At 67.6% G+C, this 55,859-nt stretch carries 54 protein-coding genes, 2 tRNA genes and 2 pseudogenes (1 of these 58 cut by a window edge); 43 read left to right on the top strand and 15 right to left on the bottom strand.

Features of this window, described 5'->3' with window-relative positions:
* The 22 genes from ASG72_RS20060 to ASG72_RS19960 all read left to right on the top strand — a co-directional run.
* Nucleotides 1-5: the 3' end of an altronate dehydratase family protein gene (locus ASG72_RS20060; RefSeq protein ID WP_056716480.1), read on the top strand. The gene continues 1,513 nt to the left of window position 1, outside the view; the window shows 5 of its 1,518 coding nt (coding positions 1,514-1,518); its start codon lies off the left edge, out of view; the stop codon is at nt 3-5.
* Nucleotides 6-73: 68 nt separating this feature from the next.
* Nucleotides 74-874 carry an SDR family oxidoreductase gene (locus ASG72_RS20055; RefSeq protein ID WP_056716475.1) on the top strand — a complete coding sequence of 267 codons (801 nt, stop codon included), beginning with the start codon at nt 74-76 and terminating at the stop codon, nt 872-874.
* Between the two features lie 55 nt (nt 875-929).
* Entirely contained in the window at nt 930-1,751 is an 822-nt protein-coding gene (locus ASG72_RS20050; RefSeq protein WP_056716472.1) for a sugar phosphate isomerase/epimerase family protein, read from the top strand.
* Between the two features lie 460 nt (nt 1,752-2,211).
* Nucleotides 2,212-3,330 (top strand): MBL fold metallo-hydrolase, encoded by a 1,119-nt coding sequence (locus tag ASG72_RS20045; protein ID WP_056716469.1) that lies wholly within the window; start codon nt 2,212-2,214, stop codon nt 3,328-3,330.
* A gap of 1 nt (nt 3,331) precedes the next feature.
* Nucleotides 3,332-3,982: an SCO family protein gene (locus tag ASG72_RS20040; RefSeq protein WP_156396067.1), complete on the top strand. Its 651-nt coding sequence runs from the start codon at nt 3,332-3,334 to the stop codon at nt 3,980-3,982.
* A 242-nt stretch (nt 3,983-4,224) separates the two neighbouring features.
* Nucleotides 4,225-5,157 carry a sulfurtransferase gene (locus ASG72_RS20035; RefSeq protein WP_056716467.1) on the top strand — a complete coding sequence of 311 codons (933 nt, stop codon included), beginning with the start codon at nt 4,225-4,227 and terminating at the stop codon, nt 5,155-5,157.
* 253 nt (nt 5,158-5,410) lie between these two features.
* On the top strand, nt 5,411-6,445 hold the full coding sequence (locus ASG72_RS20030; RefSeq protein WP_244488884.1) for a YeeE/YedE family protein: 1,035 nt from the start codon (nt 5,411-5,413) through the stop codon (nt 6,443-6,445).
* 310 nt (nt 6,446-6,755) lie between these two features.
* Nucleotides 6,756-7,457: a phosphoadenylyl-sulfate reductase gene (locus ASG72_RS20025; protein ID WP_244488890.1), complete on the top strand. Its 702-nt coding sequence runs from the start codon at nt 6,756-6,758 to the stop codon at nt 7,455-7,457.
* The gene (cysD, locus tag ASG72_RS20020) at nt 7,454-8,356 is read left to right on the top strand and encodes a sulfate adenylyltransferase subunit CysD (protein WP_056716461.1); all 903 of its coding nucleotides are present in this window, start codon (nt 7,454-7,456) and stop codon (nt 8,354-8,356) included. The genes ASG72_RS20025 and cysD overlap by 4 nt, the downstream gene beginning before the upstream one ends.
* Nucleotides 8,356-10,014 carry a sulfate adenylyltransferase subunit CysN gene (cysN, locus tag ASG72_RS20015; protein ID WP_056716459.1) on the top strand — a complete coding sequence of 553 codons (1,659 nt, stop codon included), beginning with the start codon at nt 8,356-8,358 and terminating at the stop codon, nt 10,012-10,014. The genes cysD and cysN overlap by 1 nt, the downstream gene beginning before the upstream one ends.
* Before the next feature lie 204 nt (nt 10,015-10,218).
* Entirely contained in the window at nt 10,219-11,256 is a 1,038-nt protein-coding gene (locus ASG72_RS20010; RefSeq protein ID WP_056716641.1) for a sulfate ABC transporter substrate-binding protein, read from the top strand.
* A gap of 3 nt (nt 11,257-11,259) precedes the next feature.
* On the top strand, nt 11,260-12,114 hold the full coding sequence (cysT, locus tag ASG72_RS20005) for a sulfate ABC transporter permease subunit CysT (protein WP_056716456.1): 855 nt from the start codon (nt 11,260-11,262) through the stop codon (nt 12,112-12,114).
* Nucleotides 12,107-13,015 carry a sulfate ABC transporter permease subunit CysW gene (cysW, locus tag ASG72_RS20000; RefSeq protein WP_056716453.1) on the top strand — a complete coding sequence of 303 codons (909 nt, stop codon included), beginning with the start codon at nt 12,107-12,109 and terminating at the stop codon, nt 13,013-13,015. The genes cysT and cysW overlap by 8 nt, the downstream gene beginning before the upstream one ends.
* Nucleotides 13,016-13,030: 15 nt before the next feature.
* Nucleotides 13,031-14,077 carry a sulfate/molybdate ABC transporter ATP-binding protein gene (locus ASG72_RS19995; protein ID WP_056716452.1) on the top strand — a complete coding sequence of 349 codons (1,047 nt, stop codon included), beginning with the start codon at nt 13,031-13,033 and terminating at the stop codon, nt 14,075-14,077.
* Nucleotides 14,078-14,305: 228 nt separating this feature from the next.
* A complete protein-coding gene (locus ASG72_RS20490; RefSeq protein WP_082540512.1) occupies nt 14,306-14,662 on the top strand; it encodes a DUF2849 domain-containing protein in 357 nt (118 codons plus the stop codon).
* A 4-nt stretch (nt 14,663-14,666) separates the two neighbouring features.
* Complete coding sequence (locus ASG72_RS19985) at nt 14,667-16,337, top strand: nitrite/sulfite reductase (protein ID WP_056716446.1); 1,671 nt, start codon at nt 14,667-14,669, stop codon at nt 16,335-16,337.
* The gene (locus tag ASG72_RS19980; RefSeq protein ID WP_056716443.1) at nt 16,324-16,839 is read left to right on the top strand and encodes a DUF934 domain-containing protein; all 516 of its coding nucleotides are present in this window, start codon (nt 16,324-16,326) and stop codon (nt 16,837-16,839) included. The genes ASG72_RS19985 and ASG72_RS19980 overlap by 14 nt, the downstream gene beginning before the upstream one ends.
* Nucleotides 16,840-16,871: 32 nt before the next feature.
* Nucleotides 16,872-17,066: a hypothetical protein gene (locus tag ASG72_RS19975; protein WP_156396066.1), complete on the top strand. Its 195-nt coding sequence runs from the start codon at nt 16,872-16,874 to the stop codon at nt 17,064-17,066.
* Nucleotides 17,063-18,586 (top strand): siroheme synthase CysG, encoded by a 1,524-nt coding sequence (cysG, locus tag ASG72_RS19970; RefSeq protein WP_082540511.1) that lies wholly within the window; start codon nt 17,063-17,065, stop codon nt 18,584-18,586. The genes ASG72_RS19975 and cysG overlap by 4 nt, the downstream gene beginning before the upstream one ends.
* Nucleotides 18,587-19,229: 643 nt before the next feature.
* The gene (locus tag ASG72_RS20485) at nt 19,230-19,568 is read left to right on the top strand and encodes a DUF3489 domain-containing protein (protein ID WP_082540510.1); all 339 of its coding nucleotides are present in this window, start codon (nt 19,230-19,232) and stop codon (nt 19,566-19,568) included.
* Complete coding sequence (locus ASG72_RS20480) at nt 19,568-20,050, top strand: DUF2924 domain-containing protein (RefSeq protein ID WP_082540509.1); 483 nt, start codon at nt 19,568-19,570, stop codon at nt 20,048-20,050. The genes ASG72_RS20485 and ASG72_RS20480 overlap by 1 nt, the downstream gene beginning before the upstream one ends.
* Complete coding sequence (locus ASG72_RS19960; protein ID WP_056716435.1) at nt 20,047-21,771, top strand: recombinase family protein; 1,725 nt, start codon at nt 20,047-20,049, stop codon at nt 21,769-21,771. Before ASG72_RS20480 ends, ASG72_RS19960 begins: the two co-directional genes overlap by 4 nt.
* A 60-nt stretch (nt 21,772-21,831) precedes the next feature.
* Here ASG72_RS19960 and ASG72_RS19955 read toward each other — a convergent pair.
* Nucleotides 21,832-21,906: transfer RNA gene (locus ASG72_RS19955), tRNA-Gln, on the bottom strand.
* Nucleotides 21,907-22,072: 166 nt separating this feature from the next.
* Here ASG72_RS19955 and ASG72_RS19950 point away from each other — a divergent pair.
* Together ASG72_RS19950 and ASG72_RS21440 are read left to right on the top strand one after the other, a co-directional pair.
* Nucleotides 22,073-22,149: transfer RNA gene (locus ASG72_RS19950), tRNA-Pro, on the top strand.
* A gap of 255 nt (nt 22,150-22,404) precedes the next feature.
* Complete coding sequence (locus tag ASG72_RS21440) at nt 22,405-22,533, top strand: hypothetical protein (RefSeq protein ID WP_280137767.1); 129 nt, start codon at nt 22,405-22,407, stop codon at nt 22,531-22,533.
* A 73-nt stretch (nt 22,534-22,606) separates the two neighbouring features.
* Here the strand turns inward: ASG72_RS21440 and ASG72_RS19945 are convergent, their stop codons facing one another.
* On the bottom strand, nt 22,607-23,242 hold the full coding sequence (locus tag ASG72_RS19945; protein WP_082540508.1) for a biotin transporter BioY: 636 nt from the start codon (nt 23,240-23,242) through the stop codon (nt 22,607-22,609).
* Between the two features lie 113 nt (nt 23,243-23,355).
* Between ASG72_RS19945 and ASG72_RS19940 the strand changes: the two genes are divergently transcribed.
* Nucleotides 23,356-24,267 (top strand): MBL fold metallo-hydrolase, encoded by a 912-nt coding sequence (locus ASG72_RS19940; protein WP_056716432.1) that lies wholly within the window; start codon nt 23,356-23,358, stop codon nt 24,265-24,267.
* Between the two features lie 2 nt (nt 24,268-24,269).
* Here ASG72_RS19940 and ASG72_RS19935 read toward each other — a convergent pair whose 3' ends face one another.
* Together ASG72_RS19935 and ASG72_RS19930 are read right to left on the bottom strand one after the other, a co-directional pair.
* Complete coding sequence (locus tag ASG72_RS19935) at nt 24,270-25,046, bottom strand: DUF1499 domain-containing protein (RefSeq protein WP_056716430.1); 777 nt, start codon at nt 25,044-25,046, stop codon at nt 24,270-24,272.
* Nucleotides 25,047-25,105: 59 nt separating this feature from the next.
* Nucleotides 25,106-25,965 (bottom strand): annotated as a pseudogene (locus ASG72_RS19930) (DMT family transporter).
* 155 nt (nt 25,966-26,120) lie between these two features.
* Between ASG72_RS19930 and ASG72_RS19925 the strand changes: the two are divergent.
* The gene (locus ASG72_RS19925; RefSeq protein ID WP_156396083.1) at nt 26,121-27,503 is read left to right on the top strand and encodes a PLP-dependent aminotransferase family protein; all 1,383 of its coding nucleotides are present in this window, start codon (nt 26,121-26,123) and stop codon (nt 27,501-27,503) included.
* Between the two features lie 6 nt (nt 27,504-27,509).
* Here the strand turns inward: ASG72_RS19925 and ASG72_RS19920 are convergent, their stop codons facing one another.
* Nucleotides 27,510-29,135 carry a long-chain-fatty-acid--CoA ligase gene (locus ASG72_RS19920; RefSeq protein ID WP_056716425.1) on the bottom strand — a complete coding sequence of 542 codons (1,626 nt, stop codon included), beginning with the start codon at nt 29,133-29,135 and terminating at the stop codon, nt 27,510-27,512.
* A gap of 254 nt (nt 29,136-29,389) precedes the next feature.
* Here ASG72_RS19920 and ASG72_RS19915 point away from each other — a divergent pair, with 254 nt between their 5' ends.
* The 4 genes from ASG72_RS19915 (at nt 29,390) to ASG72_RS19900 (ending at nt 33,498) form a co-directional block, all read left to right on the top strand.
* On the top strand, nt 29,390-29,791 hold the full coding sequence (locus tag ASG72_RS19915) for a MarR family transcriptional regulator (protein WP_082540529.1): 402 nt from the start codon (nt 29,390-29,392) through the stop codon (nt 29,789-29,791).
* A 13-nt stretch (nt 29,792-29,804) separates the two neighbouring features.
* Nucleotides 29,805-30,641 (top strand): patatin-like phospholipase family protein, encoded by an 837-nt coding sequence (locus ASG72_RS19910; RefSeq protein WP_056716419.1) that lies wholly within the window; start codon nt 29,805-29,807, stop codon nt 30,639-30,641.
* Between the two features lie 136 nt (nt 30,642-30,777).
* Nucleotides 30,778-32,160 carry an aspartate aminotransferase family protein gene (locus ASG72_RS19905; RefSeq protein WP_056716415.1) on the top strand — a complete coding sequence of 461 codons (1,383 nt, stop codon included), beginning with the start codon at nt 30,778-30,780 and terminating at the stop codon, nt 32,158-32,160.
* A gap of 489 nt (nt 32,161-32,649) precedes the next feature.
* Nucleotides 32,650-33,498: a metallophosphoesterase gene (locus ASG72_RS19900; RefSeq protein ID WP_348271613.1), complete on the top strand. Its 849-nt coding sequence runs from the start codon at nt 32,650-32,652 to the stop codon at nt 33,496-33,498.
* 4 nt (nt 33,499-33,502) lie between these two features.
* Here the strand turns inward: ASG72_RS19900 and ASG72_RS19895 are convergent, their stop codons facing one another.
* Nucleotides 33,503-34,099, bottom strand: coding sequence for a L,D-transpeptidase (locus ASG72_RS19895; RefSeq protein WP_056716636.1), 597 nt, complete (start codon nt 34,097-34,099; stop codon nt 33,503-33,505).
* A 240-nt stretch (nt 34,100-34,339) separates the two neighbouring features.
* Here ASG72_RS19895 and ASG72_RS19890 point away from each other — a divergent pair, with 240 nt between their 5' ends.
* On the top strand, nt 34,340-35,269 hold the full coding sequence (locus tag ASG72_RS19890) for a histone deacetylase family protein (RefSeq protein ID WP_056716407.1): 930 nt from the start codon (nt 34,340-34,342) through the stop codon (nt 35,267-35,269).
* A 27-nt stretch (nt 35,270-35,296) separates the two neighbouring features.
* Here ASG72_RS19890 and ribB read toward each other — a convergent pair whose 3' ends face one another.
* The 4 genes from ribB to ASG72_RS19870 form a co-directional block, all read right to left on the bottom strand.
* Nucleotides 35,297-36,574 carry a 3,4-dihydroxy-2-butanone-4-phosphate synthase gene (gene ribB / locus ASG72_RS19885; protein ID WP_200939982.1) on the bottom strand — a complete coding sequence of 426 codons (1,278 nt, stop codon included), beginning with the start codon at nt 36,572-36,574 and terminating at the stop codon, nt 35,297-35,299.
* 71 nt (nt 36,575-36,645) lie between these two features.
* A complete protein-coding gene (aroC, locus tag ASG72_RS19880; protein ID WP_056716404.1) occupies nt 36,646-37,761 on the bottom strand; it encodes a chorismate synthase in 1,116 nt (371 codons plus the stop codon).
* 120 nt (nt 37,762-37,881) lie between these two features.
* On the bottom strand, nt 37,882-41,892 hold the full coding sequence (locus ASG72_RS19875; RefSeq protein ID WP_056716401.1) for a Pls/PosA family non-ribosomal peptide synthetase: 4,011 nt from the start codon (nt 41,890-41,892) through the stop codon (nt 37,882-37,884).
* Nucleotides 41,893-42,126: 234 nt separating this feature from the next.
* Nucleotides 42,127-42,723, bottom strand: coding sequence for a histidine phosphatase family protein (locus ASG72_RS19870; RefSeq protein ID WP_156396065.1), 597 nt, complete (start codon nt 42,721-42,723; stop codon nt 42,127-42,129).
* A gap of 110 nt (nt 42,724-42,833) precedes the next feature.
* Here ASG72_RS19870 and folP point away from each other — a divergent pair, with 110 nt between their 5' ends.
* Genes folP through folK form a run of 3 tightly spaced genes read left to right on the top strand, consistent with a single transcriptional unit; the run spans nt 42,834 to nt 44,561 of the window.
* Nucleotides 42,834-43,676, top strand: a complete 843-nt coding sequence (folP, locus tag ASG72_RS19865) for a dihydropteroate synthase (RefSeq protein ID WP_056716400.1) — start codon at nt 42,834-42,836, stop codon at nt 43,674-43,676.
* On the top strand, nt 43,673-44,047 hold the full coding sequence (gene folB / locus ASG72_RS19860; protein ID WP_162246270.1) for a dihydroneopterin aldolase: 375 nt from the start codon (nt 43,673-43,675) through the stop codon (nt 44,045-44,047). The genes folP and folB overlap by 4 nt, the downstream gene beginning before the upstream one ends.
* The gene (gene folK / locus ASG72_RS19855) at nt 44,037-44,561 is read left to right on the top strand and encodes a 2-amino-4-hydroxy-6-hydroxymethyldihydropteridine diphosphokinase (RefSeq protein WP_056716396.1); all 525 of its coding nucleotides are present in this window, start codon (nt 44,037-44,039) and stop codon (nt 44,559-44,561) included. Before folB ends, folK begins: the two co-directional genes overlap by 11 nt.
* Nucleotides 44,562-44,613: 52 nt before the next feature.
* On the opposite strand, the gene fabI is transcribed toward folK, so the two are convergent.
* The 3 genes from fabI to ASG72_RS19840 form a co-directional block, all read right to left on the bottom strand.
* Nucleotides 44,614-45,447, bottom strand: a complete 834-nt coding sequence (fabI, locus tag ASG72_RS19850) for an enoyl-ACP reductase FabI (RefSeq protein WP_056716624.1) — start codon at nt 45,445-45,447, stop codon at nt 44,614-44,616.
* Nucleotides 45,448-45,539: 92 nt separating this feature from the next.
* Nucleotides 45,540-46,457, bottom strand: a complete 918-nt coding sequence (locus ASG72_RS19845) for a DnaJ C-terminal domain-containing protein (RefSeq protein ID WP_056716393.1) — start codon at nt 46,455-46,457, stop codon at nt 45,540-45,542.
* A gap of 128 nt (nt 46,458-46,585) precedes the next feature.
* Nucleotides 46,586-47,041, bottom strand: a complete 456-nt coding sequence (locus ASG72_RS19840; protein ID WP_082540505.1) for an RT0821/Lpp0805 family surface protein — start codon at nt 47,039-47,041, stop codon at nt 46,586-46,588.
* Nucleotides 47,042-47,167: 126 nt separating this feature from the next.
* On the opposite strand from ASG72_RS19840, the gene pdxH reads away from it, so the two are divergent.
* From pdxH to ASG72_RS19815, 5 genes are all read left to right on the top strand, one after another.
* Nucleotides 47,168-47,782: a pyridoxamine 5'-phosphate oxidase gene (pdxH, locus tag ASG72_RS19835; protein ID WP_056716391.1), complete on the top strand. Its 615-nt coding sequence runs from the start codon at nt 47,168-47,170 to the stop codon at nt 47,780-47,782.
* A gap of 67 nt (nt 47,783-47,849) precedes the next feature.
* A complete protein-coding gene (locus ASG72_RS19830; protein WP_082540528.1) occupies nt 47,850-48,572 on the top strand; it encodes an SDR family oxidoreductase in 723 nt (240 codons plus the stop codon).
* Nucleotides 48,569-49,045 (top strand): NUDIX hydrolase, encoded by a 477-nt coding sequence (locus ASG72_RS19825; protein WP_280137766.1) that lies wholly within the window; start codon nt 48,569-48,571, stop codon nt 49,043-49,045. Before ASG72_RS19830 ends, ASG72_RS19825 begins: the two co-directional genes overlap by 4 nt.
* The gene (locus tag ASG72_RS19820) at nt 49,042-49,488 is read left to right on the top strand and encodes a TIGR02301 family protein (RefSeq protein WP_056716386.1); all 447 of its coding nucleotides are present in this window, start codon (nt 49,042-49,044) and stop codon (nt 49,486-49,488) included. Before ASG72_RS19825 ends, ASG72_RS19820 begins: the two co-directional genes overlap by 4 nt.
* A 186-nt stretch (nt 49,489-49,674) precedes the next feature.
* Nucleotides 49,675-49,938: a hypothetical protein gene (locus ASG72_RS19815; RefSeq protein WP_056716616.1), complete on the top strand. Its 264-nt coding sequence runs from the start codon at nt 49,675-49,677 to the stop codon at nt 49,936-49,938.
* Nucleotides 49,939-49,941: 3 nt separating this feature from the next.
* Here ASG72_RS19815 and ASG72_RS19810 read toward each other — a convergent pair whose 3' ends face one another.
* On the bottom strand, nt 49,942-50,922 hold the full coding sequence (locus tag ASG72_RS19810) for a nitronate monooxygenase (RefSeq protein ID WP_056716383.1): 981 nt from the start codon (nt 50,920-50,922) through the stop codon (nt 49,942-49,944).
* A 92-nt stretch (nt 50,923-51,014) separates the two neighbouring features.
* Between ASG72_RS19810 and ASG72_RS19805 the strand changes: the two genes are divergently transcribed.
* Nucleotides 51,015-51,872, top strand: a complete 858-nt coding sequence (locus tag ASG72_RS19805; RefSeq protein ID WP_056716380.1) for a LysR family transcriptional regulator — start codon at nt 51,015-51,017, stop codon at nt 51,870-51,872.
* Nucleotides 51,873-51,930: 58 nt separating this feature from the next.
* Nucleotides 51,931-52,632, top strand: coding sequence for a winged helix-turn-helix domain-containing protein (locus tag ASG72_RS19800; RefSeq protein WP_056716376.1), 702 nt, complete (start codon nt 51,931-51,933; stop codon nt 52,630-52,632).
* 22 nt (nt 52,633-52,654) lie between these two features.
* On the opposite strand, the gene ASG72_RS19795 is transcribed toward ASG72_RS19800, so the two are convergent.
* Complete coding sequence (locus ASG72_RS19795; protein ID WP_056716373.1) at nt 52,655-53,992, bottom strand: dihydroorotase; 1,338 nt, start codon at nt 53,990-53,992, stop codon at nt 52,655-52,657.
* A gap of 118 nt (nt 53,993-54,110) precedes the next feature.
* Here ASG72_RS19795 and ASG72_RS19790 point away from each other — a divergent pair.
* Both ASG72_RS19790 and ASG72_RS19785 read left to right on the top strand, forming a co-directional pair.
* Nucleotides 54,111-55,001: pseudogene (locus tag ASG72_RS19790) on the top strand (hypothetical protein); the annotation flags it as partial.
* The gene (locus ASG72_RS19785) at nt 54,998-55,642 is read left to right on the top strand and encodes a DNA-3-methyladenine glycosylase I (protein ID WP_056716369.1); all 645 of its coding nucleotides are present in this window, start codon (nt 54,998-55,000) and stop codon (nt 55,640-55,642) included. The pseudogene ASG72_RS19790 and the gene ASG72_RS19785, both read left to right, overlap by 4 nt.
* Nucleotides 55,643-55,859 lie beyond the last annotated feature (217 nt).

Raw genomic sequence — 55,859 nt, 5'->3', positions numbered from 1 at the left:
TCTAGGCACCGCGACGGCCAGCCCGCACGACAACGACTTCAACAAGAAACAGATTTTGACGGAGGAACGATCGATGAGAGCCTTGGTGACTGGCGGAAGCCGCGGGATCGGAGCAGCGGTTTGCCTGCGTATCACGGAGGCGGCGCTCGCGAGGGGTGAACGGCCCCGCATTGCCGTCTGCGGTCGCGAAGCCTCCGACAAGCAGGAGGAGATCGCCGTCAGGGTCCGCGAACTGGGGGGCGAGGCGATCGCTCTCAACGGGGATCTGGGCGACGTCGATGTGCCCGCGAAGCTGATCGATGCAGCCGTTGCGGAGTTCGGAGGCCTCGACGCTCTGGTCGCGAACGCCGGCGTCGCGAAACCGGGCAAGATCAGCGATCTCGCGCTGGCAGACTGGGAGGGAATGTTCGCGATCAACCTGCGCGGGCCCTGGCTCCTGGCGAAGCACGCATATCCCCACCTCAGGGCGAGCCGCGGCGCGGCCTGCTTCACCTCGTCGATGTCGGGTCGGGTGCCCCATGCCGGCTCGGGCGCCTACAGCCCGACCAAGGCTGCGTTGGCCATGCTTGCGCAGACGCTGGCGCTGGAATGGGCGCCTGACGGCATCCGCGCCAACATCGTCTCGCCCGGCATGACGCACACGCCGATGTCCGAGAAGATGTATGCCGATCCGGCGATCAAGGCCGCGCGAGAGAAGCTCATTCCGCTCGCGCGAATTGGTCAGCCGATCGATATCGCCAACGCCATCGAGTTCCTGGTCAGCCCGCTGGCGGGCTATGTGACTGGACAGGACCTCTGCGTCGATGGCGGATTCAGCAGCTCGATCCTCAGCCACATACCCGGTCGCCCGAGTTCCACGCCACAGAGCGCTTGAAGCCGACGCCACGTCGGCGGGTGCCTAGAGGCGGCGCCGAAAGAGGACCCTAGCGATGATCATCAACACATTCTCCTACCTGTGGTCGGCGACCGCTATCGACGCCATCGTAGAGCTCAGTGGCCACGGTTACAGCGTGTTCGAGGTGCCCGTCAGCGCGCCGCATTGCTGGCCCGACGAGATGAGTCCGTCCGACCGTGCGGCGGCGAAGCGGCGTCTGCAGAACTGCGGCGCAAGCGTCATGTCGCTGAACGCGGGCGGATACGATATCAATCTGGCGAGCCCGGCGGCCAATATGAGGCGCAAGAGCACCGATCACATCGAGGCTGTGATCGACCTCGCCTTTGATTGGGGCGCCGCCGACGTGGTGATCTCGCCGGGCACACGGCGCCCGATGATTTCGCCGTCGCTGCAGAAGACGTTCGGCTGGCTGTATGAGAGCCTGGACATCCTATTGCCGCGGGCGGAACAGGCGGGTGTGCGACTTCTGCTCGAGAATACGCCGTATTGCTTCCGACCGACATTCGAGGAGATGCTCGTCGTCGTAGATCATTACGACAGCGAGAGACTGAAGATCGTCTACGATGTCGCGAACGCGGCTTACATCAAGGAGGATCCCGTCGCCTGCCTGCTGTCGGGGGCTCCGGCCATCGGACTGGTGCATGTCTCCGATACGGGCCTCGATGAATGGGGTCATGATCCGATCGGGACCGGGGTCATCGATTTCGAAGCGTTGGGACAAGCGGTCGAAGCGACCTGCACGATCGAGAATGTCGTCCTCGAAATCATTCGCCAGAATGAGCCCTTGGAGTCGATCAACACGGCGATCTCGGAGCTGCAGAAGAGGGGTTGGAATCTCAATGGCCCGGGCCGGTGATAGCCGAGTTGAAATCACCCGGATGGAGCTGCCAAGTGCGGCAAGCATGATCATTTTTTGGAACGGACCAACAGCAAGCCATTCGCCACGACGAGATGCGCCATTAGCTGACCTCGAAGCCCCGCCCCAAACCAGACCTCCAGCGACAAGGTCCGCGGTGGCTCTGAAACTGCTCGTCGAGGCAGTCCAGTACCTGCCGATCAGCAGGATCGTCCCGCGATGGCCGTCGGCGCGCTCCCTAGCTTTGAACGGCATAAGCATCTTCGGGCATGCCGGCACTTCAAATGGGGTGGCCCCGTGGCGCTCACCTTAGCGTCCTAGCGCTTCCTGCGGCGACAGGTTCCATCCCTTCATGCGTGAGAGATTAGAGGAGCCTGCCAAAGTCTTTGTAGAATACGGAAAACATCCCTCGCCACGCCGGGTTAGCATCGCTGCTTGTGACAGATGGGGACAATCGACTATGGCCGACGCAATCCAACGCCGCACTTTTCTGAAAGGCTCCGCCGCATTAGCCGCGAGTGCGACAGGCGTTTTCGCTTGCGTGGAGATCGCAAGTGCGGCGCCGATCACCGTCCCGACCATCGACCGGCTGTTGTTGCGTGTCCTGATCGACTCGGCTCATGACCAGTTCCTCAAGCCGACAACCGTCCAGGGAGTCCAGCACGTCCCGCCGGGTTCGGGCCGGGGTGCCGACTACCGGCAGGTGCTGCACAATCAGTGGGGTCTCTCGCTATTACTGGAAACGCAGCAGGGTACGGACGCGCGCACCATCCTACTCGACTTCGGCTACAGCCCCGACGCGCTGCTCAACAACATCGGGATCCTGAAGGTCGACCCCAGCAAGGTCGATGCGCTGATCGTCAGCCACGGCCACCATGACCATTATGGCGGGCTGAACGGCTTCCTCTCCAAATATCGTCAAACGCTCGCGCCGGACCTGAAACTCTACGCCGGAGGCGAAGACAATTTCTGCCATCGCGTCAGCCCCGCCGCCGTCCAGGGCCAGTTCACCGATTTCGGCCAACTCGATCGGCGTGACCTAGTGGCGCAGAAGGTCACGACCGTGCTCTGCGAAACGCCGACCATCGTCGCCGATCATGCGTTTACGACCGGACACATCAAGCGCCGCTCGGTCGAACGGATCCTGCCCAATACCTTCGTGGAACGTGGCATCAAGGACGGGCTGGGCTGCGACGCCAGCCACTACAGCCCGGCAGAGCTCGACGGCAAGCCGATCCCGGACGAGCACGTCCACGAGCACGCCACCTGCTTCAACATCCGCGGCAAGGGGCTCGTCGTCATCAGTTCCTGCGGCCATGTCGGCATCGTCAATTCGGTGCGGCAGGCGCAGGAGGTGTCGGGTGTCGAAAAGGTGCACGCCATCGTCGGCGGTTTCCATCTCGGGCCGGCCCCGAAAGACTATCTCCAGCAGATCGTCGCCGAGATCGGCAAGCTCAAGCCGGACGTCGTCATCCCGATGCATTGCAGCGGGCTGAATTTTGCTCTGGAAGCCCAGGCCCAACTGCCTGAGAACATCATCGTCCCCACCACCGGCAGCCGCCTTGTTTTCTCGGCCTGAGATGCGCACGCGCAGCCGCCCTTCACCGTCGGCCACACGCTGGCATCTGGCGCTCGCACTGGCCTTCGCGCTGCTGTTTGCCGTGGTCGGCTCCGGCCTGCTGCGGGCGCAGGAACCAGCGCGGAGATCGGCAGCAGAGCTGATGGACGTGCTGATGTGGAACCGCGAGCCGGTCGGCGGGCCATTCTCGCTGACCGATCATGGTGGAAAGCCGCGGACCGAGGAGGATTTCCGGGGAAAGTTCCTGCTGGTCTATTTTGGCTTCACCTACTGCCCGGACATCTGCCCCACCGATCTGGTCGAGATCGGCCGGGCGCTGGACCAGCTTGGCCCAGATGGGGAGATTATCCAGCCTCTCTTCATCACGCTCTATCCGGAGCGCGATACGCCGGCTCACCTTGCGGAGTATCTGTCGCTCTTCCATCCGCGGCTGATCGGACTCACCGGCAGCGGCGCAGCGATCGGACAGGCCGCGGAAGCCTACAAGGTCTATTATCGAAAGGTCGAGACCGGTCCTGACACGTACACGGTAGACCACAGCGCCTATGTCTATCTGCTCGACACACGGGGGCGATATCTCGGCTTCTTCCCGCCCAATACACCGGCGGAACGGATGGTGACCATCATCCGCTCGCATCTGCCCGCCCATTGAGCCGGCACGGCGCGGAGGCCCTACCCGATTGTGTCACATGCGGCCGAGCAGGATAGCCGCCGGTGCCCCAAAAGAAAACTTGTCCCTCCAGTCTCAACGCGACGGGACAATCTTTCACCGACCGCGCCAACAAAAAAAACTCATACGGCTTTCTTCTTTGGCATAATCCGCAAATCATCGCCCTCCCTTTACGCCCGTTCGAGCTAATTCTTTGCACGCTCGACAACATGGAGCCCGATGCAATGTCAGCCCTCGCTCGTCTTCGCGAAACTCTTGTGGCGGTCGCGACCACCGTCTTCGCCACGACCGCCTTCGCCCAGTCGGATGCGCTGGTGACCACCGACTGGCTCGAGAAGAACCTCGACAACCCCAAGGTCCGCATCGTCGAGGTCAGCGTCGAACCCGGCCTGTTCGAGCGCGGCCATATCCCCGGCGCACAGAACATCGTCTGGCATACCGACCTCGTCGACACGGTCGAGCGCGACATCGCCAAGCCGGAGAAGTTCCAGGCGCTGGCCCGCAAGCTGGGTGTCGACAAGGACGTCACCGTTGTCCTCTACGGCGACAGCAACAACTGGTTCGCCGCCTGGGGCGCGTGGGTGTTCGACATCTACGGCCTGCGCGACAACGTGAAGCTGCTCGATGGCGGCCGCAAGAAGTGGGAGCTGGAGAAGCGCCCGGTCTCGACCAGCCCGATCGCGCCTAAAGCCTCGGCCTTCACGGTCGCCGAGCCCAACCGCAAGCTGCGCGCCCGCCTGCTCGACGTGGTGAGCGTCGTCGAGAAGAAGACCGACGCTCGCATCCTCGACATCCGTTCGCCCGACGAGTTCTCCGGCAAGATCATCGCGCCGGCCGGCTTCCAGGAGCTCGCTCTGCGCGCCGGCCACATCCCCGGCTCGGTCAACGTCCCGTGGGCCCGCGCGGTCAACCAGGCCGACGGCACGCTCAAGTCGCCCCAGGAGCTCAAGAAGCTCTATGCCGAGGTCGGCATCGACGGGTCGAAGCCGGTCATCACCACCTGCCGCATCGGCGAGCGCTCGAGCCACACCTGGTTCATCCTGTCGCGCGTGCTGGGCTACCAGGTCGCCAACTATGACGGCTCCTGGACCGAATACGGCAACGTGGTCGGCCTGCCGATCAACAACCCGGCCGGCACGGTCTGGGGCGGCAAGTAAGTCGACCCCTGACAGGATCATGAGCATTTCCGACGACACTGGCGCGCTCGACTATCATCGGGCGCGCGAGGCAGCCGCCGCATCGGCTTCATCCGACGCGGGGGCTGCGTCTTCTCCGCTGCCGCTCTTGCGCATTGTCCTGGCCGTGGCTGTGGCGCTCGGACTTGCCGCCGCCATCCATCTTGTCGGCGTCCAAGGCGGGCCCGCGACACAGCTCCAGCTTTCGCTGATCCTCGGTGCGGCCTTCGGATGTGTGCTTCAGCGCTCGCGCTTCTGCTTCTTCTGCATCTGGCGAGACTGGCTGGACCGGCGCGACCCGCGCGGTCTGCTCGGCATCCTAACAGCCCTCGCCGTCGGCATCGCGGGCTACACGCTCGTCTTCGGCGCCTGGCTTCCCGACCCAAGCGGCACGCGCCTTCCGCCGACCGCCCATATCGGCCCGGTGAGCGTTGCGCTCGTTCTGGCCGGTCTCGCCTTCGGCGCCGGCATGGCAATCTCCGGCTCTTGCATCAGCGCCCATCTCTACCGGCTCGGCGAGGGGTCATCGACCTCGCCTTTCGCCCTGATCGGCGCTGTGGGAGGCTTCATCCTCGGCTTCCTCAGCTGGAACGACCTCTATCTCTCGACGATCGCCGGCTCGCCCGTGCTCTGGCTGCCGCGCCAGCTCGGTTATGGCGGGAGCCTGCTGGCGAGCCTCGCCATCCTCGCCGGACTGGCCTGGCTGCTGCTCAGGACGGGGCGGATGCCGCCCGCCTCCCCGGCCGTGACGCAGGATCCCTTCGTCGATGTCTTCATCCGGCGCTGGCCAGCCTGGATCGGTGGGCTCTTCGTCGGGCTGATCGGGGTGGCCGCCTATCTGAGGCTGTCGCCGCTCGGCGTCACGGCCGAGATCGGTTCGCGCTCGCGGCAGTTGGCCGTTGGTCTCGACTGGCTGCCCTTGCGGCTGGAAGGGCTCGACAGCTTCCGGGGCTGCGCCACCGTGATCCGCGACGCTCTGTTGACCCCGAATGGCCTGTTCATCGCCGGCATCGTCACCGCCGCCTTCGCAGCTGCGCTCGGCGCCGGCGAGTTCAAGCCGAAGCGTCCGACGGGTGGGCAGGTGCTGCGTGGCCTTACAGGTGGTGTGCTGCTGGGCTGGGGTACGGTGATCGGGCTCGGCTGCACGGTCGGTACGCTGCTGTCGGGCATCTCCGCGGGCGCGGTCTCGGGCTGGGTCTTCGCGGCCGCGCTGCTCGCCGGCACGACGGTGACACTCAGGCTCGGCCGGAGGCTCGGCTGGCTCGCCTGAGGCGGATCGACCGGGATGGCCTGCCCGTGACTTGTCTTGGAGAGAGTTGTTCCCCAAAGCCAGCCAAGTTCGAAAGGCGGCTTCATTGACCCGCAGGCGGGGATTCGGGATAACAAGAACCACCGTTTAGGGCCAAAACCGCCCGATTTTTCCAGTAAAACGGCGCGCCGACGCGCCGATATCACCGCCTCCCGAATCCCCCGCCAGTTCAGGGCGCCGGTCAGACCGGCGGATCAGTCGCATGGCCCAGTCGGCCCCCTCGTCTCACCCAGCCCCCGGCGCTGCGCCCGGGAACGGGGCGCCGCGCGTCCTGTCCCGTCTGGCGAGGGCCCGGGCCGAAATCTCCGGGCGGCTGGTCTTCACGACCAGCTTCGGTCTCGAGGATCAGTTGCTCACGCATCTCATCATCGAAGCGGGCTTGGGGCGGGAGATCGCCTTCGCCACGCTGGAGACGGGGCGCCTCTTCCCGGAGGTCCACAATCTCTGGGCCGAGACCGAGCGGCACTACGGGATCGCCATCCGGGCCTTCCTGCCGGATGCGCAAGCGATCGAGGAACTGGTCGCCGAGCAGGGCATCAACGGCTTCCGCGCTTCGCCCGAGGGGCGCAAGCGCTGCTGCCAACTGCGCAAGCTCGTGCCGCTCGATCGGGCGCTGGCTGGCGCTTCGGGCTGGATCACTGGGCTGCGCGCCGACCAGTCGAATGCTCGCGCCGCAGTCGCGCTGTTCGAACCCGACCCCGATCGCGGCCTGACCAAGATCAACCCGCTGCACGATGTCAGCCGTAAGGAGGCGCTGGCAGCAGCGCAGGCACTCGGCGTGCCGCTGAACCCGCTCCATGCCCGCGGCTTCGTCTCGATCGGCTGCGCGCCCTGCACGCGGGCGATCGCGCCCGGCGAGCCGGAGCGCGCCGGACGCTGGTGGTGGGAGCAGGACGCGGCGAAGGAATGCGGGCTGCATGTCGGCGCCGATGGCCGCCTCGTCCGCGCGTCACAGCCGGAGCTGCGGCCGTGATCGCTCTCAGCCATCTCCAGAAGCTCGAGGCCGAGGCCATCTTCATTCTGCGGGAGGTCGTCGCGACCTGCGCGAACCCGGTGCTGCTCTATTCGATCGGTAAGGACTCCGCCGTTCTCCTGCATCTCGCGATGAAGGCGTTCAGCCCCGGCAAACCGCCCTTCCCCCTGCTCCATGTCGATACGACCTGGAAATTCCGGGAGATGATCGCCCTCCGCGACGAGACCGCGGCTTGGCTCGGGCTCGATCTCATCGTCCATATCAACCACGATGGCGTGAAGGCCGGCATCAACCCGATCGCGTCGGGTTCGCGCATCCATACCGATGTGATGAAGACGCAAGGGTTGAAGCAGGCGCTCGACGCGCATGGCTTCGACGCGGCCTTTGGGGGCGCGCGTCGGGACGAGGAAAAGACGCGCGCGAAGGAGCGCGTGTTCTCGCTGCGCAGCGCAGACCATCGCTGGGATCCGAAAAACCAGCGGCCCGAGCCCTGGTCGCTCTTCAACACCGCCAAGAAGGCGGGCGAGAGTTTTCGCGTGTTCCCGCTGTCCAATTGGACGGAGGCCGACGTCTGGGACTACATCGCGCTCGAACGCATCCCGGTCGTACCTCTCTATTTCGCCGCACCACGCCCGGTCGTGCGCCGCGGCGACGCCTGGATCATGCGCGACGATGACCGGTTGCCGCTGCAGCCGGGCGAGGTCGTCGAGACCCGGATGGTGCGATTCCGCACGCTCGGTTGCTATCCGCTGACGGGTGCGATCGAGAGCGACGCCACCACCTTGACCGACATCATCGCAGAGATGCGCGCATCGCAGAGTTCCGAGCGACAGGGGCGCGTCATCGACCATGACGGTTCCGGCTCGATGGAGCAGAAGAAGCAGGAAGGCTATTTCTGATGAGTGTCGCCAGTGCCCGGCAGCGCGCCACGACCGTGCCCGTGCTGGGAGACGGCCCGGCCAATGACGACGGTCCTCGGACGCGCTCCCTGCTGCGCTTCATCACCTGCGGCTCCGTCGACGACGGCAAGTCGACGCTCATTGGCCGCATTCTCTACGAGACGGGCGCTGTTTTTGAGGACCAGCTCGGTACGCTCAAGCGGGATTCGCGAAAGTTCGGCACGCAGGGCGACAAGATCGATTTCGCTCTGCTGGTCGACGGGCTGACGGCCGAGCGCGAGCAGGGCATCACCATCGACGTCGCCTATCGCTATTTCTCGACACCCCAACGCGCCTTCATCGTCGCCGATACGCCAGGCCATGAGCAGTACACCCGCAACATGGCGACCGGTGCTTCGACCGCCGACCTAGCCGTCATCCTGGTCGATGCGCGGCTGGGCTTGCTGAAGCAGACACTGCGACACTCCTTTATCGTCTCGCTGGTCGGCGTCCGCCATGTCGTGGTCGCCATCAACAAGATGGATCTGGTCGGCTATGACGAAGCCGTCTTCGAGCGGATCTGCGCCGATTACCGGGCTGCGACGGCCGCTCTCGGCTTTGCGCAGATCACGTTCATCCCCGTGTCGGCACGCGATGGCGACAACGTCACGACGCGCTCTGCCGCGATGCGCTGGTACCGGGGAGAGCCTTTGCTGGCTCACCTCGAAACCGTGTCATGGGAGAACCCTGAGCAAGATCATCAGGGTGCGGTCCTGCCGGTACAATGGGTCAACCGGCCTGATTCCGGCTTCCGCGGCTATAGCGGCAATCTGGCGCAAGGGCAGCTGAAGCCGGGCGATGCCGTCGCCATCCTGCCGTCGGGTCGGACGAGCCATATCGCGCGCATCCTTGCCCCCGCCGGGGAGGTGGGGAACGCCTCGGCAGGTCAGGCCCTGACCGTGACGCTGACGAACGAGATCGACATTTCACGCGGCGACGTCATCGTCGATGCGGCGCGGCGTCCGCCGGTGCAGCAAAGCCTCGAAGCCCGGCTGCTCTGGACCAGCGAGGTTCCCCTTGCTCAAGGCCAGCGCTACGCGCTGAAGCTTGCCAGCGCTCATGCCCATGCGACCGTTTCGACACTGCACTTCAGCATCGACGTGGCATCGCTGGCACCGGTGTCGGCAGCGACGCTGGCCATGAACGATATCGGGAAGGTCACGATCGCTCTCGACCGGCCGATCGCCGTTCTCCCGTTCGCAGCCAGCACGCAGCTCGGCGGATTCATCCTAGTCGACATGATCAGCCACGAGACGGTGGCGTTCGGCTTTGTCGAGGCTGCCACGGCAGCCCCGTCGGCCGTGGCCAGCCCTGGGCGCACCGGACGCCTCGCCGCCTTCCGATCTGCACTGCAGCACTTTGTTGGACCCGCCGGTTCGCTGGCGCGGACGAAGACCGCGGGCACCATTGCAGGCCACGGGATCACAGGCGCTGTACTGGGCGTGTGCGTCTATGGCGCAACGGAGAGCCTCGGCACGGCCCTGCTTGTCGCAGCCGTCGACTGGGTGTTCCGACCGCTCATCCTATCCGCCGCATCGATCCTGGCGCAGCGGATCTGGCTTCGCCGCGACCACCGGAACCGGCTCGCTTCGGAAAATGTTCTCGGAGACGGCATCTGATAGTCTCGCGGCCGTGACCGAAGGACGAGAAGATCGCTATCCTGAAACCACCGTGCGGCGCAGGAGGCCGTTCTCTCCGGCGGGCCAAGTTTGAAACACAGTGCTGCCGCAAATGCTTGTAGGCTGCCTCGTCAAAGCATACGCTTCGTTCTGTAAAAAGAACAACGGCCCGCTGGCCGGTTGTTCTCAACGACGGAGAGCAAGATGCCCCGCCCCTTGATTCATCGTTTGGTTCATGCCGGCCTCGTCCTGGGGGCGTTCTCGCTGTGCTTCGGCATCGTTGCCGGCGCGCGTGCCCAGACCGAGCTGTTGAACGTCTCATACGACCCGACCCGGGAGCTCTATCGCGAGATCAACGCCGCTTTCATCGCGGAGTGGAACGCCAAGAACGCGAAGAAGATCACGACGATCCGCCAGTCCCATGGCGGTTCCGGCGCACAGGCGCGCACCGTCATCGACGGGCTCAACGCCGATGTGCTGACGCTGGCGCTGGCGGGCGACGTCGACGCCGTCGCACAGCGTTCGAAGAAGCTGCCCGAGAACTGGCAGTCGCGCCTGCCGCAGAACTCCTCGCCCTACACCTCGACGATCGTGTTCCTGGTGCGCAAGGGCAATCCGAAGGCGATCAAGGACTGGGGCGATCTGGTCAAGCCCGGCGTTCAGATCATCACGCCCAACCCCAAGACGTCCGGCGGCGCCCGCTGGAACTACCTTGCCGCCTGGGCCTATGCCGAGAAGGCGTTCAACAAGGACGACGCCAAGGTCCGCGACTATGTCGCCAAGCTGCTCGCCAACGTCCCGGTGCTCGACACCGGCGCGCGCGGCGCCACCACGACCTTCACCCAGCGCGGCATTGGCGACGTCTTCCTGTCCTGGGAGAACGAGGCGTTCCTCGCCCTGAAGGAGTTCGGCCCCGACAAGTTCGACATCGTCGTTCCGAGCCTGTCGATCCTCGCCGAGCCGCCGGTCGCCATCGTGGACGCCAATGTCGACGCCAAGGGCACGCGGGCCGAAGCTCAGGCCTATCTTGACTTCCTCTACACGCCGAAGGGCCAGGCGATCATCGCCAAGCACTTCTACCGTCCGCGCAATCCTGAAGCCGCTGACCCCAAGGACATCGCCAATTTCCCGAAGGTCGACCTTGTCACCATCGACGCTGTCTTCGGTGGATGGGCCAAGGCGCAAGCGACCCATTTCGGTGACGGCGGCACCTTCGACCAGCTCTACAAGCCGGCGCGCTGAGTGATGGCCGGACGCGCCGCAGCCCCGTCGGCATGGCGCCGGCCGAGCGTCCTTCCGGGTCTCGGCCTGTCGCTCGGCATCACGCTCACGGCGCTGTCGCTGGTCGTCCTGATCCCGCTTGCGGCCTTATTCATCAAGGCCGCGAGCGCCGGCCCGGCCGAGATCTGGGCCATTGCGACCTCGCCACGCACGTTGGCGGCGCTGCGCCTGTCCTTCCTGGGCGCCCTCTTCGCGGCGTGCATCAACGCCGCCTTCGGCCTCATCCTGGCCTGGGTGCTGGTTCGCTATGACTTCCCTGGCCGCCGCCTGATCGATGCCGCCGTCGACCTGCCATTTGCCTTGCCCACCGCGGTCGCGGGCATCGCACTTGCGGCGATCTACGCCCCGAACGGGTGGGTCGGCGCCCTGCTCGCCCCCCTCGACATCAAGGTGGCCTATACGCCGCTCGGCGTGATGGTTGCCCTGATCTTCATCGGGTTGCCCTTCGTGGTGCGGATGGTGCAACCCGTGCTGGAGGAAGCCCAGGGCGACATCGAGGAGGCCGCCGCCCTGCTCGGCGCCAGCCGCCTGCGCACGATTTTCCAGGTCATCCTGCCGCCCGTGCTCCCGGCGCTGCTGACGGGTTTCGTCCTCGCCTTCGCCCGGGCCGTCGGCGAGTACGGCTCCGTCATCTTCATCGCCGGCAACATCCCCATGCTGTCGGAAATCGCGCCGCTGCTGATCGTGATCAAGCTGGAGCAGTTCGACTACGCCGGCGCCGCCGTCATCGCGACGCTGATGCTGCTGCTCTCATTCGCCCTCATCCTGCTGGTGAACCTGATCCAGGCGCGCGCGCGACGGAGGCTCGGCGATGTCTGACGCAACCCTGCCCCGCCATGACGCCGCCGCTGCTCCCGCGCCCGCCGCCAAGCCACAATCGGCACGCAGCGTCGTCGGCGAAAGCCCCATCATCCAGGCCGCGCTGATCACGGTCTCGCTCGCCTTTCTGCTGCTGTTCCTGCTGCTGCCTTTGATCACGGTCTTCGTGGAAGCGGGTGCCCGGGGGTGGTCCGGCTATCGCGAGGCCATCACCGAGCCCGATGCCGTCTCCGCGATCCGGCTGACGCTGCTGGTCGCGGCCATCGCGGTACCGTTCAACGTCGTCGTCGGCGTCGCCGCCGCCTGGGCCATCGCCAAGTTCGAGTTCCGCGGCAAGAACCTTTTGATCAGCCTGATCGACCTGCCCTTCTCGGTCTCACCGGTGATTTCCGGGCTCGTCTATGTGCTGCTCTTCGGTGCGCAGGGTTATCTCGGCCCGTTTCTCCGGGCCAACGGCATCGAGATCATCTTCGCGCTGCCAGGCCTCGTGCTCGCGACGATCTTCGTCACGTTCCCCTTCGTGGCGCGCGAACTGATCCCGCACATGCAGGCGATCGGCTCGACCGACGAGGAAGCGGCGCTGACGCTCGGCGCCTCACCCTGGCGCGTGTTCTTCTCGATCACGCTGCCGAATGTGAAGTGGAGCCTGTTCTATGGCGTTCTGCTCTGCAACGCCCGGGCGATGGGCGAGTTCGGCGCGGTGGCGGTGGTTTCGGGCAAGATCCGCGGTCTGACCAACACCATGCCGCTGCATGTCGAGATTCTCTACAACGAGTACATGAGCGCCGCCGCCTTCGCCGTCGCATCGCTGCTGGCGGGATTGGCGCTGGTGACGCTCGCCCTCAAAGCCCTTCTGGAATGGCGCTATGGCGATGCCATCGCCGCCTCGCGCCGTCATTGATCCGGGAAAACGCCTATGACCGTCGCCGTCACGATCGAGTCCATCGACAAACGCTTCCTGGCGTTTCAGGCGCTGCGCAATGTCTCGCTCGACATCCAACCCGGCGAACTCGTCGCGCTTCTCGGCCCGTCAGGCTCGGGCAAGACCACGCTGCTGCGCCTGATCGCCGGGCTGGAACAGGCCGATGCAGGGCGCGTCCTGTTCGGCGACACGGATACCCGCGATCTGTCGCTGCGCGACCGCCGCATCGGCTTCGTCTTCCAGCACTACGCCCTGTTCAAGACGATGACGGTCGCCGACAATATCGCCTTCGGCCTGCGTTCGCGCCCGCGTGCGGAGCGCCCCGACTCGGCCGAGATCAAGCGGCGCGTCCAGGCCCTGCTCGAACTCGTGCAACTCCCCGGACTGGAGCGGCGCTATCCGAGCCAGCTCTCGGGTGGGCAGCGCCAGCGTGTCGCCCTGGCCCGGGCGCTCGCCATCGAGCCGCAGGTGCTGTTGCTCGACGAGCCTTTTGGGGCGCTCGACGCCAGGATCCGCAAGGATTTGCGTGCCTGGCTGCGCGACCTGCATAGCCGCACCGGCCACACGACGGTGTTCGTGACCCATGACCAGGAGGAGGCGCTGGAACTCGCCGACCGGGTCGCCATCCTGCATGAAGGCAAGCTCGAACAGGTGGGGACGCCCGACGACGTCTACGACCATCCCGCCACGCCCTTCGTCTGCGAGTTTCTCGGCGAGGCCAACCGCCTGCCTGTCAGAATCGTCGGCAGCCAGGCCTTTCTGGACGACAGGCCCGTGCTGGGCGGATTGTCCCAGAACCAGAGCGGTGCGGCGGCGCTCTATGTTCGTCCGCATCATCTGAAGTTCGTCGACGACGGGCCCCTTTCGATCCCCGGCGTCGTCGAGGAGCTGCGGCGAACGGGGCCGCTTCGCCGCGCGGAAATTGCCGTCTCTGGCCTGACGAAGCGACTCGCGCTCGATCTCACCAGCCAGGTTGCGCCTGCGATCGGGGAGCGCGTGAGGGTCAAGATCACGCATGCGACCGCTTTCGCGACGGCTTGAGCAGGAGGCTCCGCGCGGCCTCATACGTTCAATCGAGAACGATTATACTCTTGGATGCGTTGAATTCGAAAAATCCAACCTGCGAACGTGAATTGATCCGACGCGCCCGTTCGCCTAGATTCTGTTCGTAATAACGAACGGAATAAAGATGCCTCATTCGACCGCTCTCGCCATTTTTCCGCTGCTGCGAACCGATGGTCTTTGGCTGCCCCGGCAGGAGAACGGCTGATGGCCGGCGCAGCCAAGCGCCCGCCTCTGCCCGCGATCCTGCTGGCCAATGACCTGCTCGATGGCGACGTCGTCTGCGCGGCTGCGGGCCTCGACGGCGCTCTTGCGTGGACGCGCGATCCGCGCCTCGCGCTGGTCGCACATGACGACGGAGAGGCAGTCCGGCTCGAGGCGTTCGCCGTCCAACAGCTCGCGACCCAGCAGGTAGTAGATGCCTACCTGGTCGACGTTGCATTTGGCGAAAGCGGCCCGGTGCCGCGCCATTTCCGTGAGCGCTTCAAGACACTCGGCCCCAGCAACCGCCCCGATCTGGGCAAGCAAGCCGGCGACGGTCTCGCCGAGCACCGGAAAGCGTGACGGCATGTACCGCTATGACGAGTTTGACGAGCGCTTCGTGCGCGACCGGGTGGCGCAGTTTCGCGACCAGATCGCGCGCCGCCTGGATGGATCCCTCACCGAGGATGAATTCAAGCCTCTGCGCCTGAAGAACGGCGTCTATCTGCAGCTCCACGCCTATATGCTGCGCATCGCCATTCCCTATGGCACGCTGTCCTCGCGGCAACTGCGCCAGCTTGCCCTGATCGGCGAGCGCTACGACCGCGGCTACGGCCATTTCACCACGCGCCAGAACCTGCAGTTCAACTGGCCAAAGCTGCGCGACGTGCCCGAAATCCTCGACCTCCTCGCGGATGTCGAGATGCACTGCATCCAGACCTCCGGAAACTGCATCCGCAACGTCACGGCCGACCATTTCGCCGGCGTCGCCCAGGACGAGATCGAGGATCCGCGGCCCGTCTGCGAGCTGATCCGGCAATGGTCGACCGCCCATCCCGAATTCAGCTACCTGCCGCGCAAGTTCAAGATCGCGGCAACGGGAGCCACCCATGACCGGGCGGTGATCAAGGCGCATGATATCGGCCTGCGGATCGTGCGACACGCGGAGAGCGGCGAGATCGGCTACGAGATCAGCGTCGGCGGCGGGCTGGGCCGGACGCCGATGATCGGCAAGGTCGTGCGCGACTTCCTGCCCAAGGGCGATCTGCTCGCCTATCTCGAAGCGATCATGCGGGTCTACAATCTCGAGGGCCGGCGCGACAACAAGTACAAGGCGCGGGTCAAGATCCTCGTCCACGAGATCGGAACGGACGAGTTCGGCCGTCGGGTCGAGGCCGAGTTCGCCTTGCTGGACGGGCCCTCGGTGAATGCGGACCCCGAGGAACTGGCCCGTATCGAGAGCTATTTCACGCCGCCCGCCTATGCGGCGCTGCCGCGGGACAGTCAGTCCCTGTCCGTCGCCAAGACCGCCAATCCCGATTTCGCGCGCTGGGTCGACACCAACATCACGGCTCATCGCGTTCCCGGCTACGCCGCCGTGACGATCTCGCTGAAACCGGTCGGGCTAGCGCCGGGCGATGCGACCTCGCAGCAGATGCACATCGTCGCCGATCTCGCCGAGCGCTACTCCTTCGACGAGCTGCGGGTGACCCATGCGCAGAACCTCGTCCTGCCGCATGTCCGCCAGGACGATCTCTTCGCGATCTGGCAGGCGCTAAGTCCTGCAGGCCTCGCCACCGCCAATCTCGGCCTGATCACCGACATCATCGCCTGCCCCGGCCTCGACTACTGCGCCCTGGCCACGGCACGCTCGATCCCGATCGCGCAGGCCATTCAGCAGCGCTTTGCCGATCAGCAGCGCCAGACTGAGATCGGCCAGCTCAACATCAAGATTTCCGGCTGCATCAACGCATGCGGCCATCACCATGTCGGCCATATCGGGATTCTCGGCCTGGAGAAGCGCGGGATCGAGTCCTACCAAATCACGCTCGGCGGAGACGCGACCGAGAACGCCGCGATCGGCGAGATCCTCGGACCGGGCCTCCCCGCCGAGGCCGTGCCGGATGCGATCGAAGCCATTGTCGGCGTGTTCGAGGGGCATCGCCTGACAGGAGAGTCCTTCATCGAAACCGTGAAGCGCGTCGGGCCCGAGCCGTTCAAGGCCGCGTTCAGGGAGTTGGCCGATGCTGCTGCTTGATCGAGGTGGTGCCAAGACCGACGCGTGGACACGCACGGATGACCTCGCCATTGGCGACCTGCCGCAGGTGCTGGTGCCCTGGGAGAACCTGCCTCCAGCCTTGGCCGCCAAGGCGCAGGCGCAGCGGATCGGCGCGCTCGTTCCTAATGCCCTGAGCGCCGACTCCATTTCGCCTCACCTGCCGCAGCTTGCCCTCATCGCCGTGATGTTCCCGTCCTTCTCCGACGGCCGGGGTTTCAGCCTGGCGAAGGCGATCCGTCGGGCGGGCTTCGGGGGCACGTTGCGCGCCTCGGGGCCGCTGATCCCCGACCAGTTCGACTATGCGCTGGCCTGCGGCTTCGACGAGATCGAACTGCCCGAGAGCAGCACCGCTCGACAGACCGTCGAACAGTGGCGGCAGGCCGTCGGCCGGCTGAGCCAGACCTACCAGCGCGGCTATCGGCGGGACGGCAACATTCTCGAAGGTCGCCGGCAGGCCAGGGCGGCCAGTACGCCGTCATGACGTCAACTGGCGATGACCTGGAGGCGCAGCTGATGGAACGCGCGGCCCATTGGACCGAGGACACGCCGCCCTGTGAGATCGCCGACAGCCTGCCTCCGCGCCGCCATGAGCGATGGATCGATCTCGGCTTCGGTTTGCTGGTTGCCATTATTCTGCTGGGATGGCTGGCCCTGCCCGCTCCCGATCGCCCCATCCCGTCCCCGGCCAGCCAGTCGATCGGGCGATGACGTCAAGACATCCTCAGGAATTGCCCGGCCGCCGAATCAAGGCGCTGGCGACACTGCCCCTCTTCCACAAGCTGAAGGGCCGCCATGTTGTACTGGCTGGCGCGAGCGAGGGCGCTGTGTGGAAGGCCGAGCTGTTGCTGGCGACCGGCGCGGACCTCCACGTCTATGCCGGCGATGGCGCTGACGAGTTCAACGGCCTCCTGGCCTCGCCCGCCGAAGGGAAGCTGACGGTCCATTCCCGCATCTGGAGCAGCGGCGATCTGTCGGCCGCCGCGCTGGCCATTGGGGACATCGAGGACAGGGCCGAGGCCGAGGGCTTCGTCGCGGCCGCACGCCAGGCAGGTTGCCCGGTCAACATCGTCGACAAGCCTGAGTTCTGCGATTTTTCCTTCGGCTCCCTGGTCAACCGCTCGCCCTTGATCGTTGCGATTTCGACAGACGGCGCCGCTCCGGTCCTTGGCCAGGCGATCCGCGCCAAGATCGAGGCATTGCTGCCGGCAGGCCTGAAGGCCTGGGCCCAGGCGGCCCGCGACTGGCGCCCGGCGGTTCAATCCCGCGCGCTGCCTTTCCCTCTCCGCCGCGCATTTTGGGAAAAGTTCGCCCGCCGGGCGCTCGAGGCTCCAGCTGCAGAGCCAAATGAGATCGAACGGAACACTCTCTTTTCCTCCCTGGACCACCTCCAGAGCACCCACGATGGCCGAGGCCGCGTAACCTTGGTCGGCGCTGGCCCAGGAGACCCTGAGCTCTTGACCCTGAAGGCGGTTAGCGCCCTCCAGAGCGCCGATGTGATCCTCTATGACGATCTCGTCGCCGGCGGCGTGCTCGAGCTGGCACGGCGCGAGGCGAAGCGCATGCTCGTCGGCAAGACGGGCCACGGGCCGTCCTGCCGACAGGACGATATCAACGACCTGATGGTCGCACTGGCTCTCCAGGGAAAGCGCGTCGTCCGGCTCAAGAGCGGCGACCCCGGCATTTTCGGGCGGGCTGGCGAGGAGATCGAAGCCTGCAATGCCGCTGGCATCGCCGTGACGCTCGTGCCCGGCATTTCCGCGGCCCAGGGCGCTGCTGCAAGCCTTGGTGTCTCTTTGACGCATCGCGATCATGCCCGCCGGCTTCAGTTCGTGACAGGCCATGGCCGCAATGGCCGGTTGCCTGACGACCTCGACTGGACGGCCTTGGCTGATCCGCATGCGACGACCGCGATCTACATGCCCCGGGCCACGCTGGCGATGTTCCGAGACCGTGTGCTGGCAGCAGGGCTCACCCCGCACACCCCGGCCATCGCGGTTCTCAGGGCAACCCGTCCCGACGAGACCCTGGTGACATCCACCATCGCGAAGCTGCCGGAGCGCCTGGCTGAGTTGCCCGACCGTGGTCCCATGCTGGTGCTGATGGGCTGGAGCCTGACCAGCGCCGCAGCTAAATCCGTTGAGCTGTCGATAACATCGGCCGCCCGCCCGGCGCCACTGCCTTTGCGGCGATATGCAACCGCGGAAAGACTTGGCACTGCGCCCATATGACAGTCGCTAGCCCGGCTGACGCTGGACGAGGTCGGGCAGAGACATGTCTTGTCTCTGCAGCAGCTAATCGGCTGGGGGCGTCTCTTGCGGCGAGCCTCGGAGACGTTGCCGCCGATGTAGTATATTGCTGGCGGCGATGATCTCATAGGCGTCGTCCAGCCACGGAGCCTGCAGGAATGTCGCCGGGGTGCGTCCTTGGCCGTTGGCGCCGGATCGCAGATGCAGCTGACCGCTAATCAACGTGTGAACGGCGAAGACTGGCGCGGTGTTGCCGCGACCTCGCCTAGCGCAGCTGCCCGAATGGGAAAGCGGAACTGAACCGCAGAGATTGAGTCGTCTCGTGCAGCGGACTGCCTCGCTGATTGGCTCTGCCGGAAGCAGACATTGCGAACGTCGAGAATGGGCCAATTCCGGGCCAAATGGGCCATAGTTGCTCTCATTGGCCCGCCACAACCGGCGCGGTGTCCGAGCTAGAACTTCTCGAGCTGATGCGACTGGACTTCGTTGGGCAGTCGAGCATTGGTGTGTGGGACGGCGCGGGGTGAGCGCGCGCCGCGCTCCTGATCACCCTGCCGGCTATAGGCCGAGGCGGGGTCGCGCTGGTGACGGGGACAGTCCCGTCGTCCAGCTCACGGAGTTCTCAATGTCTCGCCGCGTTCGCAATATTGCTGCTCCCGATATTCCTGCCGACGTGGTCGTGTCAGACCCGGTCTCAGCCGCGGCTGCAATCGCGACGAACCCACAGTCTGCTCAGGTTTGGCCTAGGTCTGGCAGCAAGCTCGCCATTGTGCTTGGGCTGCTCGAAGCGCCTCAGGGAGCCAGCCTGACCCGGCTGATTGTGGTGACCGGCTGGCTGCCGCATACAACGAGGGCAGCTTTGACCGGCCTCCGCAAACGCGGGTTCACCGTCTCGCGCGAGAAGGCTAACGGCACTGATACGGCAGAAAGCGTCTATCGCGTTTCCTCAGCCGAGGTCGCCTGATGAGCGCCACTTCGGACCGGGTCGCCACGGTAAAAGGCGCAGTTGCGTTTGCGGCTGAGCTGGCAGCGCTATCCACGGCTAGCTTCGACGAACTTCGTGCCCATTTTCGAAGGCTGTATCGTCGGGCTGCGCCCCGATGCCTTTCGCGCGATCTGATCGCGCGGCTGGTCGCGCATCGGCTTCAAGAGTTGCGACTGGGAAAGCTAGACCCGGAGCTCAGCCGTCATCTCCGGCGTCTTGAGCAGGGCAGGGTAGCGCGCCGTCGGATCAAGACCGGCTCCGTCCTGGTCCGCGAGTATGAGGGGATGACGCATGAAGTCGGCATCCTGCCCGAGGGCTTTCTCTGGAACGGAGAGACCCACAGTAGCCTGTCGCTGATTGCCAAGCGCATCACCGGCACAAGCTGGAACGGACCGCGCTTTTTTGGACTGCGTCAGGGGCAGATCCAGAGGCTTGGCGACAGTGAGCGGGGGACCGCATGATGCGCGAGACAACCTCTAAGCCGCAGCGCTGCGCGATCTACACCCGCAAATCGACCGAATATAATCTCGATCTCGCCTTCAACTCGCTCGATGCCCAGCGGGAAGCCTGCGAAGCCTATATCAAGAGTCAGGCGCATGAAGGCTGGAGCCTGGTTCCAGACCGCTTCGACGATGGCGGATTGTCGGGCGCCTCACTGGAGCGCCCTGCCCTGCAGCAACTGCTTGAGGCGGTTCGCGGCAAGCGGATCGACATCATCGTCGTCTACAAAGTCGATCGTCTGACGCGCTCGCTCGCCGACTTCGCCAAGCTCGTTGAACTGTTCGATGAACATGGCGTCTCCTTCGTTTCGGTAACCCAGTCGTTCAACACCACGACGAGCATGGGCAGGCTTACCCTGAACGTGCTGTTGTCCTTCGCTCAGTTTGAGCGGGAGGTGATTGGTGAGCGGGTCAGGGACAAAATCGCGGCTTCCAAGACCAAGGGCCTGTGGGTGGGTGGGCCGATCCCCCTGGGCTATCGCAGCGTGAAGAAGCAGCTCGTCGTGGTCGAAGAAGAAGCTGCGGTGGTGCGCAGCATCTTCCAGCTCTACTGCGACACAGGCTCGGTCGGGGCGGTCGCTGAAGCGCTCGATCGTAAGGGCGTCCGGTCCCGGCAGGGCCATCGGTTCAGGGTCGGATCTCTCGCCCATCTCCTAAAGAACCGCTTCTATCTCGGCGAGATCGTCTGGCGGAGCGCATCCTACATCGGGGAGCATCAACCGCTTATTGATCGCGATCTATTCGAGCGGGTTCAGCGCAACCTCGCCGCCGCAGCGGTCGATCGCAAAGCCAACGCGCATAGCACGGCATTCGCCCTTGCTGGACTGCTTCATGACGATGCGGGCAATCGCATGAGCCCAAGCCATGCTCGCAAGAACGGTGTCCGCTACCGCTATTACGTCTCCCAGGCTGTGCTTCAGCATCGCAAGGCGGAGGCCGGGTCGATCGCCAGGATCTCAGCGCCCGAAGTTGAGACGGCTGTGTCTGCAGCCGCGGACTTGGACAGTATCGCTCGCGTCACCCTGCACCGAGACCACATCACCATCGAGTGCCGATGTGCCGGACAGGCGGCCGATCAACATGCGGATCATGAAACGATCATCGTCCCCTTCTCCTGGCAGCCTCAGGGACGGCGCAAGGGCATCGCTCATCAGTCATCGCTGCCTGCAACTCTGGATTACGACACGGCTCAGGAGATCCTGACGATGATCGCGAAAGCCCGCCGGTGGATGTCTGGGACGATCGATGGCTCGCTATCTTCGACAGAAGCAATCGCCGAAAGCGAAGGCATGGGCGAGCGCAACGTCCGGAAGCTCCTGCCGCTGGCCTGTCTCTCGCCCACCATCATCCGCGCTATCGCCGACGGCGCTGCGCCGGCCAATCTCACTATAAGCCGACTGACAGCTGCCCTCCCCACGATTGGGTCGAGCAGGAACAACGGCTACTCGCGGGCTGAACTCGACCGACTAATCGATTGCGACGGCGCGCGGGACACCGCGCGCCGTTTTACTTCGTGCAGACTGACTTTCGAACCGGTCTCTGCGCGTCCGCCTGCGAACCAGTCTCGGGCCAATTCCCACGGAACACGGAAAAGGCGCCCGCCAGACCAGGGCGAGAAATCGGGGGCAAGACTCAGATTGAGGTGCGTGCTAAGCGACGCCAGACCGTGGTCCTCAAGCTAACCCGCGGCACCGTGGCGGGAACCCTGCCGCAGGCAAATTCTGTGGCGTCGGCGTTTTGACTGGCTGGGGCGCCAGGATTCGAACCTGGGAATGGCGGTACCAAAAACCGCTGCCTTACCACTTGGCGACGCCCCAACGCGCCGCGCCTTCTAGAACGCGTCGCCGGCTTTCGCAACAGCCCTCGCGCCCTCTCCACCGGCCTCGCGACCGCGGCGGCGCCGCCGTCGATAAATCTGCCGGGGCGGCGCGAAGCCTGTTGCGCCCCGGGCCGGCGCTGGCTATAAGCCGGCCACCAGTTGATCGGAGTGTGGCTCAGCCTGGTAGAGCACCTCGTTCGGGACGAGGGGGTCGCAGGTTCAAATCCTGCCACTCCGACCATTGGATCCAGCGGCGCCTCCCGACAGGGCGCTGCTCCCCTTCATCGCAGAGCGGAACTCCGGGCCAGATGCGCGCGGGCAAGATGCGTCCGGGCAAGATGCGCGCGCGTCCCATGCTCGCGTCCCATGTGCGCGCGTTCCAAGCCCCTTTTCGCGCCGGCTCCAGCTCCGCCCGCCTCGGCGCCGCTCGCCTTCCGCATTTCCCTTCGGCCTGCGATGCTTTAGGTTCGGGCTCCCATCTGGAGCCGACCTCTTCATGAAACGCGCCTTGTCCCTGCTCGCCATCCTCAGCCTGGCCACCATCCTGTCGGCCTGCGACAAATGCGGCGATGCGCTGCGCCCCTTCGGCCTGCCCAAGAGCTGCAGCGATACCAGGCCCAGCTGAGGCCGGCTTACACCTCGCAGACGAAAAAGGCCGGGGTCGCCCCCGGCCTTTCGATTCGGCGGTCGCGGCGGCGTCAGCGGCCGCGGCGCCCGATCATCGACCAGCCGGCGCCGATCAGGCTCGCCGCGAGCGCGAGCTTCAGCGCGTCGCCCAGCAGGAAGGGCTGGACGCCGAACTGGAAGGCCTTCGCGAAGCCGATGCCGGTGGCGCCATTCGCCATCTGAGCGCCCAGCGCCAGCCAGCCGAAGCCCAGCGCCATCATCGCCAGCTCGGCCAGGACCAGCCCGCCGACCAGCCGCAGCCAGGAGGCGCCGCGCATCGCAGACCAGCCGGCGATCGCGGCCGCCACCACGAAGCCGAGCAGGAAGCCGCCGGTGGGGCCCACGAGATAGAGCGGGCCGGCCGCGACCGGCGGCGTATTGGTGAAGACCGGCAGGCCGGCCACCCCATAGGCGATGTAGAGCAGGATCGTCGCCGCGCCGAGCCGGGCGCCGAAGGCCGCGCCGATGCCGAAGACGGCGAGCGTCTGCAGCGTCATCGGCACCGGCCAGAACGGCACCTTGATCTTGGCCGCGGCGATCATCACCAGGCTGCCGAGCAGCGCGAGCCCGATCTGGCGCAGCAGCGCGGTCCTGCGATCGGCCGCGGCCGGGAGCAGCGCGCCGATCAGGGTGGGGGCCTGGAGGGTGACCGTCTGGGTCATGCTCATGTCGTCCTGTCATTGCCGGCCGCCCGGTGCGGCCCTTTCGCGTCTATAGGAAATGCGGCAAACCCCGACAAGCCGACGCTTTGCGCAGGACCGGCCGGGAAGCGAGCGAACCGATGAGCGACGAGATCCCCTTCGACAAGACGACGGAGCCCGCCGGGCAGCTCGTCGAGCTCTCGCCTCTGGTCCGCCGGCTGATCGCGGGCAATGCCGGGCCGATGACCTTCACCGGCACCTGCAGCTATGTCGTGGGCCGCGGCCAAGTGGCGATCATCGATCCCGGCCCCGACGATCCGGACCATGTCGCCCGCCTGCTCGAAGCCGTCTCGGGCGAAACCGTCAGCCACATCGTCGTCACCCACACCCATCGCGACCATTCCCCGGCGGTGCGGGCGATCCGGGCCGCCACCGGCGCGCAGATCGTCGGCTGCGGCCCCCACCGCGCCGCGCGCGAACTCTCGCTCGGCGAGCAGAACCCGCTCGACGCCGCCGCCGACCGCGGCTACCGGCCCGATCACGCGATGCGCGACGGCGACGTGATCACCGGCCCGGGCTGGAGCCTCGCCGCGGTCGAGACGCCGGGCCACACCGCCAACCACCTCGCCTTCACCCTCGCGGAGGAGGAGAGCCTGTTCTCGGGCGACCATGTCATGGCCTGGTCGACCTCGGTGATCGCGCCGCCGGACGGGTCGATGGCCGCCTTCATGCAGTCGATCGAGAAGCTCCAGGGCCTTCATCACCAGCGCTACTGGCCCGGCCATGGCGGCCCGGTGCTGGAGCCGCAGCGCTTCCTGCGCGGCCTCGTCCAGCATCGGCGCCAGCGCGAAGCGGCGATCCTCAGCCGGATCGGCGCCGGCGACGAGACGATCGCGGTCATGGTGCCGGCGATCTATCGCGGCCTCTCGCCGAGGCTGCACGGCGCCGCCGCGCTCTCGGTGCTGGCGCAGATCGAGATGCTGGTGGCAGACGGCACGCTGCGATGCAGCGATCCCGCCCCGCTGCTGAGCAGCCGCTACCGCCTGGCCTGAGCTCAGCGCGCCTCGTTCAGCAGCTCGATTTCCGCGGCGAAGGCGGCGATGCGCGCGGCATTGGCCCCGAAATCATGCCCGCCGAGCCGCGACACCGAGCGGATGTCGATGCGGCTGCCGTCGACCCGCGGCCGGATGCGGATGGTGACGTCGTCGGCGAAGCGCAGCACCCGCGTCCGCGCCACCGCCTCGATCCGCCCGGCGCCGACGCGGCCACCGGGGCGCACCGCCTCCAGCACCTGCCAGCCCAGCGTATTGGCGGCCTTGCGCGCCATGTCGAAGGCGAGCTCGGCCGGCACTTCCAGCACGATCGGGACGACCTGCGGATAGGCCTGGCGCTGCACCCGCCGGCTGGCTGCGGGCAGCTCCGCCGGCACGAGGCCGCCGCGCCCGTCCAGCGCCGCGCGCGAGCGGCTGAAGCTCGGCGGATCCTCGGTGTCGGTGGAAATATCCTTCAGGCTCGGCAGAGTGGCGAGCCGCAGCCCGGCATAGCCCGCCGGCAGCAACAGCAGCAGGCAGAGCACGAAGCTCTGGAAGGCGATGCCGACGCCGCGATGCCCGGCATGCCAGATCCGGGCGAAGGCGAGGATGCTCAGCCCGAAGGCGAGCCCGACCAGCACATAGGCACCGAGGATCGGCGCCAGCCCCTCGATGCTGGGCTGGCCCATGCGGAAGCCCAGCACCGTCAGCACCAGCACGGCGAGCGAGAACCAGGCCAGCCGGCGGCTCCACACCGCGGCGCGGGAGACGGGTTCCTCGAAGACGAGACGGCGATGCATGGTGAAAGTCAGTGCATCGGCCGGGGCCGGCTGGCAAGCGTCCAGCGCCGCGCGAGCGCTCAGGCGAAGCGCTTGGCCCCGGCGACGCAGCCGACGACGACGGCCGTGACCGCGACCATGCTCCAGGCCACGGGCTCTCCCAGCAGCAGACCCGCCAGCGCCAGGCCGAAGAAGGGCTGCAGCAATTGCAGCTGGCCGACGGTGGCGATGCCGCCGAGCGCCAGCCCGCGATACCAGAAGACGAAGCCGACCAGCATGGAGAACACCGAGACATAGGCCAGCCCGAGCCAGGCGGGGCCGCTGACCCCGGCGAAACCGGCCGGCAGCGTCACCGCCGCCAGCAGCGCCATCACCGGCAGCGACAGCAGCAGCGCCCAGGAGATCACCTGCCAGCCGCCGAGCCGCCGCGACAGCGCCGCCCCCTCGGCATAGCCGAGGCCGCAGAGCAGGATCGACGCGATCATCAGCAGATCCCCGGTCAGCGAGGCGCTGCCGCTCTGGGCGAAGGCGAAGCCGGCGACGCAGCCCGCCCCCGCGATCGAGAACAGCCAGAAGGCGCGTTTCGGCCGCTCCCCGCCCCTGAGCACCCCGAACAGCGCCGTCGCCAAGGGCAGAAGCCCGATGAAGACGATCGAATGGGCCGAGGTGATGTGCTGCAGGGCGAGCGCCGTGAGCAGCGGGATCCGACGACCACGCCGAGCGAGACGATGGCCAGCGGCAGCAGATCCGCCGGCGCCGGGCGCTTCTGCCGAAGCAGCAATAGCAGGCCCGCGCCCAGCACGGCCGCCACGACGGCCCGTGCCGAGGTCAGGAACAGCGGCGAGAAGCTGCCGACCGCGACGCGCGTCGCCGGCAGGGAGCCGCTGAAGATGATGACGCCGATGAGGCCGCTGCCCCACCCCGCCAGATGATCCCGCATCCGTTCGCTCCCGCCCTGCCTCGCGCTTCTAGGCCGGAAGCCCGGCCGGAGACAGGCACGGATCGATACGGTATCATCGAACTGTATGCATGCGGAGACCAGCACAATTGCCACTGATCTCAGCTCCGGGCGCGGGAGCGCGGACGCAGACCGTGATGCAGGCGATCCTGTCGCGGCTGCAGAGCCGCGCCCTGACGCCGGGCGAGCGCCTGCCCTCGATCCGCAGCCTGGCGACGGCGATGGCGGTCTCGCCCTCGACGGTGGTGGAAGCCTATGACCGGCTCGCGGCGCAGGGGCTGATCGTCTCGCGGCCGGGATCGGGCTTCTACGTCACCGGCAGCCCGGCACCGCTGGCGCTGGCGGAGATCGCGCCGCGACGCGAGCGGACGATGGACCCGCTCTGGGTCTCGCGGCAGACGCTCGATCCCGCCCCCGGCATGCTGCGCCCGGGCTGCGGCTGGCTTCCGCCGGACTGGATGCCGAATCAGGCGATCCGGCGCGCCCTGCGCGCCGTCGCCAAGGCCGATGACGAGATCCTGACCGATTACGGCACGACCCGCGGATCCCTGCCGCTGCGGCGGCTGCTCGCGCGGATGGCGGCGCAGGAGGGGGTCGAGCTCGCCCCCGAGCAGATCCTCCTGACCTCGTCCGGGACCCAGGCCGTCGACCTGATCTGCCGCTTCCTGCTGCAGCCGGGCGATGCGGTGCTGGTCGACGACCCCTGCTATTTCAACTTCCAGGCCCTGCTGAAGGCCCATCGCGCCCGGATCGTCAGCGTGCCCTTCACCCGCTCGGGGCCGGACATCGCGCTGTTTGCGCAGGCGCTGGCCGAGCACCGCCCGCGCCTCTACCTCACCAATTCGGCGCTGCATAACCCGACCGGCGCGACCATGGCGCCGCAGACGGCGCATCGCCTGCTGACCGAAGCCGCCGCCCATGACCTCACCATCGTCGAGGACGAGATTTTCGCGGAGTTCGAGCCCGAGCCCTCGGTCAGGCTGGCGGCGCTGGACGGGCTGGCGCGGGTGGTGCGCATCGGCAGCTTTTCCAAGACCCTCTCCGCCTCGATCCGGTGCGGCTACATCGCCGCGCGGCAGGATTGGATCGAGGCTCTGATCGACCTGCAGGTGGCGACGCAGTTCGGCGGAGCGAGCCCCGTCGCCACCGGGATCGTCGCCGGGGTGCTGGGGGATGGCGGCTATCGCAGGCATCTCGCCCAGCTGCGCGGCCGGCTGGCCCGTCAGCGCAAGGCGGTCGCGGCCGGTCTCGACCGCCTCGGCATCACGCCCTGGGTCGAGCCGCGCGGCGGGTTCTATCTCTGGTGCCGCCTGCCGGACGGGCTGGAGGCCGCGGCGGTGGCGCGGCATGCGCTGGCGGAGAATGTGGTGCTGGCGCCAGGGAACGTCTTCAGCGCCAGCCAGCGCGCGGCGGGGCTGATGCGCTTCAACGTCGCGCAGATGCAGCCCGCCGGCTTCGCCGTGCTGGAGCGGGCGCTGCAGGCCGCTGAGCGCGAGCGGAACCGGACGGGCGCCGCCTGAGGCGCGTCAGACGAGCCGGTAATCGCGGAACTGCTCGCGCAAGGTGGTCTTCTGGATCTTCCCGGTCGCGGTATGCGGGATGGCGTCGACCAGCACGACATCGTCCGGCATCCACCATTTCGCGATCTTGCCTTCGAAGAAGCCGAGCAGGCTCGCCTTGTCGGGCGTGCGCCCGGCCTTGGGCACGATGATCAGCAGCGGCCGCTCGTCCCATTTCGGATGCGGCACGCCGATCACCGCCGCCTCCATGACGTCGGGATGGCCGATGGCGAGGTTCTCGAGATCGATCGAGGAAATCCATTCGCCGCCGGATTTGATCACGTCCTTCGAGCGATCGGTGATCTGCATATAGCCTTCGCCGTCGATGGTGCAGACGTCGCCTGTGTCGAAGAACCCCTGCTCGTCCAGCATCGCCTCGTCCTCGCGCCGGAAATAGGCGCGCGCCACCGCAGGGCCCCGGACCTTCAGCCGCCCGAAGGTCGTGCCGTCCCAGGGCAGGTCCCGGCCCGCATCGTCGGTGATGCGGAACTCGACGGTGAAGGGCGGATGCCCCTGCTTCATCTTGAGATCGAGCAGCGCCTCGCCCTCCAGCCCGGCATAGCCCGGCTTGACCGAGCAGAAGGAGCCGAGCGGGCTCATCTCCGTCATCCCCCAGGCATGGGCGACGGTGACGCCATATTTGCGTTCGAAGGCCTCCGTCATCGCGCGCGGACAGGCCGATCCGCCGATCACCACCCGTTTCAGCGAACTCAGCCTGGCCTGCACGGTCTCCAGATGCTGAAGCAGCCCGAGCCAGACCGTCGGCACCGCCGCCGACAGCGTCACCGCCTCGCTCTCCAGCAGCTCGAGCAGAGAGGGGCCGTCGAGCTTCGCCCCCGGCATCACCAGCTTGGCGCCGGTCATCGGCGCGGAATAGGCCAGCGACCAGCTGTTGGCGTGGAACAGCGGCACCACCGGCAGCACCGTGTCGCGCGAGGACAGCGCCATAAAATCGGGCGCCGCGCAGGCGAGCGCATGCAGCACGTTCGAGCGGTGGGAATACAGCACGCCCTTGGGCCCGCCCGTGGTGCCGGAGGTGTAGCACAGCCCGGCCGCGCTGTTTTCGTCGAGCTTCGCCCAGGCGAAATCATCATCCGCCTCCGCGAGCCAGCTCTCATAGGGCACCGCCTCGCGCAGGCTGGTCTCGGGCATATGCGCGGCATCGGTCAGGATGATGAAGCGCTCGATCGTGGGCAGCCTGTCCTGCAGCCCCTCCATCAGCTTGACGAAGCTGATGTCGAGGAACAGCAGCCGGTCCCCGGCATGATCCATGATCCAGGCGATCTGCTCCGGAAACAGCCGCGGATTCACCGTATGCGTGATCGCCCCCAGGCCGGAGATGCCGTACCAGAGCTCGAGATGGCGGTCGGTGTTCCAGGCCAGCGTCGCGATGCGGTCGCCCTGGGCGATGCCCGCCATCTGCAGGCGCTTGGCGACGGCGAGCGCGCGTTGGCGGATCCGCGCATAGTCGGTGCGCCTGATCGCGCCATCCTCGACCGCCCGCGTCACCACCTCGCGTCGTCCATGCTGGATCGCCGCATGGTCGATGATCCGGTGCAGCAGCAGAGGCCAGTCCTGCATCAGGCCGAGCATGGCGATACCTCCCAGGCATGGTGTTCTTGTCGTCTTGATCGGAGCATAGACGCGTTGCGCGGCGTGGGGGAAGGGTCCGTTTCCGCGGTCTGAACGCAGGGTTCGGCGCTGTCGCTCCAGCAATGAAAAGCTCGCGCCCGATCCTGCGATCGTTTACATCGGATCAATCGTGAACCGAGGCCTGCCGCGTGCCTGCACCGATCGCTCTCCAGAGCTCCGCTCCCGTCGAACCGGACCGCGTCTGGTTCCGCTTCATGCGGCTGCACCAGCGCATGCTCGGCCAGATGAGCGCGCGCATCCGCGAGCTCGGTCTCTCGATCCCGCAATTCGACCTGCTCTCCACCCTCACCGAGCGCGAGGGCATCAGCCAGAGCGAGCTGGCCGAGCGGCTCTACGTCACCAAGGGCAATGTCTCGGGGCTCGTCGACCGGCTGGTCCAGGCCGGCCTGGTCGAGCGGCGTGCCATCGCCGGCGACAGGCGCTCCTACGCCATGCATCTCACGGCGGAGGGCCGCCGCCTCGCCGAGGCCGGGATCGCCAGCCAGCGCGATTTCGTGGCGCGGACGCTGGGCCGGCTCCCGGCCCGCGATCTGGCGGAGCTCGACCGGCTGGTCATCGCCTGGCGCGATCTCGCCCGCGCCGTCGACGCCGACTGAGCCGGGGCCTTTCATGTTCGCGGGGCTGGCCTATGCCGGCGGCGGCAATCGCTGTTATTGGCAGGGCGGATTCTACGAGACGGTCGCGCCGCGCCTCGCGCTCAAGCCCGGCCGCGTCGTCGGTGCCAGCGCCGGCGCCTTCGCCATGCTCTATACCGCGCTGGGCCTCGGCCCGGTCATTCGCGAACAGGTCTTCGCGGCCTGCCGCGGCAGCCGCAGCGAGACCGACTGGTCCGGTTTCCGGCGCGGCGGCAGATTGTTTCCGGTCGGCGACAAATACCGGTCGCTGATGGCGCAGATGCTGACCGCGGAGCGGCTCGCGCAGCTTCAGCGGCAGGCCGATTTCAGGATCGCGATTTCCCGCCCGCCGCGCTTCTGGCCGCTGCCGCTGGCGGCGGCGCTCGGCATCGGCGCCTATCAGCTGGAGAAGCGGCTGCGCCGCCCGGTCCATCCCACCGCCGGGCGCCGCCTGGGGTTCGCGGCCGAGCTGATCGCCCTGCGCGAATGCGCCTCGCCGGACGAGGCCGTCGCCGCGCTGATGGCGAGCGCCGCGGTGCCGCCCTTCATGCCGGCCGGCCTCGTCGGGCAACGCGCGGCGCTCGATGGCGGGCTCTATGACAGCGCCCCGGCCTGGGCGCTGTCGGAGCTCGAACAGGCGGGGGAACCGACTCTGGTGCTGCTGACCCGGCCGTTCAGCGCGGTGCCGGCGATCCCCAACCGGACCTATGCCCGCCCCTCCCGGACCATCCCGGTCTCGCAATTCAGCATTCGCGACTGGGAGGGCATGCGCTTCGCCTATGAGCTCGGCGTCAGCGATGGCGAGGCTTTCCTGCGCAGCCATGACCGCTGAGCCGCCGAAGCAAATTGCCCCGGCGTCGCGGTCCTGCGCCAGAGTCTGCCAGGGGCTGCGCGAAAATCGCTAAGCGCTTGCGCAGAGACAGGTCTATGCTCGCCGGAATTGCCATGCAGAGCCCGGGAGCCGCACGATGCTGTCCAACCTCGCCGTCCGCGATATCGAGACCCTCGTCCATCCCTATACCAATCTCGCCAGCCATCGCGAGCAGGGCCCGCTGATCCTCGAGCGCGGCCAGGGCGTCCATGTCTACGACGTCGCCGGCAAGGATTACATCGAGGGCATGGCCGGGCTCTGGTGCACCTCCCTCGGCTATTCCAACCAGGAGCTCGCCGACACCGCCTATGAGCAGTTGAAGAAGCTGCCCTTCACCCATCTCTTCTCCGGCCGCAGCCACGACCCGGCGATCGAACTGGCCGAGAAGCTGAAGGAGATCGCGCCGGTGCCGATCTCCAAGGTGTTCTACGGCGCCTCCGGCTCGGACGCCAACGACACCCAGGTCAAGCTGGTCTGGTACATGAACAACGCGCTCGGCCGGCCGCAGAAGAAGAAGATCATCTCGCGGCTGAAGGGCTATCACGGCGTCACCGTCGCCTCCGCCTCGCTGACCGGCCTGCCCTACAACCACATCGATTTCGATCTGCCGATCGCCGGCATCCTGCACACCTCCTGCCCGCATCACTACCGCTATGCCGAGCCGGGCGAGAGCGAGCTCGACTTCTCGGCGCGGCTCGCGGCCGAGCTGGAGGAGATGATCCTGCGCGAAGGTCCCGACACCGTCGCCGCCTTCATCGCCGAGCCGATCCTCGGCGCCGGCGGCGCGGTGACCCCGCCGGAGGGCTATTTCGAGAAGATCAACGCCGTGCTGGCGAAATACGACGTGCTCTTCATCGCCGACGAGGTGATCACCGGCTTCGGCCGCACCGGCAACATGTTCGGCACCACGACCTATGGGCTGGCCGCCGATTCGATCTCCTGCGCCAAGGCGATCACCTCGGCCTATTTCCCGCTCAGCGCGGTGATGATGAACGAGCGCATCTACGAGGTGCTGGTCGATCAGAGCCGCAAGATCGGCACCTTCGGCCATGGCAACACCTATGCCGGCCATCCGGTCGGCTGCGCCGTGGCGGTGAAGACCCTCGAAATCTACCAGCGCGACAAGATCATCGAGCATGTCCGGGCGGTCGCGCCGACCTTCCTGAAGCGGCTCAACGCGCTGGCCGATCATCCGCTGGTCGGAGAGGCGCGCGGCGTCGGCCTGATCGGCGGCATCGAGCTGGTCAAGGACAAGGCCAGCAAGGTGCAGTTCGAGGCCAAGAAGGGTGTCGCGGCGAAATCCGTCGCCTTCGCCCAGGCGGAAGGCCTGATCGTGCGCCCGCTCGGCGGCGACCGCGTCGCCTTCTGCCCGCCGCTGATCATCAAGGAGGCGGAGATCGAGGAGATGTTCAACCGCTTCGAGCGGGCTCTGGCCAAGACGCTGGATTGGGTGACGGCGGAAGGGCTGCTCGCGGCCTGAGCCGCCGATCCGCCCCCTCCTCACGCGATCGTGCGGATTTACGATTGTGGCGGGTTTTGACATCCGCTCCGAATTCGCCATGAAGAGCCCATGAAGGCGCCCTGAGGCGGGCGGGATTGGTGACGAGAGTCGTGATGTCGGCGGCCAGGAACCGCCGGCGTCGTGCAACCCTCACGGTGTGTTCATCGCCATGCTCCCGGTCTCTCCGCGTCGTCCCACTCAGTCCAAGGCGAGTTTCCATGATGCGTCGGCCCGGGAGGCCTATGGCCACCATTTCCGCCCGATCGGAATTCAGGCGGTGGCGGCGGGAACCAGGCGAGCCTTCCGCGAGTTGCATATCCGTAGCGAAGAGCATCCGGACACCCGTCCTGGTGTCCTTCGCAATGGCTTCGACGATTGATGCGACCATTGATCTTCCGGGCCTGAGTTTCTTCGAGACCCTCCATGCTTGACCGGCGCAGAGTCCTCGCGACTCTCGCCGGTCTTTTTTTGACCGGGCTGGGCACGGGCGGCTACGCCTTCGCCTGGGAGCCCGAGGAACTTCACGTCGCCCGCTACCGGCTGACGCCGCGGGACTGGCCCGCCGTCCGCAAGCTGCGCCTCGTCGCGCTCTCAGACATCCATGTCGGCGGTTTCCACATGCCGCTGTCGCGCCTGCCCGGGATCATCGCCGCCGCCAATGCGCTGCAGCCCGATCTCGTGCTGCTGCTGGGCGATTTCATCGCCAGCCGGACGCCGCGCAGCGACGATCCCGCCATGGCGGAATGGGCGCGGGAACTGGCGCGGCTCCACTCCCCTCAAGGGATCTACGCCATCCTCGGCAATCATGATTGGTGGCATGACGATGCGGCGCTCGCCGCCCGCGGCGGGCCCACGCTGGTCGGCCGCGCGCTGGAGGCGGTCGGCATCCGCGTGCTCGAGAACGAGGCGGTGCGCCTGGAGACCGTCGCCGGCCCGCTCTGGCTGGCGGGGCTCGGCGACCAGATCGCCTTCCAGACCCTGCGCCGCGGCAGGCCCTGGGGCGCCGACGATCTCCCGGCCACGCTGGCCCAGATCGGCGATGACGGAGCCCCCGTCATCATGATGGCGCATGAGCCGGATGCCTTCCGCCGCATGCCCCGGCGGATCGGGCTGACCTTGGCCGGCCACACCCATGGCGGCCAGGTCCGGCTGTTCGGCTGGTCGCCTGTCGTGCCCTCGCGCTACGGCAATCGCTACGCCTATGGCCATGTCCATGAGGAGGGCCGCGATCTGATCGTCTCCGGCGGGCTGGGCACCAGCAAATTGCCGATGCGCTTCGGCGTCCCGCCCGAGATCGTGCTGATCGAGCTGGGCTGAGGCCTCAGGCCACGATGACTTTCGCGCCCACGGGCACGCGGTTGAACAGGTCGATCGCATCGATGTTGCGCATGCGGATGCAGCCCGAGGAGGCCTGCATGCCGATCGTCTCCGGCTCGTTGGTGCCATGGATGCGATAGAGCGTGTCGCGGCCGTTCTGGTAGAGATAGAGCGCACGCGCCCCGAGCGGATTGTCCGGCCCGCCTGCCATGCCGCCGGCGCGCGGCGCCAGATGCGGCCAGCGTTTCAGCATCTCGGCCGGTGGCGTCCAGCGCGGCCATTCCGCCTTGCGCTGCACCACGGCGGTGCCGGTCCAGCCGAAGGCCTCGCTGCCGGTCGCGACGCCGTAGCGGATCGCCTTGCGGTTGGGCAGCACGAGGTAGAGGAAGTTCTGCTTGGTATCGACATAGATCGTCCCCGGCTCCTGGCCGGTGGGATCGTCGATCTCATAGGGCATATGCGTGAGCTCGATGTCGAACTTCGGCACCAGCGCCATGTATTCCGCGTCGCGCCCGCTGAGATTGGGCGCGGCGATGCTCTTGTACTGGCAGGCCCCGAGCAGGGACGAGAGGGCAAGGGCAACCAGGACAGTGTGTTTCATCGCTTCCAACCGCTGCTGTGCAGCCGATTTATGGTGAATGATCGGTTAAGGCTTCGTGACCGGGAGGTGCCGGCGGCGATTTCGCCGCAGCGCAACAATCCCTGACCGGGGCTTAGTCAGCGTCCGCGGCGGGAGCAATGCGGAATCCGGATCGGCGCCAGATCAATGTCGAAGGCGACAGAACGTGGCAAAGCTGCCACGCTAGACCCCCTGATTTGCTTGCTCCGAGGCGATGCGTCCGTGTCCACCCTGTTGATAACCCACCCGGCCAGCCTGCTTCACCAGACCCCGCTCGGCCATCCCGAACGTCCCGACCGGCTGCGGGCCGTGGAACGCGCGCTGGAGGATGAGCGCTTCATGGCGCTGATTCGCGAGACGGCGCCGAAGGCCAGTCTGGAGCAGCTGCTGCTGTGCCATCCCCGCGATTATGTCGAGGCGATCATGGCGGCGTCGCCCGAGCAGGGGCTGGTGCCGATCGACGCCGACACGACCATGTCGCCGGGCACGCTGGAGGCCGCGCTGCGCGGCGCCGGCGGGGCGGTCCATGCCGTCGACGACGTGATGGCGGGCAAGGTCCGCAACGCCTTCGTCGCGACCCGCCCGCCCGGGCACCACGCCGAGACCGCCAGGGCGATGGGCTTCTGCTTCTTCAACCAGGCCGCGATCGCCGCGCGCCATGCGCAGAAGCGCCATGGCGCCGAACGCGTCGCGATCCTCGATTGGGACGTGCATCACGGCAACGGCACGCAGGAGATCTTCTGGAACGATCCGAGCGTGCTCTACGCCTCCACCCATGAGATGCCGCTCTATCCCGGAACCGGGGCGCTGTCGGAGCGGGGCCTGCACGGCACTATCGTCAATGCGCCGCTGCGTGCCGGCGATGGCGGCGACCATTTCCGGGAGGCGCTGGAGACCGCGGTGCTGCCGCGGATCGAGGCGTTCCACCCGGATCTCATCATCATCTCGGCCGGGTTCGATGCGCATTGGCGCGATCCGCTCGCCAACATCAACCTGAAGGAGCCGGATTTCGCCTGGGCCACGCAGAGGCTGATGGCCGTCGCCGACAGGCTGTGCGGCGGGCGCGTCGTGTCGATCCTGGAAGGCGGCTACGATCTCGACGGGCTGTCGCGCTCGGCGGCGGCCCATGTCCAGGCGCTGATGCGAGGCTGAGCCCGCGCGCGCGGCTCCGGCTCCGCCTCACTCCAGCGGCTGCGTCTCGACGATCTCGATGCCGAAGCCGCTCAGCCCGACGAAGGAGCGCGGCGACGAGGCGAGATTGATGATCGAGGCGACGCCGAGATCGCGCAGGATCTGCGCGCCGAGCCCGACCTCGCGCCATTGCCGCGAGCGCTGCGAATCCGAATTATCCTCGACGCTCTTCACCGGCACCCCGGCCGAACCGTCGCGCAGATAGATCAGCACGCCCTGCCCCTCCTGCTGGAAGCGCCTGAGCGCGCATTGGATCGAGGGCGCGCCGCCCAGCACATCCTCCACGACATTGGCCCGGTGCAGCCTGGCCGGAATCCCGGCACCATCGCCGACCTTGCCCATCACGAAGGCGAAATGCTGCGTGTTCTCGAAGGGCGTGGTGTAGACATGGCCGGTCATCTCGCCGAAAGCGGTCTTGACCGGGAAGGAATGCACCCGCTCGACCAGCTTCTCCCGCGCCTGGCGATAGGCGATGAGATCGGCGACTGTAATCTGCTTCAGCCCGTGCTTCTCGGCGAAGGCGGTGATCTGCGGCCCCTTCATCACGGTGCCATCGTCATTGGCGAGTTCGCAGATCACACCGACCTGCGGCAGCTCCGCCAGCTTGCAGAGATCCACCGCCGCTTCGGTATGGCCGGAGCGCATCAGCACCCCGCCATCCCGCGCGATCAGCGGGAAGACATGGCCCGGACGCACGAAATCGGCGGCGCCCATATTGCCGTTGGCGAGCGCGCGCACCGTGTTGCAGCGCTGCTCGGCCGAGATGCCGGTCGTCAGCCCGTGCTTGACGTCGACCGTGACCGTGAAGGCCGTGCCGAGCGGCGCGTCATTGGAGGAGACCATCGGGTCGAGCCGCAGGCGGCGTGCCTCGGCCGCCGTCAGCGGCGCGCAGACGATGCCGCAGGTGTTGCGGATGATGAAGGCCATCTTCTCCGGCGTGCACAGCGAGGCGGCGACGATCAGATCGCCCTCGTTCTCGCGATCATCATCATCGGTGACGATCACGATCTCGCCGCGCGCGAAGGCTTCGATGGCCTGGGTGACGGATTGGGGCATGCTGGCCTCCCGCGGCCCGCTCAGGCCGAGAAAATCATTGGGGGTGACGGAGCCGCCGGTGGCGGCGGCGATGCGCTCGGCGCTTTCGCGCGAGATCCAGGCGGTCTGGTCGTTGCACAAGGCGGTGACGCTGGCCGGAGACAGCCCGACCTGCCGCGCGAAGGCGCTGCGGCCGATCTTGTTCAGCGTGAGCCAGGCGTCGAGCTTCATCCCGCAAAGTTAAGCTGGCGCGACTTCATTTGCAATGAAGCCGGCCGCTGATTTTCAGTGTCACTGAAATCCTAGGCGAAGGGCCAGCGCGCTTCCGTCACCCCGACCTGCCCGCGATGGCGCAGATATTGATCGGCGAGCACGCAGGCGACCATCGCCTCGCCCACCGGCACGGCCCTGATGCCGACGCAGGGATCGTGGCGGCCCTTGGTGAACATCTCCGCCTCGCCACCGCTGCGCGTCACCGTCGCTCGCGGGCTGAGGATGGAGGAGGTCGGCTTCACCGCGAAACGCGCGACGATCGGCTGCCCGGTGGAGATGCCGCCGAGAATGCCGCCGGCATGATTGGAGAGAAACAGCGGGCGCCCGTCATTGCCGGCCCGCATCTCGTCGGCATTGGCCTCGCCCGAGAGGGCGGCCGCGGCGAAGCCGTCGCCGATCTCCACACCCTTGACCGCGTTGATGCTCATCAGCGCCGCCGCCAGCTCGGCGTCCAGCTTGCCGTAGATCGGCGCACCGAGCCCGGCCGGGACGTTGTCGGCGACGATCTCCAGCACGGCGCCGATCGAGGAGCCGGATTTGCGGATGCCGTCGAGGTAATCGGCGAAGCGCTCGGCGGCTTTCGCATCCGGGCAGAAGAACGGGTTGCGGCCGACCTCCTCCCAATCCCATTGCGCGCGGTCGATGGTGTGCGGCCCCATCTGCACCAGGGCGCCGCGCACCTGCAGCCCCGGCACGACCTTGCGGGCGATGGCCCCGGCCGCCACCCGCATCGCCGTCTCGCGCGCCGAGGAGCGTCCGCCGCCGCGATAATCGCGAATGCCGTATTTCACGTCATAGGTGAAATCGGCATGGCCGGGCCGGTACTTGTCCTTGATCTCGGAATAATCCTTGGAGCGCTGGTCGACATTGTCGATCAGCAGGCCGATCGACGTGCCGGTCGTCACCTGGCGCCCGCTGCCCTCCTCGATGAAGACACCCGAGAGGATGCGGACCTGGTCCGGCTCCTGGCGCTGGGTGGTGAAGCGGGACTGGCCTGGGCGCCTGCGGTCGAGCTCGATCTGGATATCGGCCTCGCTCAGCGGCAGCAGCGGCGGGCAGCCATCCACCACGCAGCCGATCGCCGGCCCATGGCTCTCGCCGAATGTGGTGACGCGGAAGAGGTGGCCGAAACTGTTATGGGACATCGCGGAGCCTGAGAGAGTGCAGAGCAGGCTCTTAAGCCGGAATGCCGGAAGGTGAAAGTCCGGTAGCCGCACCGGCGGCGCGGCCTCGGCCGCCGCGCCGCCTCGCAGCTCGTGCTGCGCTCAATGCTCGGCCACGGCCCGCGCCGGCACGGCGGGCGCCCCCTCCCAGCGCGAATGCGCCGGCAGGTTCTCGCCCTTCATGATGACGGTGAGCTGGCCGATCTGGGCGAAATCCCCGACATGCGTGTCGTAGAGCACCGTCGCCGCGGCGCCGACGCAGACGCCCTTGCCGAGATGCACCCGCCCGACCTTCATCACCCGATCCTCGTAGAGATGGGTCTGCAGGGCGGAATGGGCGTTGATCTGGCAGAAATCGCCGACCGTCACGCAATCGAACTCGGTGATGTCGGTCATGTCCATCCAGACACCCTTGCCGAATTTGGCGCCGAACAGACGCAGGAACCAGGGCAGGAACGGCGTGCCGCGCAGATATTCGAACAGCACCTTGCCGCCGAGGCCGGAATACAGCACCGCGATGGATTCCGTGCGCATCGCCCACCAGGACCACATCGGCTTCATCAGCGGCTTGTAGACGCCCATCATCAGCCATTTGATCACGACGCAGATCAGCGCCTGGGTCACCGCGATCAGCACCGCCACGGCCATGAAGGACAGGACCAGCCCGGTCCAGTCGCGCTCGTTGATCCTCTCCTGCAGCACGAGATCGACGGCCAGAGTGCCGAAGGTGATGAAGAGCATGGCCGGGAAGGAGGTGTGCAGCGCCTCGAACAGCCCGCGCAGCGTCTGCTTCTGCCAGGAGGGCTGATAGGTCCAGGTCGCGCCGAGATCGACCTTCTGGCGCGTCGGCAGCTGGATCGGCGGAGAACCGAACCAGGTGTCGCCCGGCTTCATCCGGTCATTGGCCGGCGGCTTCGACTTGATGCCGATCAGCACCCGGTCCGGGATATGCGCGCCGGGCGGCACCACCGCGTCGTTTCCGACGAAGACCTGGTCGCCGGTACGCGTCATGTCGAGGCGCATATAGCCCCGGCGCATATCCTCGTCCCCGAACACCACCTCGTCGGCGATGAAATTCCCCGCGCCGATGCCGGTGACATCGTAGCGGCCGGAGAGATTGGTCGAGATCTCCGAGCCCTTGCCGATGCTGGCGCCCATCATCCGGTACCAGGCCCGCATGTAGATCGTCGCGAACAGCGAGGACAGCGTGTCGAGCGTCACCTCGGTCGCCAGGCCGACCGTCCATTTCCGCGCGAAGAACGAGGAATGGATGGAGTAGGATCCCGACGTCACTCGCGGCAGGATCAGCCAGCGCAGCCCCGCCATCAGGAAGACGGTGAGCGTGATCAGGCCGATCGAGGTCGGCCAGGTCAGGATCGGCAGATACCAGAGATAGCTGATGTCGGACCAGGTCGAGATCCAGTCGTCGATCTTGTCGAACAGCATGAAGGCCGGGAAGATCGGCAGCAGGCTGACGGGCGGCAGCACGATCAGCATCAGGATGTAGAAGGCGGTCATCGCGCTGCGCCGGCCCGGCCCCGCTTCGGCCGGAGGCGGCAGCGCCTCGAGATCGACCATGCCGATCTTGCGCCCCGGCGAGCCGTCCCAGATCTCGGCCTCGCCGACGCGCCCGCGCGGCGGCACGGTGGTGAGGTCGAGCAGCTCGGCATGGTCGCCGACGACGCAGCCATGGCCGAACACCACGGAGGAGCCGGCATAGACGTCCTTGCCGATGGTGATGCGGTCGATGATCAGCTTGTCGCCCAGCGCCTCGGCATTGGCGAAGGTGGTCTTGGCGCCGAGCGAGGCCCCGTCGCCGATGCTGATGAGATCGACCGCGCCGGCCTCGTAATCGGAGATGATCACGTCCTTGCCGACCTTGGCGCCGAGCAGGCGCCAGTAGAAGCGCATCACCGGCGTCGCCTGCAGCCATTTGATGTGGACGAGCCCGGCGATGCGCGAGGCGAACCACCAGCGGAAGTAATACACGCCCCAGAGCGGGTAGACGCCGGGTCGGGTGCGCCCCAGCACCAACCATTTCAGCCCGATCGCGATGAAGCCGGTGACGATGGTGATCGCGACATAGACGCCGAGCAGCGCGGCGATCTGCGCCGGCAGCGCCAGATCCTCGCCCGAGATCAGCATGTAGGTGACGAAGATGCCGAGCCATTGCGAGGTCGACAGGCCGATGATCACCGGCAGCGCCGCCGCCTGGGCGCAGCCGCAGAGGAAGCGGCGCAGGAAGGGTGGCGGGGTGAAGGACAGATCCAGCGTCTCCCCGACGCCGCGCTCCTCCAGCAGCGTCGCCATGCCGCGCAGGGTGCGCGCGCCATAGACGTCCTGCAGCGTGATCCCGGCATAGGCCGGCGTCTGGCGCATGATCGAGATGAAGCGCGCGGCGAGCAGCGAGTGACCGCCGAGATCGACGAAGAAATCCGCCTCCAGCGGCAGGCTGGACGCGCCGAGCACGCGCTTGGCGGCATCGAGCAGCGCGGCCTCGGTCGCGTTGCGCGGCGGCTCCTGCTCGCCCGCGCGGGCCGGCGCCGTCAGCGGCGCGGCCTTGAGCATCTTGCGGTCGAGCTTGCCGGAGACCATCCGCGGCAGCGAACCGACGGCCTCGAAATGCGCCGGCACCATATAGGGCGGCAGCTTGTCGCGCAGCGAGGCGCGCAGCACCGCGCTATCGACCGCGACGCCGGGCTCGGCGACCACGAAGGCCACCAGCCGCTCGATCTCGTCGTCGACGCGCAGCACCACCGCCGCCTGATGCACGCCCGGCTCGTCGCCGAGCCTGGTCTCGATCTCGCCGAGCTCGACCCGGAAGCCGCGGATCTTGATCTGGTCGTCGATGCGGCCGTGGAAGACGATCTGGCCCGAGGCGTCCAGGCTGACGGCGTCGCCGGACCGGTAGAGCACGGGATCGGCGCTGCCCCCGAACGGGTTGGGGATGAACTTCTCGGCGGTCAGTTCGGGGCGGCCATTATAGCCGCTGGCGACGCTGGGGCCGCCGATCAGCAACTCGCCCTGCTGGCCCGGCGCGACGAGCCGCATCGCCTCGTCGACGACATAAGCGGTGTAATTGGCGATCGGCCGGCCGATGGTCACCGGCTGGTCCGGCACCACCTCGGCGGCGGTGGCGACGACGGTGGTCTCGGTCGGACCATAGGTGTTCAGGATGCGCCGGCCGGGGCGCGACCATTTCTGCACGATGGCGGGCGGCAGCGCCTCGCCGCCGAGCAGGATCAGGCGGAGCGAGGGCACGTCCGAGGGCAGGATCCCGAGCAGGGTCGGCACCGTGTCGATGATCGTGACACCGGCGGCGCTCAGCAGCCCGGGCAGCTTCTCGGCATCGCCCATCGTCTCCGGCGAAGCCACATAGAGCGTCGCCCCGACGAGATAGGGCGTCCAGATCTCCTCCATCGACAGGTCGAAGGCGACGGATCCGCCCTGGAACACAACATCCTCGGGGCCGAACCCGTAGAAGGCGTTCCCGGCGCGCAGGAAATGGCAGATATTGGCATGGCTGATCACGATCGCCTTGGGCGTGCCGGTCGAGCCAGAGGTGTAGATCAGATAGGCCGGGTGGCTGCGCGTCAGCCCCGTTGCGCGATCGGGCATGGCGGCGCCGTCATCGGCGGCGACGAGCGCTTCCGGAGTCCAGACCGTTCGGCCGGTAGCGGCGGCGCGCGAGACGAAGGATCCCGCCGTCACGATGCCCTTGGCCTGGGCATCGTCGAGGCAGGTGGCGATGCGCTCGACCGGTGCTTCCGCGTCGAAGGGGATCCAGGCCGCGCCCGCGCGCGTGATCGCGATCTGCGCCACCAGCAGCGGGATGCCGCGCGGCATCCAGAGCCCCACCATGTCGCCGGCGCCGATCCCCGCCCGAGCGAGGCCGCGCGCCTGCCTCCCGGCGAGGGCCCAGAGCTCGGCATAGCTCAGCCGGCTGGTCTCATCGACCAGGGCCGGGTGGTCGGGCCGTGCCGCCACCGTCGCCGCCAGAATTTCCGAGAGAACCTCGTCGCGAATGAGATCGGGTCTGATATCCCCGACCAGCATGCCGAAAGGAGCCGCCCCGGCGATGTCGATCGCCGAACCTAGGTTGATATCGTTCATGACGCCCCGTTGATGTCGGATATCGCCGTCACGAGCCGGCGCGGCGATGGCCGCACCCGCTCCCTCCCGACATCCTCCAGCGATCCCCCGACTCCCACCGGGACAGCATCGTTGCCGACGCGTGCTCCGGCCCCCTCAGCCGATTGCGCGACTGCCTCGCTAACATAATCGTGATGAAAGCGCAGCACTGAACTGCCGATGAACGGAGTGAAGCGGGGTCGCGGGCCGCAGCCCCTACACCCACTCCGCCCGGCCCGCCGTCAGCACCAGAATCTTTCCCTGCCAGATGTCCACGAGAGCAGCTTTCTGTGGCGAAACTGCGCCGACGAGCGCCATCGCGGCACGTGCCACCCCGCCATGGCTGACCACCACGGTCTCCCCGCCGAACGCGGCGAAGACCGGGCGGATGCGCTCGGCCAGCATGCGGTAGCTTTCGCCCTCGGGCGGCACGAAACCCCATTTGTCGCGCTCGCGCGCCTGGGCCAGATCCCGCTCCGCCTTGCGGATGTCGCGCCAGGTGAAGCCCTCCCAGCGGCCGAAGGTCAGCTCCCGCAGCCGCTCGTCGACGCGATAGGCGGTCGGCTCGACCCCGAGCCCGGCGCGCAGGATCTCCATGGTCTCGCGCGAGCGCTGCATCGGCGAGCTGACGAAGTCGAGCTCCGCCCAATGCGGCGCGATGGCGCGCAGCCGGTCGGCGGTTTCGGCCGCCTGCGCGCGCCCGAGCGCGTTCAACGGAATATCTTGCGACCCCTGCAGCCGCCCCTCGCGGTTCCAGTCGGTTTCGCCATGGCGGATGAGGATCAGGCGATGAGGCAGGGTCAGCGGAGTCATGGCCGGCTCATGCACGGTTGAGGCAGCCTCGTCAAAGCCCTTCGCGCTTTCTGTTGGCCCCGGCCGTCCATGGCGTATATAGCCGGCACTCCGCCACAGCGATTGGTCCCATGAGCCGGGCACTCACCTTGCCGGATGGTCGCAGCCTCGCCCTCGACGGCAGGCCGCTCCTGATGGGCATCGTCAACATCACCCCCGATTCCTTCTCGGATGGCGGCATGCTCGCCAATGCCGAAGAAGCCGTCGCTCATGGCCTGCGTCTGGCGCAGGACGGGGCCGACATCATCGACATCGGCGGGGAATCGACCCGCCCCGGCCATAGACGCGTCGATGCCGAGACGGAGATGGCCCGCGTGCTGCCGGTGGTGACCGGTCTGCGCCGCGTCACCCAGCTGCCCCTGTCGATCGACACGACCAAGGCCGCGGTGGCGGAGGCCGCGCTCGCAGCGGGCGCCTCGATCATCAACGATGTCTGGGGCGCGCAGGGCGATCCGCTGATCGCCGAAGTGGCCGCGCGGCACGGCGCGCCCATGGTGCTGATGCACAACCGCGAGAGCATCGATCCCGCCATCGACATCTGCGACGACGTGCTGCGCTTCCTCGAACGGTCGATCGCGATCGCCACCGCGGCGGGCGTGCCGCGGCGGCAGCTGGTCGTCGATCCCGGCATCGGCTTCGGCAAGACCCTGGCGCAGAACCTGACCATGATCCGCGACATCGCCAGGCTGGAGCAGCTCGGCTGCCCGATCCTGCTCGGCGCCTCGCGCAAATCCTCGATCGGCAGGCTCACCGGGCAGACCGTGGCGTCGGAGCGTGTCGCCGGCAGCATCAGCGCCCATCTCTACGGCGCCAGCCAGGGTGCGGCCATCATCCGCGCCCATGACATCGCCCCGCATCTCCAGGCCTTCCAGGTCTGGGCTGCGCTGGCGGAGAGACGAGAGGAAACGCGGTGAGCGAAACCGGCAGCATCCTGATCGAGAAGCTCGACATCTACGCCTATCACGGCTGTTTCGCCGAGGAGGAGCGGCTGGGCCAGCGCTTCCTGCTCGACATCGTGCTGGCCACCGACATCCGGGCCTCGGCGCTCAGCGACGCGCTCGCCGATACCGTCGATTACGGCCTGGCCGTCGCCGTCGCCACCGAGGCCTTCACCAGCCGGCGCTACAATCTCCTGGAAGCGGCGGCCCGCGGCGTGGCCCGTGCGCTGCTCGACAATTTCGCCAGCGTGACGCGCGTGGAAGTGACCTTGCGAAAGCCGGCCCCGCCGATCCACGCCAATCTCGCTTCCGTCGGCATCAGGCTGGATTTCCGCCGTGAAGACTGAGGCGACCCTCGGCCTCGGCGGCAATGTCGGCGATGTGGTGGAGGCCTTCTCCAGCGCGCTGTCGGGCCTGAAAGCCCATCCCGGAACCAGCCTGCGCGGGCTCTCCCGCATCTACCGGACGCCGCCCTGGGGCAAGCTCGACCAGCCCGATTTCCTGAATATGGCGGCGCTGGTCGAGACCTCGCTCTCCGCGAGGGAGCTGCTGGCGCTGTGCCTCGAGCTGGAGCGTCGGAGCGGGCGCGAGCGCCGCGAGCGGTGGGGCCCGCGCACGCTCGACATCGACATCCTGACCTATGGCCCGAATGCGATCGACGAGCCCGGGCTGCAGGTGCCGCATCCGCGCATCGCCGAACGCGCCTTCGTGCTCGCGCCTCTGGCGGAGATCGCGCCGGAGCGGCAGATCGAGGGACGGCCGGTCGCGGCGCTGTGGCGGGCGATGACCGAGCCCGGCATCCAGCTCGCGCCGGCGGAGACGGAGCGGCTGCGGGATCTGCTGGCCCGGGCGGCCGGGTGATCGCCCCGGCGGGAGGGCGGCCCGCGACCCTTCCCGGCGTTCGGAGCTCGCCCTATTCGCTCTTGTCGAGCGTGATGTCGGGCGCGGTCGGGACTTTCATCCCCACGACGTGGTAGCCGGCATCGACATGCAGGATCTCGCCGGTGATGCCGCGCGACATGTCCGAGACCAGGAACACGGCGGTTTCGCCGACCTCTTCGATGGTCACGGTCCGGCGCAGCGGCGAGTTATACTCGTTCCAGCGCAGGATATAGCGGAAATCGCCGATGCCGGAGGCGGCCAGCGTCTTGATCGGCCCGGCCGAGATGGCGTTGACGCGGATCTTGGAGGGGCCGAGATCGGCGGCCAGATATTGCACGCTCGCCTCCAGCGCGGCCTTGGCCACGCCCATGACGTTGTAATGCGGCATCCATTTCTCGGCGCCGTAATAGGTCAGCGTCAGCATCGCGCCGCCATCGCTCATCAGCTTCTCCGCACGCTGCGTCACGGCGGTGAAGGAGTAGCAAGAGATCAGCAGCGACTTTGTGAAATTGCCTTCGCTGGTCTCGACATAGCGGCCGGTCAGCTCGTCCTTGTCGGAGAAGGCGATGCAATGCACGACGAAGTCGAGCTTGCCCCACAGCGCCTCGACCTCGGCGAAGACGGCATCGATCGTCGCGGCGTCGGTGACGTCGCAATGGCCGACCACATGGCCGCCGAGTTCCTTCGCCAGTGGCTCCACCCGCTTCTTCAGCGCATCGCCCTGATAGGTGAAGGCGAGCTCGGCGCCGGCATCGGCGCAGGCCTTGGCGATGCCCCAGGCGATGGAGCGGTTGTTCGCCACGCCCATGATGAGCCCGCGCTTGCCCTTCAGCACATGGGCGGTGGCATTGGTTGAATCAGGCATGGAGAACCCGCAAAACATCTCGGAAGGAGCGGTGTCTTAGAGCATGCGCGCAGAAGTGGGAACCTGTTTCGCACCGCGCCTCGCCCTCGCCGTCAGGAGGCGCGCGCCTGCATCAGCGCCGTCAGCTCCGCATCCTCGTCCGGCATCTCGATGTCGATCGCCACGAAAAGATCGCCGGCGGCGCCCTTGTCGAGCTTCAGCCCCTTGCCGCGCAGCCGGAACTGCCGGGTGCTGCCGGTCATCGGCGGGATCGTCATCTCGACGGCCCCGGTCAGGGTCGGCACATGGACGGAACCGCCCAGCACCGCCTTGGCGAGCGGCACGGCCACACGCGTGCGCAGATTGCCGCCGTCGATGACGAAGCGCGGATCCGGCTTCAGCTTGATCGTCATCATCACGTCGCCGGCCTCGCCGCTGAACGGATCGGTCTGGCCGAGCCCGCGCAGCCGCATCACCTTGCCGTCAGCCACGCCTTCCGGAATCGTGATCTCGACCTCGCGGCCGCCGGGCAGCTTGACCCGCCTCGTCCCGCCCAAAGTCGCCTCGGCCAGCGTGACCTCGAGCGTGAAGGCCTGTTCCGGCGGCTTCGGCTGGGCCTGCCGGGCCCGCCCGCCCCGCCGTGCCGCCTCGCCGAACAGCGAGCCGAAGATGTCCGAGGGGTCGAAACCCGCCTCGGCCCCGCCCCGCCCGAAGGGCGAGCCGCCACCCTGCCCGAAATTGAACTCGAAGCCGCCGGCGCGTCCGCCGCGGCCAGCGCCGCCGAACCCTTCGAAGCCCTGGAATTTCGGCTTGCCCTCGGCATCGATCTCGCCGCGGTCGAACTGCTTGCGCTTGGTCTCGTCGCCCAGGATCTCATAGGCGCCGTTCAGCTCCGCGAAGCGGTCCTGCGCCTTCGGATCGTCCCGGTTCCTGTCCGGGTGCAGATCCTTGGCACGCTTGCGATAGGCTTTCTTGATCTCGTCCTCATCGGCCGAGCGGGCGACGCCCAGAACCTGATACGGATCACGCATTCCCAACCCCATTCGACATCAGCAGCATGGCGGCCGGCGCTGCGCGCCCGGTTCCGCTCTGCCCTGGGCGCTATCTGGGAATTATGTGGCCTGAACGCAACAGCTGCAATGGCTGCGGCGCAGAGAATTCAGCCCTTCCAGGGCTTCACGTCCTTCACCGCCCATTCGCCGCCAGAGGGGCGGCAGGCCATGCCCTGCAGCTTGGCCGGCTTCGTTTGGGTCTGGACCGCGGCGACGAAAGCCCGGCAGATCTCGTCCGACCGCAGGAACGGGCCGCCGACCGGGGTGAAGCTGCCCTTGCTGCCGCTCTGGGGATTGTCCCAGGAGACGGATGCGCCATTTCCCTGGGGATCGAGCGCGACGGCCATCGCACCATCCGCCCGGCGCAGATCCTCGGGGCCGAGCTCGGCGGCGAGGCTGGAGAGCGCGCTCGGCTTCTGCGAGCCACGGGACGGCAGGACCGAGGAGGTGGTCGCGACCTCGTCCTCCGCTTTCGAGGACAGGCCGAGAATGGGGAAGGACACCGAGCAGCCCGCCATCAGCACGCCGAGCGCCACCACCAGAGAGGCCTTCGCCCCGCGCATGGGCAAGCCGCGGCTGCGACGGCTATGGCACACCCCGGCCATCGGCCTATACAAACACTGTGCTAAACCCCAGATCACCGATCGCGCTCGCCCGACGCCCATACTTCACCAGACAGGATTAGACACGTGGAACGGTTAACGAGCGGTGACTTCACGGATGCGCAGGAGCCCTTCGCGCTGTTCCGCGACTGGCTCGCGGAGGCGGGCGACAGCGAGCCGAACGATCCCAACGGCATGGCCCTGTCGACGGTCGATGCCGAGGGCCTCCCGAACGTCCGGATGGTGCTGCTGAAGGGCTATGACGCCGACGGTTTCGTCTTCTACACCAACACCCAGAGCCAGAAGGGCGAGGAGCTGCTCGGCCAGGGCAAGGCGGCCGCCTTGTTCCACTGGAAGAGCCTGCGCCGGCAGATCCGCATCCGCGGCCCGGTCGCCCGGGTGAGCGACGCCGAGGCCGACGCCTATTTCCAGTCACGCCCGCGCGACAGCCGCATCGGCGCCTGGGCCTCGCAGCAATCGCGCCCGCTGGAGAGCCGCTTCGCGCTCGAAAAGGCGGTGGCGAGCTATGCCGCGAAATTCGGCTTCGGCGAGATCCCGCGCCCGCCGCACTGGACCGGCTTCCGCATCATGCCGGTCTATATCGAATTCTGGCGCGACGGCGCGTTCCGTCTGCATGATCGCGTCGTGTTTCGGCGATCCGGGGCCGACCAGCCCTGGAGCCGTACCCGGCTCTACCCCTGAGGATCGCTGCTCCATGGCCATGCCGAAATTCGATTTCCCCCAGACCGAACCGGGCAAGCGCCCGGTGATGCTGCTGACCGGCGCCAGCCGCGGCATCGGCCATGCCACCGTGATGGAATTCGCCATGGCGGGCTGGCGCATCCTCTCCTGTTCGCGCCAGGCCTTCTCCGACAAATGCCCCTGGCCGTCGGGCGCCGATGATCACGTGCAGATCGATCTCGGCGATCCCGAGGATACGATGCGCGGCATCGCCGAGATCAAGAAGCGCCTCGCGGCCGAGGGCGGCAAGCTCAACGCCCTCGTCAACAATGCCGGCATTTCGCCCAAGGGGCCCGAAGGCGCCAGGCTCGGCGCGGCGACGACCTCGTTCAACGATTGGCACAAGGTCTTCCAGGTCAATTTCTTCGCGCCGATCATGCTGGCGCGCGGCCTGCTGGAGGAGCTGACCCTCGCCAAGGGCACCATCGTCAACGTCACCTCGATCGCGGGATCGCGCGTCCATCCCTTCGCCGGCGCCGCCTATGCGACCTCGAAAGCCGCGCTGGCCAGCCTGACGCGCGAGATGGCGGCGGATTTCGGCCCGCTCGGCATCCGCGTCAACTCGATCTCGCCCGGCGAGATCGACACCGCCATCCTGTCGCCGGGCACGGAGAAGATCGTCGCGACCCTGCCGCTGCAGCGCCTCGGCAAGACCGAGGAGGTGGCGCGCGCCATCCATTTCCTGTGCACCGACGCCTCGAGCTACGTCACCGGGGCCGAACTGCACATCAATGGCGGGCAGCACGTGTGAGCGGCGGCGGCGGGCAGATCATCCGCTTTCCCTCCGCCGCCAAGGCGCCGGCACGGCCGGTGCTGGCCGCCTCGATCGCCGTGTTCCGCGAGGGCAAGGTTCTGCTCGCCACCCGCACCAGGCCGCCGGCCGATCGTCTCTGGTCGCTGCCCGGCGGCAAGGTCGAGGCCGGGGAGACGCTGGAGCAGGCGGCTCTGCGCGAATTGACCGAGGAGGTCGGCGTCACCGCGACGATCATCGGCTTCAACCGCCATGTAGAGATCTTCGGCCGCGACGGGGGCGGTGGCTTGACCCATCATTTCGTGGTCGCTTCCTTCGTCGGGCACTGGCTGGAGGGCGAGCCCGTGCCGGGGCCGGAGGCCGGCGCGGTGATGTGGGCCGATCCCCTGCGGCTGGGCGGGCTGCCGACCACGCGTGAGCTCGCCGATGTGCTGCGCCGCGCCAGCCGCATCGCCGCCGGAGACCGGCCGTGAGCGGCCCGCTGGCCGGGGCGCTCGCCGCCCTGCTGCTGCTGACCTGGCCGGTCGCGGCGGCCTTCGGCCAGAGCGCGCGCCCGCCCGCCACGCCGCAAGCCGCCAAGGAGCCCGCCCCGGCCCCCGCGCCCGAACCGCCACCCCCGCCCTATGAGCCGCAATTGCTGGCTTTGGCCGAGATCATGGGCTCGCTCGCCTATCTCCGCACCCTCTGCGGCGGCCAGGACGCGCAGGGCTGGCGCGAGCGCATGGAGGCGCTGATCGAGGCCGAGGGTCGCACGCCGTCGCGGCGCGAGCGCCTGACTTCCGCCTTCAACCGCGGCTTCAGGGCCTATGCCCTGACCCACCGCCTCTGCACCGAGGGCACGCAGGAAGCCTCGGCCCGGCTGGCGGCGCAGGGAGAGCGCCTGGCGCGCAACCTGGCGGGCCGGTTCGGCGGATGACACACAGCTGATTTTTCGCCGGCTCTGTCAAATCCGCAGGGTCGGCGTTAACCTTTCTTAAACGGGATGGTGGCGCAGGCACGGCGCGCCGGCTATGAGTCCCTCTCGTCCAGGGTGGCTTTCCCGCTCGCGGGGAGTTGGTCCCGTCACCGCAAGACCGTGCCGCAGAGTTGTTGCTCGATGCCGATGTTTCCCGACGACCTGCCGCTCGATTCCACGCTCTCCGAGGACCATGGCGACGCCAGGCGCGTGGCCTATGGCTATGTCGAGGACGCGTTCGCGGAGGCCCAGCAGGACGGGCTGGACAGCGACGCCCTCGCCCATGCCGCGCTCTTCGCCGCCTTCCGCACTCTGGTCGAGACCTATGGCGAGGAGGCCAGCGCCGTCTTCGCCGAGGCGCTGCCCGACAAGATCCGCAGCGGCGCCTTCAGCAGCGGCACGCGCCACTGACACTCAGCGCCGGGCCAGCGGCCCACCCTGCCCCGCGGCGAGCAGCGCCTCCGCCTTCTCCGCGATCTCCCTGACGATCGCCCCTGCGGGCGGAATATCGTGCACCAGCGCGACGCTCTCGCCGGCGATCACCGCCGCCACGTCGAAATCCCCCTTCTTCCGCGCCGCCTGATAGGCCTTCGACTCCTCGCCCATCGCCTGCATCAGCGCGAGCTCGCGCCCGCTCCAGCGGCGCGAATGCGCATTCTCGAGGCAGCGCCCGGTGAAGGGCAATGGCCAGAGGTTCTGGCGGGAGATATCGAAGATCAGCCCGCGCACCGTGTCGTCGCCGGTGGCGGCGACCATCCTCGCCTTGGCGTCGTCATGGCCCGCCGCTTCCTGGCTCGCATAGAGCCTGGTCCCGAGCACGACGCCCTCCGCCCCCAGCATCAGCGCCGCCGCCAGGCCGCGCCCGTCGCCGACGCCGCCGGCCGCGACCACGACGGCCTTGTCCGCCACCGCATCGGCGACCGCGGGAACCAGGGCGAAGGTGCCGCGCGCATCGCCATGCCCGCCCGCCTCCGCCCCCTGCGCCACGATGATGTCGGCGCCTTTCGCCACCGCGTCGCGCGCCATCGCCACCGTCTGCACCTGGCAGATCAGCCGGCAGCCCGAAGCCTTGATCTTGTCCACGAAAGGCGCGGGATCCCCGAATGACAGCCAGATCGCGGCCGGCTTCGCAGCGAGCGCCAGATCGAGCAGCTCCGGCCGGCGCGCCAGGCTCCAGGTGATGAAGCCGACGCCGAAACCCTGGTCGCTCTCGCGCAGCGCCGGCAATTGCGCCGCGAGCCAGTCGCGGTCGCCATAGCCCCCGCCGAGGATGCCGAAGCCGCCCGCCCGCGACACGGCGAGCGTCAGGCGCGCATCCGAGACCACATCCATCGCGGCGAGGAGGATGGGGTGCCGGCACCCCAGCATCTCGGTCAGGCGGGTCGATAGCGGCATGGCGTCCTCCTCTGTGAGCAACCAATCTAGCAGCCGCAAACCTTCTGAAAAAATGATTTGTTCGTAATGCTGTCATCTGATTTGATGATGGCATGGATCTGATCGAGCTGACCACTTTCGCTACCGTGGCCCGCGCCGGGGCGATTACGGCCGCCGCCCGGGAGCTCAACACCGTCCAGTCCAACGTCACCGGCCGCATCCGGTCGCTGGAGGACGAGCTCGGCCTGCCGCTCTTCGACCGGCACAGCCGCGGCATGGCGCTGACCGGCGCCGGGCGCCGCCTGCTGCCCTATGCCGAGCGCGTGCTGGCGCTGGTGAAGGAGGCCGGCACCGCGGCGCGCGACGAGGAGCAGGCGCAGGGCTCACTGCAGATCGGCGCGATGGAGACCACCGCCGCCGTCAGGCTGCCTGCGCTCCTCGCCGCCTATCACAAGGCCCATCCGCAGATCCGGCTCAGCCTGCGCACCGGCCCCACGGCCGAGCTGAGCGAGGCGGTGCTGCGCCGCGAGATCGACGGCGCCTTCGTCGCCGGTCCCAGCGAGCATCCCGACCTGGTCGCCACGCCGGCCTTCACCGAGGAGCTCGGCATCATCGCGCCGGCCGCGGTCGAAACCCTCGGCGACCTCGCCCGCGGCTCAGGCCTGACCGTGCTGACCTTCCGCCTCGGCTGCTCCTATCGCCAGCGCCTCGAACAGGCGCTGGCCGGGCTCGGCCTGCCGAGCTATGCGCGGCTCGAATTCGGGACGCTCGACGGTCTGCTCGGCTGTGTCGCGGCGGGCATCGGCATCACCCTCCTGCCGAGGGCGGTGTTCGAGCGCTCCGCGAGCCGCGACGGGCTGAGCTGGCATGCGATCCCGAAAGCCGAGCGCCTGGTCCACACGCTCTTCATCCGCCGGCGCGACGCCTATGAGAGCCGGGCCATGTCGGGGCTGCTCGCCGGCCTCGGCTGAGACCGATGCTTCGGCGGCGAGCGAAACACGGCCTGCCTGCATCTGCTAGGATCGTGCGATGAGAGACGGTCCCGACATCGCCAGCCTCGCCGCTCTGATCGGCGACCCCGCCCGGGCCAACATGATGGCGGCCTTGATGTCGGGCATGGCGCTGACCGCGGGCGAACTCGCCCATGAGGCGCGAGTGACGCCGCAGACCGCCAGCGCGCATCTCGCCAGGCTGCGGGACGCCGGGCTGATCGTCATGACGGTGCAGGGCCGCCATCGCTATTTTCGGCTGGCCGGGCCGGAGGTCGCCGCCGCGGTCGAAGGGCTGATGGAACTGGCGGCCCGAATCGGCCGGATGCGCAGCCGGCCCGGGCCGCGCGACGAGGCGCTGCGCCTGGCCCGCATCTGCTATGATCACCTCGCCGGGACCCTGGGCGTGAAGCTGCACGATGCGCTGGTCGCGCAGGGTCTGGTGGTGGCGACGCCGGACGGGCTTGGCCTCTCGGTGCAGGGCCGGGCGCGCTTCGTCGCCGAGGGCATCGAGGTCGACGCGCTCGCCCGCAATGGCCGCGCGCCCTGCCGCGCCTGCCTGGACTGGAGCGAGCGCCGCCCCCATCTCGCCGGGCCTCTGGGCGCGGCGCTGCTGCAGGGTTTCATCCGGCGCGGCCTGTTCGAACGCGACAGCGGAAGCCGGGCCCTGCATCTCGGCCGCGGCGGGCTGGAGGCTTTCGAGCGCTATCTCGATCCGGCGGGGGAGCGCGCGGCGGGGTGAACGCGCTCTGCCGCCACATCCGTCACCCCCGCGGCAGCGTCTCCAGGAACCGGGCCGGCTCGCCCTGCGCCGTCGTCGTCAGCTCGCCCTCCCACATCACGCGACGCCCGCGGATGATGGTGCCGACCGGCCAGCCGGTGACGCTGACGCCGTCATAGGGCGTCCAGCCGCATTTCGAGGCGCCCCAGGCATTGGTGATGGTCTCGCGGCGCTTCAGATCGACGATCGTCAGATCGGCGTCGTAGCCGGCGGCGATGCGGCCCTTGCCTTCCAGCCCGAAGATGCGCTGCGGCCCATGGCTCGACAGATCGACGAAGCGCTCGAGCGTCAGACGCCCCGCATGGACATGGTCGAGCATGATCGGCACCAGCGTCTGCACGCCCGGCATGCCGGAATGGCTGGCGGGATAGGCGTGGTGCTTTTCCTCATGCGTATGCGGCGCATGGTCGGAGCCGAGCACGTCGACGATACCCTGCTCCACGCCCCACCAGATCCTCGCGCGGTGGCTTTCGTCGCGGATCGGCGGGTTCATCTGCGCATAGGTTCCCAAACGCTCGTAGCAATCGGGCGCCACCAGCGTCAGATGGTTCGGCAGCACCTCGACCGTGGCGACGTCCTTGTGCTCGCGCAGGAACTCCATCTCCTCGCCGGTCGAGATGTGGAGGATATGGACGCGCGCCCCCGCCTCGCGGGCGATCCGCACCAGCCGCCGCGTGCAGGTCAGCGCCACCTCGGGCGAGCGCCAGACCGGATGGCTCGACGGATCGCCGGTGACCCGCAGCCCCATGCGCTCGCGCAGCATGCCCTCGTCTTCCGAATGGAAGGCCGCGCGGCGGCGCGTCGCCTTGAGGATGGCGCCGACGCCGGCATCGTCCTCCACCAGCAGATCGCCGGTCGAGGACCCCATGAAGACCTTGATCCCGGCCGCGCCCGGCAGGCGCTCCAGCTCCGGCACGTCCCTGACGTTCTCATGCGTGCCGCCCACCCAGAAGGCGAAGTCGCAATGCATGCGGTGGCGCCCGCGCCGGATCTTGTCGGCGAGCGCCTCCGGCGTCGTGGTCTGCGGAATGGTGTTGGGCATTTCGAAAACGCAGGTCACGCCGCCCATCACGGCCGCGCGCGAGCCGCTTTCCAGATCCTCCTTGTGATCGAGCCCCGGCTCCCGGAAATGCACCTGGCTGTCGATCACCCCCGGCAGGATGTGCAGCCCCGCGCAGTCCACGACCTCCCCGGCCGATGCGCGCGAGAGATCGCCGAGCGCGACGATTTTGCCGGCGACGATGCCGAGATCGCGCTGCACGCGGCCGTCATGGTTCACCACGGTGCCGCCCTTGAGGATCATGTCGTAGCTTTGCGGCATCGCGGTCTCCGGGTGTTGAGCGGACGGCTGAAGCAGCCTACCTATCGGGTCGAAGGCTGCTTGAAAACCGCGAGGCGCTTCGCCCTCCCCGGGCGAGGCGAGGCAGCGCCGCCGGAGACGCTCCATGTCCACCATCCATCTGATCGACCGTGGCGTGATCCGCGTCGGCGGCGAGGACGCGACCAGCTTCCTGCAGGGTCTCGTCACCTGCGATGTCGAGGCCATCGGCCCCGATCGCGCCGGCTACGGCGCGCTGCTGACACCGCAGGGCAAGATCATCTGTGATTTTCTGCTGGTCGCCGTGCCCGCGGAAGAGGGCGGCGGCTATCTGCTGGACTGCCCCCTGCTGCTGGTGCCCGATCTGATGAAGCGGCTGAAACTCTACAGGCTCCGCGCCCGGGTCACGCTGGACGACCTCTCGCAGGCGAGCGCCGTCATCGCCGATGCCGAGGGCCGGCCGCTCTCGCCCGAGCTCGGCCTGGTCTATGCGGATCCGCGCCTGCCGGCGCTGGGCGACCGGGCGATCACCGATCGCGACGGGCTGGACGAGATCGCCAGCCGCGACACCGAGGCCTATCAGGCGCGGCGGATCGCGCTCGGCGTCCCCGAGGGGGGCCGCGACTTTCTCTATGGCGACGCCTTTCCGCACGAGGCGCTGCTCGACCAGCTCAACGGCGTGTCCTTCCGCAAGGGCTGCTATGTCGGCCAGGAGGTCGTCTCGCGCATGCAGCATCGCGGCACAGCCCGCACCCGCATCGTCCCGATCGTCTTCAGCCAGGGCCTCAATGCCGAGGACGGTGTCGAGGCGACGGCGGGCGGCAAGGTGATCGGCCGCGTCGGCAGCTGCGCCGGGGGCCGCGCGCTCGCCATGCTGCGGCTGGACCGGGTCGCCGATGCCATGGAAGCGGGCCAGGAGCTGGAGGGCGGGGGCCTCGCCTTCACGCTGGAGAAGCCGGCCTATGCGCGCTTCCCCTTCCCCGGAGAGCCGGGCTTCGGAGCGGCGGCATGAGCGACGGCACGCGTGAGGCTCTCGGTGGTCGCGAAGCGGTGGCGGGGCCGGATGGCCGGTTCCGCTGCATCTGGCCGGGAACCGATCCGCTCTATCTCGCCTATCACGACAGCGAATGGGGCGTGCCGGAATATGATTCCCGCGCGCTGTTCGAGAAGCTGATCCTGGACGGTTTCCAGGCCGGCCTGTCCTGGATCACCATCCTGCGCAAGCGCGACGCCTTCCGCGCGGGCTTCGCCGGTTTCGAGCCGGAGGCGATGGCGCGCTTCGGCGAGGCGGATGTGCAGCGCCTGCTGGGGGATGCCGGCATCATCCGCCATCGCGGCAAGATCGAGGGCGCGATCCGCAGTGCGCGTGCCTATCTCGCGATTTCCGAGCGCGAGCCCTTCGCCGATTTCCTCTGGAAGCATCAGGACGGGCGGGTGCTGCAGAACAGCTTCCGCACCCATGAGCAGGTGCCGACGCAGAGCGACGTTTCGGAAGCGATGGCGAAGGCGCTGAAACGCGCCGGCTTCACCTTCTGCGGCCCGACCATCGTCTACGCCTTCATGCAGGCCTGCGGGCTGGTGAACGACCACCTGACCGGCTGTTTCCGCCGCGACGAATGCGCGGCGCTGGCGCGCGACGTGAAGGCGGCATGATATCGCCGCGCCGTCATGGCGAGCGCAGCGAAGCAACCGAGGGGGGAGCGCTCGCTTGGTCCCCCTGGGTTGCTTCGTCGCTGACGCTCCTCGCAATGACGGGGTGTGCACCCCACCGTCATTGCGAGCGCAGCGAAGCAACCCAGGGGCAAACGCTCGCCCAATCCCGCTGGGTTGCTTCGTCGCTGACGCTCCTCGCAATGACGGGATGCGCCCC

The organism is Allobosea sp. Leaf344, assembly GCF_001426225.1.
Taxonomy (GTDB): domain Bacteria; phylum Pseudomonadota; class Alphaproteobacteria; order Rhizobiales; family Beijerinckiaceae; genus Allobosea.
This window is presented reverse-complemented; position numbering and strand designations above follow the sequence as displayed.

Coding starts and splice junctions, on each gene's coding strand:
- ASG72_RS20010 (WP_056716641.1), top strand. CDS start 10,219: ATGCCCCGCCCCTTGATTCATCGTTTGGTTCATGCCGGCCTCGTCCTG.
- ASG72_RS19830 (WP_082540528.1), top strand. CDS start 47,850: ATGCTGCTGACCGGCGCCAGCCGCGGCATCGGCCATGCCACCGTGATG.
- ASG72_RS19800 (WP_056716376.1), top strand. CDS start 51,931: ATGAGAGACGGTCCCGACATCGCCAGCCTCGCCGCTCTGATCGGCGAC.
- ASG72_RS19980 (WP_056716443.1), top strand. CDS start 16,324: ATGCTGCTGCTTGATCGAGGTGGTGCCAAGACCGACGCGTGGACACGC.
- cysW (WP_056716453.1), top strand. CDS start 12,107: ATGTCTGACGCAACCCTGCCCCGCCATGACGCCGCCGCTGCTCCCGCG.
- ASG72_RS21440 (WP_280137767.1), top strand. CDS start 22,405: ATGAAACGCGCCTTGTCCCTGCTCGCCATCCTCAGCCTGGCCACCATC.
- ASG72_RS19815 (WP_056716616.1), top strand. CDS start 49,675: ATGTTTCCCGACGACCTGCCGCTCGATTCCACGCTCTCCGAGGACCAT.
- ASG72_RS20485 (WP_082540510.1), top strand. CDS start 19,230: ATGTCTCGCCGCGTTCGCAATATTGCTGCTCCCGATATTCCTGCCGAC.
- ASG72_RS19995 (WP_056716452.1), top strand. CDS start 13,031: ATGACCGTCGCCGTCACGATCGAGTCCATCGACAAACGCTTCCTGGCG.
- fabI (WP_056716624.1), bottom strand. CDS start 45,447: ATGCCTGATTCAACCAATGCCACCGCCCATGTGCTGAAGGGCAAGCGC.
- cysN (WP_056716459.1), top strand. CDS start 8,356: ATGAGTGTCGCCAGTGCCCGGCAGCGCGCCACGACCGTGCCCGTGCTG.
- ASG72_RS19895 (WP_056716636.1), bottom strand. CDS start 34,099: ATGAAACACACTGTCCTGGTTGCCCTTGCCCTCTCGTCCCTGCTCGGG.
- ASG72_RS20050 (WP_056716472.1), top strand. CDS start 930: ATGATCATCAACACATTCTCCTACCTGTGGTCGGCGACCGCTATCGAC.
- ASG72_RS19870 (WP_156396065.1), bottom strand. CDS start 42,723: ATGACTCCGCTGACCCTGCCTCATCGCCTGATCCTCATCCGCCATGGC.
- ASG72_RS19910 (WP_056716419.1), top strand. CDS start 29,805: ATGTTCGCGGGGCTGGCCTATGCCGGCGGCGGCAATCGCTGTTATTGG.
- ASG72_RS19975 (WP_156396066.1), top strand. CDS start 16,872: ATGGAACGCGCGGCCCATTGGACCGAGGACACGCCGCCCTGTGAGATC.
- ASG72_RS19925 (WP_156396083.1), top strand. CDS start 26,121: ATGCAGGCGATCCTGTCGCGGCTGCAGAGCCGCGCCCTGACGCCGGGC.
- ASG72_RS20480 (WP_082540509.1), top strand. CDS start 19,568: ATGAGCGCCACTTCGGACCGGGTCGCCACGGTAAAAGGCGCAGTTGCG.
- ASG72_RS20055 (WP_056716475.1), top strand. CDS start 74: ATGAGAGCCTTGGTGACTGGCGGAAGCCGCGGGATCGGAGCAGCGGTT.
- ASG72_RS19920 (WP_056716425.1), bottom strand. CDS start 29,135: ATGCTCGGCCTGATGCAGGACTGGCCTCTGCTGCTGCACCGGATCATC.
- ASG72_RS19875 (WP_056716401.1), bottom strand. CDS start 41,892: ATGAACGATATCAACCTAGGTTCGGCGATCGACATCGCCGGGGCGGCT.
- ASG72_RS19785 (WP_056716369.1), top strand. CDS start 54,998: ATGAGCGACGGCACGCGTGAGGCTCTCGGTGGTCGCGAAGCGGTGGCG.
- ASG72_RS19945 (WP_082540508.1), bottom strand. CDS start 23,242: ATGAGCATGACCCAGACGGTCACCCTCCAGGCCCCCACCCTGATCGGC.
- ASG72_RS19960 (WP_056716435.1), top strand. CDS start 20,047: ATGATGCGCGAGACAACCTCTAAGCCGCAGCGCTGCGCGATCTACACC.
- ASG72_RS19840 (WP_082540505.1), bottom strand. CDS start 47,041: ATGCGCGGGGCGAAGGCCTCTCTGGTGGTGGCGCTCGGCGTGCTGATG.
- ASG72_RS19940 (WP_056716432.1), top strand. CDS start 23,356: ATGAGCGACGAGATCCCCTTCGACAAGACGACGGAGCCCGCCGGGCAG.
- ASG72_RS20040 (WP_156396067.1), top strand. CDS start 3,332: ATGCGCACGCGCAGCCGCCCTTCACCGTCGGCCACACGCTGGCATCTG.
- ASG72_RS19915 (WP_082540529.1), top strand. CDS start 29,390: ATGCGGCTGCACCAGCGCATGCTCGGCCAGATGAGCGCGCGCATCCGC.
- ASG72_RS19845 (WP_056716393.1), bottom strand. CDS start 46,457: ATGCGTGATCCGTATCAGGTTCTGGGCGTCGCCCGCTCGGCCGATGAG.
- ASG72_RS19935 (WP_056716430.1), bottom strand. CDS start 25,046: ATGCATCGCCGTCTCGTCTTCGAGGAACCCGTCTCCCGCGCCGCGGTG.
- cysT (WP_056716456.1), top strand. CDS start 11,260: ATGGCCGGACGCGCCGCAGCCCCGTCGGCATGGCGCCGGCCGAGCGTC.
- aroC (WP_056716404.1), bottom strand. CDS start 37,761: ATGTCCCATAACAGTTTCGGCCACCTCTTCCGCGTCACCACATTCGGC.
- ASG72_RS19795 (WP_056716373.1), bottom strand. CDS start 53,992: ATGCCGCAAAGCTACGACATGATCCTCAAGGGCGGCACCGTGGTGAAC.
- ASG72_RS19985 (WP_056716446.1), top strand. CDS start 14,667: ATGTACCGCTATGACGAGTTTGACGAGCGCTTCGTGCGCGACCGGGTG.
- ribB (WP_200939982.1), bottom strand. CDS start 36,574: ATGAAGCTCGACGCCTGGCTCACGCTGAACAAGATCGGCCGCAGCGCC.
- cysG (WP_082540511.1), top strand. CDS start 17,063: ATGACGTCAAGACATCCTCAGGAATTGCCCGGCCGCCGAATCAAGGCG.
- ASG72_RS20045 (WP_056716469.1), top strand. CDS start 2,212: ATGGCCGACGCAATCCAACGCCGCACTTTTCTGAAAGGCTCCGCCGCA.
- ASG72_RS19805 (WP_056716380.1), top strand. CDS start 51,015: ATGGATCTGATCGAGCTGACCACTTTCGCTACCGTGGCCCGCGCCGGG.
- ASG72_RS19810 (WP_056716383.1), bottom strand. CDS start 50,922: ATGCCGCTATCGACCCGCCTGACCGAGATGCTGGGGTGCCGGCACCCC.
- ASG72_RS20035 (WP_056716467.1), top strand. CDS start 4,225: ATGTCAGCCCTCGCTCGTCTTCGCGAAACTCTTGTGGCGGTCGCGACC.
- ASG72_RS19905 (WP_056716415.1), top strand. CDS start 30,778: ATGCTGTCCAACCTCGCCGTCCGCGATATCGAGACCCTCGTCCATCCC.
- ASG72_RS20490 (WP_082540512.1), top strand. CDS start 14,306: ATGGCCGGCGCAGCCAAGCGCCCGCCTCTGCCCGCGATCCTGCTGGCC.
- folP (WP_056716400.1), top strand. CDS start 42,834: ATGAGCCGGGCACTCACCTTGCCGGATGGTCGCAGCCTCGCCCTCGAC.